Genomic DNA, 54824 nt, shown 5'->3' with positions numbered 1-54824 from the left:
CTCGGGTAGACCGCCAAGCCGGTCTCGGCCACGCTGGCACCGGTGCTGGTCGCAGGTTCTGGCATGCCATGCCCGAGTGCATTCGCGGTCCGGCAGAGCGAGGCGTAGGGTGTGCAGCCGAGACTCGTGAGTACCCCTCCCTGGGGATCAAGCCGGCTATCGACCAGCCATGCGCCGACGGTACTGCCGGGTACGCAAGGCGTTGGCCAACTGCTGCACCACCAGGGCCCACCAAGGTGCCACCTGTGGATTGGGTGCCTTGTTCTCGCTCAGCCTGCGCAGCTGGAACTTCACCACCGCCATGTTGCCCAGCGAGGCGAGGGCTTTGTTCTTCCATCGGATCGGCGGGAGCTGGGGCACGGTGTCCTTGCCCTCCTGCCAGCGCCGAGGCAAGGCGGGATCGATCGCCAGGGCCGTACCGATCCCGACCATCTGCACCCCACTCTCGATCACCTGCTCGGCTATCGAGCGTCGACGAATACCGCCGGTCACCATCACCGGCATCTTCGCCACCGCTCGAATGTCGCGGGCGAACTCCAGGAAATAAGCCTCCCGCGCCAATGTCCGGCCATCCCGGGCTTCGCCCTGCATCGCCGGTGCCTCGTAGCTGCCGCCGGAAATCTCCACCAGGTCGACCTCGAGCGCATTGAGCAGGCGCACCACCTGCTTGGCCTCGTCGGCACTGAAGCCGCCACGCTGGAAGTCAGCCGAGTTGAGCTTGACGGCCACGGCGAACCCGGGCGACACGACCGCCCGCACCGCCTTGACGATGTCCAACAACAGGCGCGCGCGGTTTTCCAGGGAACCGCCCCACTGGTCCGTCCGCCGGTTGCTCAGTGGCGAGAGAAACTGGCTGAGCAGATACCCATGCGCGGCATGGATCTGCACACCGGTAAAACCGGCCTGCTCGCCCAGCCGCGCCGTATTGGCGAAACGGCGGATGACCTCGTCGATGAGCTCCGGCGTCATGGCCTGCGCCGTGGCGAAATGCCTGGACATGCTGCCCAGCGCCAAAGGTACCGCGGAGGGCGCCCAGGTCTTCTGCCCCAGGTTGGCCTGCATCTGCCGACCGGGATGATTGATCTGCAACCAGAACTGCGCGCCCTGCGAGCGCCCGATCCTCGCCCATTGGCGGAACGTGTCGAGGTGCCGCTCATCCTCCAGCACCACGCCCCCAGGGCCGGTCATTGCACGGTTATCGACCATGACATTGCCAGTGATGATGAGCCCGGCTCCACCGTCCGCCCAGGCCTGGTAGAGACGCATCAGCCGGGCCGAGGGCGCGTGGTCGGCATCGGCCATGTTTTCTTCCATGGCGGCCTTGGCAATGCGGTTCGCAAGGGTCGAACCATTGGGGAGGGTCAGGGGGCTGAACACGTTCATCGGGAGTACCTCAAGGTGATCGTGTTCGGACAGTAGCCTTAAAGTTAACTTTAATGTCAATGCCTTGACTGCAGGGCAGTCGGTCGACTCGCAAACGACTTGGCCAGGACGGCGAATGGCGGGACCTTCCGGCCACGCGTGTTTCGCCGGCCAAGACTACGGCGTTCATCCAGTACGAATACGCCAACCATGATTTACGCCTGCAAGCCATGCGGCTCGAGAGCTACGACGCCGGCTTCAAGGTGGGCGTGCCTTCAGGTCTTCCAGGCCCGGTAGGCACGCCGTGGACCCATGCCAGTCAGTCATCATTTTGGGGTTGCCTTGCAGCCCCAAGGGGCGTAGGTAGCCCTTGCGATATACCTGACAGCGGCGTATTGATGAACGCTTCCAGTTGCTGGATACGGTGGGTGACCACGGATCGAGTAACACCGAGCTGCTGTGCGGCGCGAGCGAAGTTCCCGGTTTCGGCGACCCGGACGAACGCCTCGATGCTTAACAGGCGATCCATAGCGGCTCCCTATTCTTGTAGTTATTGATAACACCGCCCCGACAGAACGTGGAGCATGTTCCCGAGGCCAGGCGCGTATAGGCTGTACCGAGGGCTGTTCAGCACAGGCTAGGCGAGTTGGGCGGACTTGATTGGCGTTTTCCTAGCTGAGGGCTAACTGAAGAGAGCGGCCCAAAGTGCCCTAGCCAAAAAATAGTACATCAAGACTTGAACAGGCCCCTTCGCAACCAGGCCCTCAAGGCTTGATGCGCTTCAACTCCTCCAGCAAACCCAGCAACTGTTGCATTTTTTCCTCTCCGAACTGCTCCTGGATGCGCTGATAGTTGCGTTCCATGCCTTCGCTCATGGATACGAAACACTGCTGCCCTTTCTCCGTCAGGGTCACCAGCAGCCGGCGCTGGTCCTGCGATGACTTCCAACGCCGCACGAGGCCTTCGCGCTCCAGCCTGGCCAGCACACCCGTCATGCTCGGTTTGAGGATGCACGCCTGGTGCGCCAGTTGATGACTTTCCAGTTCGCCCTGCAACCGCAGGATGCGAATCACCCGCCATTGCTGTTCGGTCAGGTCGTGCTCGTTGAGCAAGGGGCGAAAGAACGCCATCGCCGCCTCGCGGGCTTGCAACAGGGTCAGGGTCAGGGACGGTCTGGGGTCGGCCATTGACTTCACACGTAAAAGGGAAAGCCCGCAGATTAGAGTCGTCGGCAGGGGTACGCAAGTATCCAACGGGCCGAACACACCATTAATTTATTAATAAAAAAACGAAATCGCACTGAGGGCTTCGCGCACGAGCGGCTCTTTCATTGGGAATTCACAAAAAAATCTTCACAAAAATTAAGATAATATGTTAACAATTTAACAACGAGGCGAACCTCATCGACACCTACAAGAACAAAAAAGGAATCACTCATGCCCCCCCTACTGCCTGCGCGCAGCAGCAACGAACGGCTTGTGCATCATGCTTGCCCCGTTGAGCGCCCATGCCGATTTCGTCCGCGACAGCAAAGCCAGCCTGGAGCTGCGCAACGTCTACATCAATCGCGACTACCACCAGGCCAATGCCCCACAAAACCTGTCCGAGGAATGGGCCCAGGGTTTTGTCCTGCGTATGGCGTCTGGCTACACCGAGGGGCTGATTGGCGTGGGGGTCGACGCCTTGGGCAAACTCGGCGTCAAGCTCGACGCCAGCCGCGATCGGCGGGGTACTGGCCTGCTGCCCTATGGCACCAGCCAGGAGCCGGTGGATGACTACAGCAACCTGGGGCTGACCGCAAAACTGCGCGTGTCCAGGACCGTGCTGAAGGTCGGCACCTTGCAACCCCTGCTGCCCGTGGTCAGCTACAACGATGGCCGCCTGCTGCCTTCGACCTATTCCGGCGCCCTGCTCACCTCGCACGACATCGAAGGCCTTATCCTGAACGCAGGCCGGTTGAAAGAAGAGAACCTGCGCGACGCCTCCAGCAACGACCCTATCGGCTATGCCGGCGTCGAGAGCGACCACCTGGATCTTGCCGGTGGCACCTATGCGGTCAGCCCACAGTTGGCCGCCACCTATTACGTCGCGCAGATGGCGGACATCTACCGCCAGCACTTCGTTGGCCTGGTGCATGACCTGCCGCTGGGCGAAGGCATGAACTTGCGCAGCGACCTGCGTTACTTCGACACCCAAGAGCAAGGCGACAAGGCCCTGCGCGCGCCCACCCGCGTGGACGGCGGCAAGATCGACAATCGCTTTTTCAACGGCATGCTGACCCTGACCGTGGGTGCGCAGAAATTCGCCGTCGGCTACCAGAACCTGTCAGGCGACGGCGACTTCCCGTTTCCCGGTCGCGATCCCTACTCGATCAACCTGGTGACCGCCAGCGTGTTCAACAAGGCCGAAACCGACGCCTGGCAGGTGCGCTACGACTACAACTTCGCAGCCATGGGCATCCCCGGCCTTACGTTCATGACCCGTTATGTCGATGGCCGCCACGTCAACACGGCAACCGTGAAACACGGCCGCGAATGGGAGCGCGACACCGACCTGGTCTACACCGTGCAAAGCGGGCCGCTGAAGAACGTCAACCTGCGGCTGCGCAATTCGAGTTTCCGCTCCAGCAGCGGCCTGACCAACGACTTCGACGAAAGCCGCGTGATCATCGGCTACAGCCTGGCACTGTGGTAAATGGCTTGACGATAGTTAATATATTAACCATAACGCGACCGGCTCGGCCGCACGCCCCACCCCACTTGTTTCCAACAATAAGAGAACCCACTCATGGCATTCACCCTACGCTCCGCCCTGTCCACCCTGCCCCGCGCCGTGGCGCTGGCCACCGCCTTGTCGTTCGCCAGCGGTGCAGCCCTGGCAGCGCCCCAGCCAGACGCCCAGCCCCCCAAGGTGCGCCTGATTCTGCTGGGCACCAAGGGCGGGCCGTCGATGCTCGCCACCGAGAAGCTGCCGCAATCCACCGCGCTGGTCGTGGATGACGATGTCTACCTGCTCGATGCCGGTTACGGCGCCAGCCTGCGGCTGGTCCAGGCCAAGCTTCCACTGGCCAAGCTCAAGGGCGTGTTCATCACCCACCTGCACAGCGACCACATCGTCGACTACCCGGCGGTGTTGATGAACAGCTGGGCCAGCGGCCTGAAAACCCCGGTCGCTGTCTATGGGCCGCCGGGCACCACCGAGATGACCCGCCATGTGTGGGAGACCTTCGCCATCGACATCGGCCTGCGCATCAAGGACGAGGGCAAGCCCGACCCACGCCCACTGGTCACCGCCCACGACATCGACCAGGGCGTGGTCTTCCAGGACGACCGCCTGAAAGTCAGCGCCTTGCGCGTGCCGCACCCACCGTTCGCCGATGGCGAGGCCTTCGCCTACAAGTTCGAGGTGGGCGGCAAGACCATCGTGCTGTCGGGTGACTTGAACTACTTCCCGCCCCTGGCCGATTTCTCACGCAATGCCGATGTGCTGATCAATGAAGTGGTGCATGTCCAGGCGGTCGATCGCCTGGCTGCGCGCATCGGCAATGGCAAGACCTTGGCCAAGGCGATCATCAGCCACCACGTCACCGCCGAGGACGTTGGCCGCGTCGCCGCCACAGCCAAGGTGAAAACCCTGGTCCTGAGCCACTTCGTGCCGGCTGACGACCCGAGCATCACCGATGCCGACTGGCGCGCCGCCGTGGGCACGACCTTCAAGGGACCGATCATCGTCGGCCATGACGGCATGGAAATCCCGTTGAACGACTGACCGCCAAGCCCCGGCTGCCGCAACGGCGTGCCGGGTGCTTTCCTGTTGTCGGGGTAGCGGCTGAAGCTGGCCGAGCGTGCAGGGTCAAGGGCTTGCTTACATGCCTGCGCCAGGTTGAATTGCAGCATTTGCTGGATGGCCTCGGTACGACCGGACCATCTCTAGGTGGGGGCAAAAGTTTTGCACAGCAAAAAGGGCGACCCTCTCGGATCGCCCTTCTCGTGCCCGGAAACCGGGACTTTTGTTTGGTAGGCACAATTGGACTCGAACCAACGACCCCCACCATGTCAAGGTGGTGCTCTAACCAACTGAGCTATGTGCCTGTCGTGTGGCGCGCATATTAAGGGGGATTCAAAAGGCTGTAAAGCGTTTTTTTCAAAAAAATCAAAAACTTTGCGCAGGTCCTTGCAGCCCATCGCCGGCAAGCCGACTCCCACAGGTTGGTGCACCCCTGAAGTTCAGCGCCATCCCTGTAGATGCTGCTTCAGGCAGCATTCTCGACCTGCGGGCGCCCTACCCGGTCCAACCGCCCGGGCAACTGCCCAGGCCAATGGCCGACATGACTCGTCGAAGTTCTTGTCCACCGTCCACTGCGGCGACTTGAACTGGTACTCGCGCACCGAGCCTTCGTTGAACAGCGCGTAGCCGGCCACGTGCTCCAGGGCCTTGTCCTTGGCGATGTGGCGGCCGCCGCTCTTGAGTACCACGGCCATCTCGCCTTTGTAGTCCAGGGTGTCGGAGATACGTGGGCGGATCAGCGGCTTGTTGTGCACCGTCAGGCTGCTGTTGAAGCGCGGGAACAGGGTCGGGTAGTCCGGCTGGGCGTAGGGCGATTCCTTGGTGTGGTCGGCGTAGTTCAGGCCGACGCAGATGATCTTGCCCGGCTTGCTCATCAGCGGCAGATAGTCCTGCTCGCCGAGCTCGACCAGCGGCCCCTGGGCCTGGGCACCGTAGGTCGCCAGGTCGACGCCGCGCTCGAGCAGCGACTCCAGCGTCTGTTCCCCAAGAACCTTGACACCCTCGGTGGTGCGAACGCCCAGCACGGGGCGTGCCTTGGAGAGTGAAGCGAACGTAGCGCATGGGAAGACCTCTTGTTGTGGTTCGTAACCCTGCGGAGGAAATCCGCGACATCACCCGCACCCGCCTGCTCATCGAATGCCAGGCCTTGGCCGAATCGATCCGCAATGGCGATCTGGAATGGGAAAGCCAGCTGATCGCCGCCCATCACCGGCTCGATCGCCTGCCCATCGTCGAAGGCTCGGAGCGGCTCATGAAGCCGGAATGGGAAAACGCCCACGAAGTCTTCCACCAGGCGCTGATCGCCAATTGCCGCTCCCCCTGACTGTTGCGCCTGCTGCGCGACCAGACCGCACGCGACCGGCTGCTCTCGCTGCACTACACCGACGGCGCCATGCGCGATGTGCCCGGCGAGCACTGGGCCATCCTCGAAGCTGCGCTGGCGCGAGATGCCAACAAGGCCTGCGTGCTCGCCCATGAGGCGCTCAAGCGCTGAACCCCGCCGTAGTCGAGCCTGGGGCCGCTTCGCGCCTCGTCGCCGGCAAGCCGACCCACAAAAGAATCGTAACGCGTTGATTTAGCTGGGACCTGTGGGGAAGCAGGCTCCAGCTAAATCAATAGGCTCACTCGTAACCTGTCGCCTCAGGCGGCGCTCGCCGTTGCCAGGTCAAGCGAACGCGTTTCCGGGGCCATCTTCCAGGTAAAGAACAGGCCCACCATGGAGATGCCGAAGGCCACGATCATGGTATTGGCGATACCGATCGAAGACAGGGACATCGGTACCAGGTAGGTACCAATCGCCGCACCGATACGCGACAGGGAGGTCGCGAGGCCGACGGCCGAACCCCGTACTTCAGTAGGGAAAAGCTCGTTTGGATAAACGTACTGGAGTACCTGCGCACCACCGATGAACAGCGCGTAGCTGCCAAACAGTGCGAGGGTCAACAGGCCGGCGGCGTCTGGATACAGGCCAAGCAACAGCAGCGCCAGGCCGGACCACAGGAAACTGTGGATGAGCATGTTGCGCCGGCCCAATGGGTTGATCAGCTTCACACCGAGCAGGCAGCCAAGGACGAAGATGATGGTGATGGCGACAGCCCCCCAGGCTGCCAAATCACCGGTCAGCCCCATGGCCGAGAGGATCTTCGGTGCAAAGGCATAAATGGCGAACTGCGGAATGATCGAGCAGGTCCAGAAGATGCTGACGAAGAAGATGCGCTTGCCATAGTGGGAATGGAACAGCGACCAGACCGATACCCGGCGCTCGGCCACAGGCTCGGGCAGGTCGGCGATCGAGAAGGCGTCGCCATAGACTTTCTTGATCACCTGATCCGCTTCGGCAGTACGGCCTTTGCTCAGCAGCCAACGGGCGGACTCCGGCGTGCCGGCACGCATGATCAGGAACAGCACCGCCGGCACCACCGCGCTGGCCAATGCCCAGCGCCAGGCTTCAGGGCCCATGCTGCGCAAGATGAGCTCGCCAGCCACATAGGCGACCGCCGCCCCGACGAACCACATCATCACCAGGCTGGCGAGGATGGAGCCGCGCTGTTTCCTGGGCAGGAACTCGGCCAGCAGCGAGGTGGCCAGGGGATGGTCGGCGCCAATCGCGATACCCAACAACAGGCGCAGCGTGATCAGTGCGGCCGCGGAGGTGACCCAGAACTGCCCGAGCGAGAACACCGCAAGCGCGACCAGCACGAGTACGTAAAGCGTTTTCCTGCCGAGCTTGTCGGTGAACAGGCCGCCGACGAAGCCGCCGAAGAACATGCCGATGAGCGATGCCGCCGCGACCATGCCTTCTTCGAAGACGGTGAGCTGCAGCGATTGGCTGAGCTGGACAAGTACTACGCCAATGATGCTGAGGATATAACCGTCCAGGAACGGAGCACCTGAGGAATAAACGGCCAGTTTCTTGTGGAAACTGTTAAGGGGGGCATCTTCTAATGAAATCTTATGATTATTGGTCATGTCTTGCTGCCTCGGTTTCTTCTCGCTGCTGAACTACACTTCACGCATGACACATGGCGTCGTACGCTAGTGAATAATGTTGTTATTGTTAGAGACTGCCGTATCGTGCCGCTCACCTTCGTGAGGGCCTCAAACTAATTACCCGGCCGAAGCCAGGCACTCCCTGGCCGCCAGCCAAACAATCTGGAAATGCCTTGATTATTCCGTTCACCACAACGTTCAATCATGTGTACCCGTTGACTTGAAGTTCACCGGGCACTTCGCCACATGACAGCTTCAGATTAAGCTCGCATGAATATAAGAAATAGAAGGATTACCTCAAAGAATGCGAGATCTCGGTCATCACCTTGAGCGGGTAATCCTGGGGCTGCTTTGCAGCCCCGGGGAGCGGGCTCAAGCCAACTGGTAGGTGGTCTTCACTCGGGTGAAGAACTGTCGGGCATGGGTGCCCTGCTCGCGCGAGCCCAGGCTCGAGGCGCCGTTGCCGCCGAACGGCACGTGATAATCCACCCCCGCCGTCGGCAGGTTGACCATCACCATCCCCGCCGAGCTGTTGCGCTTGAAGTGCTCGGCATGGCGCAGCGAGGTGGTGACGATGCCGGCGGACAAGCCAAAGGCCGTGTCCTGCGCGGCCGCGAAGGCCTCGTCGTAGTCACGCACCTTGAGCACGCTCACTACCGGCCCGAAGATCTCCTCGCGGTAGATGCGCATGTCCGGCGTGACCTCGGTGAACAGCGCCGGCGTGAAGAAGTAGGCACCCGCCTCGTTCTCCACCCGCTCGCCGCCACATACCAACTGCGCACCCTGCTCCACGCCGCTGGCCACGTACGACAGGTTCTGCTCCAGCTGGCGGCCGTCGACCACCGGGCCGATGTCGGTACTGGCCTGCAAGGCGTCGCCAACCGTCAGCGCCCGGGTGCGCTCGGCCAGGCGGGCGACGAAGGCATCATGGATGCCCTCGGTGACGATCACCCGTGAACTGGCAGTGCAGCGCTGGCCGGTGCTGTAGAACGAGCCGTTGAGCGCAACCTCCACCGCCTGCTCCAGGTCGGCATCGTCGAGCACCACCAGCGGGTTCTTGCCGCCCATCTCCAGTTGCACCTTCTTCATGCCTTCAGCCGCCAACCTGGCGATCTGCCGCCCGGTGTGCTCGGAACCGGTGAAGCTGATGCCATCGACCTGTGGCGAGCGGATGATCGTGTCGCCCACACTACGGCCGGGGCCGACCAGCATGTTGAAGACGCCGGCCGGCAACCCGGCGCGACTGATGATCTCGGCCAGCGCCCAGGCCGAGGACGGCACCAGCTCCGCCGGTTTGAACACCACACTGTTGCCGAAGCACAGGGCCGGGGCGATCTTCCATGCCGGGATGGCGATGGGAAAGTTCCACGGCGCGATGATGCCCACCACGCCCAGGGGCTGGGTGAACACGTCGATACCCACGTCCTGGCGCACCGACTGGTATTTCTCGCCTTCGGCACGCAGGGCCTCCTGGGCGTAGAACTTGAACGAACGGCCGGCGCGGTCCACCTCGCCCAGCGCTTCGCGGACGACCTTGCCTTCCTCGCGGGCCAGCAGGGTCGCCAGTGCTTCACGGCGGGCGAGGATCTCGCTGCCGATGAAGTCCAGCGCGTCGGCGCGCTGTTGCGGATTGCTGCGCGCCCAGGCGGGCTGGGCACGGCGGGCGGCGGCGATGGCCTGTTCGGTCAGGGCCTGATCGGCGCGCACGAAGCGCTCGATGACCTCGGCCGGGTTGGAGGGGTTGCGGTTTTCCAGCAGGTCGCTGGCCGCGTCGAAACCGACGAAGGCGCCGTCGACATAACTGCTCTTGATCACGATGCTCATGCGCGCTGGATCCTTTTTTCCGGGGCCTGACTGGCGACGAAGCGGCTGATGTTGTCCACGGCGCTGTCCATCAACTGCTGCATGGCGTCTTCGCTGCTCCAGGCGATGTGTGGGTTGAGGATGAAATCGTCGCGATCGATCAGCTGGAACAGCGGGTTGCTCGGGTGCAGCGGCTCATGCTCCACCACATCCAGCGCCACGCCCCCCAGGCGATCGTTGTGCAGCGCATCGATCAGCGCCGCCTCGTTGACGATGCCGCCACGGCCGGTGTTGATCACCAGGGCGTCGGGCTTCATCAGGGCCAATCGACCTGCGTCGATCAGGTCATAGGTTTGCGGGGTCAGTGGGCAGTTGATCGACAGCACGTCACAGCTACGCAGCAGCGCGGCGAGCGGACGGCAATCCGGGCCGCTGCGCTTGCCACCGCGGTCTTCGAAGAACACCTCCATGCCGAACGCACGGGCCAGTTCGGCCAGGCGCAGGGCGATCGGGCCGCTGCCGATGATCGCCAGTTGCTTGCCGCGCACATCGCGGATGCGGTGGTCGAAGTAGATGTTCTTGTGCTGCGCCTGGCCGGCGTGCACTTGGCGCATCAGCCGGGTGAAGGCTGCCGGGCGGCGGAACAGCTCGAGGATCATCGCCATGCTGTGCTCGGCCACGGTGTTGGCGGCGTAGCCAGGCACGCTGGCCACCTCGATACCATGGGCCTCGCAATAGTCGACGTCGACGATGTCGCGGCCGGTCAGGGCCAGCGAGATCATCTTGAGCTTGGGCAACTGACACAGGTGCTCCTTACGCAGCGGTACGCTGCAGGTCAGGGCGATGGTGGCGTCCTTGAGGTGCTCGAGCACCTGGTCCGGATGGGTATAGGCGAACTGCTGCCAGGTGTGCGCGCAGTCAGGCCGCTTGAGACGGGTCGAGGATGCCAGGCCCTCGTCGTCGAGGAAGACGATATGTTCGCTCACGATCTTGTCCTTATTTTTTCTGGGCGGGGACGTAGCCGGCCGGCGCCATGGCCACCAGTTGGCGGGTGACGAAGCCGGCGTCCTGGTCGTGGTCCTCCAGCGACTCCTTGCGCACCAGGGCGTCACGCACCATGTGCGCGCCGAAGAAGCGAAATGGCTCGGGCGGCAGCAGCTTCATCTTCTGGTTGACCAGGCCGCAGTTGGCCCACGCGTCGTTGGCATGCTCGACCAGCGACTTGATGATGCGACTGGCGAACACCGTGGTGGCCACGCCATTACCGGAGAAACCGATGCCGTAGGCGATGTTCTGGTGACGGTCGAGGTAGCCGAAGTTCGGCAAACCCTTCATGGCGCGGTCGATCGGGCCGGTCCAGCTGCTGACCACCGGCACGTCCGCCAGTTGCGGGTACAACCGACGCAGTTCGGCGGCGACCTTGTCGGCGGCCGGCGAAGGCTTCTCGTAGAGGTTGCCGATGCGCCCGGCGAAGGCGAACTGGCCCAGCGGCTTGCCGAACACCACGCGGCCATCCGGGGTGTTGCGCCAGTAGTTGAGCACGGTGCGCGAGTCGGTCATGCACTCGCCGCCGCTCAAGCCGATGGCGTCGAGCTTGGCCTTGACCGGCGCCGTGGCCACCATGTCGCTGGACATGATCGCGATCATCCGGCGCAGCTCCGGGAACGCTGCGCCCCAGGCGTTCATCGCCAGCACCACGCGGTCGGCCTTCACATGGCCCTTGGCCGTGTGCACCACAGGCTTGGGGCCGCGCGCCAGGTGGGTGAGCGGGGACTTCTCGAAGATCTTCACGCCAAGCTTGAGCGCGACGCGGCGCAGGCCGCGAGCGAGCATGGCCGGCTGCACGGTGGCGGCGTTGGGATCATAGATGCCGCCGAGCACCAGCGGCGAGCCGACGCGGCCCTGGATGGTGTGGCGCGCCATCTCCTGGAACGGGTTGACGCCCAGGTTCTGCAGGCCGTCGGTGAGCACGCGCCAGGAATTCAACTGGCGCTGGTTGGTGGCGGTCCACAGCCAGCCGTCCTTGCGGTACTGGGCATCGATACCGTGCTCCTGGCAGAAGCTGCCGATCTCGTCGATGGCCGACTCGGCCGCCTCGCAGATGCGCCGTGCCTCGACGTCTCCGCAGATGGTGCGCAGCGACAGGTACTTGCCCCACCAGTTGGTGGCGATGCCGCCGTTGCGCCCGCTGGCACCGGAACCGCAGCGGTCGCGCTCGACGATGACGATGGTCTTCCCGGGATGCGCCTGCTTGAGGCGGATGGCCGACCACAGGCCAAGGAAACCACCGCCGACGATGCAGACATCGGCTTGAATCGAGTCCTGCAGCGCAGGGGCCAGGTCGCTGTCCAGGTCGAGTGCCTGGGCATACCAGAATCCACGGTACATAGTGAGGGTGCCTCTGAACAGGTTGTCTTGTCGCGACATGATGCTCAGCCGGCACAGGGCACCGATATTACAGTCATGACAATTGATAGAACGGCCACGCCTTTTGTCATGGATTTGCTATTTCCGGCGATTGATAGGACGTGAAGGACGTACAGCTGCGCGCCCTGGCGTCACACGAGCTGTCCCAGACGTTATAGGGCAGCAGGTGCCAGGGGTGAGAAAGTGCCGCTACAGGCCAATGCCGCTTAACTGACGGGCATTGCGCCACAGACAGTCTGTTCGATACCCATAAGCTGGAGATCCCGATGGCCTTCAAAAGAACCATTCATGCTGTCGATACGCACGCCGGCGAGCCGATGCGCGTCATCACCGGTGGCGTTCCACATATCCCGGGCAAGACGGTTCACGAAAAGATGCAATGGTTGCGCGAAAACGACGATCAGTTGCGCAAGCTGATGCTGCGCGAACCCCGCGGCTACCCTCCCCTGTGCTGCAACCTCATCGTGCCCCCGAGCCATCCCGACGCCGATGCCGGCTATATCATCATGGAACAGGTCGAATACCCAGTGATGTCCGGTGGCAATACCATCTCGGTGGTCACCGTACTGCTGGAAATGGGCATGCTGCCCATGAAGGAACCCGTCACCGAGTTGATCCTCGAAGCGCCGGCCGGGCTGATCGGCATCAAGGCGCAATGCCGCGACGGCAAGGTCAAGAGTGTCACGTTCAAGAACGTGCCGGCCTTCGCCGCACACCTGGATGCCAAGATCCAGGTGCCCCACCTGGGCGAAGTGACGGTCGATGTGGGCTGGGGCGGCATGTTCTATGCGATCGCCGACGTGCGCCAGTTCCCGGGCCTGGAGCTCAAGCCCGAGCATGGCGGCGAGATCGCGCGCGTCAGCGCCATGATCCGCCAGGCCGCTGCCGAGCAATTGCCGGTCGCGCATCCCGACTACCCTGGCATCGGCATCACCATTTCCCAGCTGTCCGGCCCCACCGACAGCCCGGACGCCGACTGGAAGAACGCCGTCACCGTCGCCTCCGGTGAGCTGGATTGGGACAACCCTTCCACCTGGACCGGTGCACTGGACCGCTGCCCATGCGGCACCGGTACCTGCGCGAAGATGGCGGTCCTGCACGCCAAGGGCGAGCTACCGCTGAACCAGGACTTCCGCCACCAGGGTGTGCTGGGCAACGTGTTCACCGGCCGCCTGGTCGAGGAAACCCGTATCGGCGACTACAAGGCCGTGGTGCCGACCATTACCGGTACCAGCTGGATCTATGGCCTGAATACCTATGTGCTGGACCATGACGATCCGTTCACCGAAGGCTTTGTCGTGAGCGACATCTGGGCGTGAGCGGTCTCCATTCGGGGCTGCTTTGCAGCCCAGTATCACAAAGGCGGCGCCACTCAAGCCACCGCCTGCGCCCCGGTAATCTCCACCAACGAACCACACATGAACGCCGCTTCATCCGACGCGAGGAACGCCACCAGCGCCGCGACCTCCTCGGGCTTGCCGATCCGGCCGAAGGGCACCAGCTTGTCCAGGTCGGCGATGGTCCTTCCCGAGCGCCGCACGCCAGCCTCGAGCATCGGCGTATGGATCTCGCCAGGGCATACCGCGTTGACCCGAACGTTCTGCGGCGCATAGTCACGCGCCAGGTTCTGGGTGAACGAGGCCACGGCAGCCTTGGTCACGTTGTAGGCGATGTGCCCGGGCGCAGGATGCAGCCCCCACTGGGAGGCCGTATTGACGATAGCGCCGGCTCCCGCCTCGATCATGATCGGCAATACCGCCCGGCACAGGTGGAACATCGAGTCCAGGTTGACCGCGAAACTGGTATGCCAGTCATCTTCCGTCAGCGCCAGGAGGTTGCCGCGGCGGTTGATCCCGGCGTTGTTGACCAGCACATCGATCCCCCCCAATTGCCTGACAACCGTCTCCACCAGCGCCCGGCAGGCCTCACCCTGGGCGATATCCGCCGCCACGGCGATGGCCTTGCCGCCGTTGCCTTGAATGGCCTCGGCGACGCCCTGGGCCGCCTCCAGATTGACGTCGCTGACCACCACCGTCGCCCCTTCGGCCGCCAACCGACCGGCGATCGCCGAGCCGATCCCCCCGGCACCACCGGTCACGATCGCCACCTTGTTTTCGAACCTGTTCATCGTCGACTCCTCGATTTATCGGATATAGCTGCCGCCGTTCACATCCAGGGTCGCGCCATTGAGCGAAACCTGGGACGGACGCAAGGTGAAGGCCACCAACTCGGCGATCTCTTCGGGGCTGGCCATGCACCCCACGGGAATGTCGGCAGTCGCCGCGGCCTCGCCGAACTGGGCGACGAAGCGCTCGGCCATATCGGTACGGACCCAACCGGGCGCGATGGCCACGGCGACCACACCCTCGCCCGCCACGCTGCGCGCCAGTGACTTGGTCAGGTTGATCAGCGCAGCCTTGCTGGCGCCATAGGGCAAGGCGTCGGCCGCGTAGCCACGCTGGGCGGCACGGCTGGCCATGTTGACGATGCGGCCACCGCCATGGATGCGAAAATGCTCGACCGCCTCACGGCACAGGTCGGCCGCCGCGAAGAAGTTCACCTGGAACTCGCGGCGCCAGGCGGCACGCCATTCGGATGACGGCGCGTGCAAGGGAATCTCCGTGCGAATACCCGCGTTGTTGACCAGGCCATGAAGGCGTCCGCCGGCCAGGGCCATCGCTGCCTGCCACAATCGTTCGGGACCATCGTCCTGGGACAGGTCGCCCTGGACGATAAAGCCCTGGCCACCAATCCGCTCGAGCAAGGCTTGCGCGCCCTGCGCGTCGCGACTGTAGTGGATCACCGGTCGGGCACCTTCAGCCGCCAGGCGCTCGACAATCGCCGCACCGATACCGCCGGAGCCACCCGTGACGAGCAATGTCTGGCCAGCCAATGGGCGTGTGGAATCGTTCATCCGTGCTCACCTTCTCTTGATAAAGATGCAAAGGTGCCGCCTGCCTCGCGCGCGAAGACGGCATTCCCGGTTAACGACGAAGGGTTACTTCGCGGCGTTGGCCTGCACCGAGGCCTTGTCCACGAGCTTGTCGATGTCGCCACTGTCGCGGCGCTGCTTGAGGTAGATGTTCAGCACGTCCATGTCGGCCGGGGAAATGTCCCGGCGCACGCCGAACGCGACGCCTTGCTTGGCCAGCGCCGGCTTGGGCAGGATCTCGCGCGCCCAATCGGCGTTGGCCAATGCGAACAGGTGGTTGGTGTCGCTGGCGTCCACCAGTACATCGGCGCGCTTGGACATCACCGCCAGACGGGTCTCGTCCATGCCTGGCAGACGCATGATCTTCGCGTTCCGGATCACCGAGGAGATCGCCTTGTCCTGGGCGGTGCCGGACATGACGGCGAAGGTCACGTCGGGTTTGTCGAGGGCGCCGAGATCGTCCTCGATGTCCGTGAACTTGGGGTTGTTCTTGTTCACCAGCAACGACACTTGATAGTCCGTGGCGGGGGTGGTGAATGCCACGGCCAGCGCGCGCTCGGGAGTCTGGTTGAGGGCCATGGCCAAGTCCCACTTGCCGCTCTGCAAGCCGGCGACAAGGTTGTCCCAGCTCGTGTCGACGAAATCGACCTTGACCTTCAGCACCTTCTCGCCGAAGTCCCTGCACAGGTCGACGAAGTAGCCGCTGTAGTCACCTGAACGCGCATCGCGCATGACATAGGGCGCGGCTACCGCAGCGCCACAACGCAGGACACCGGCTTTCTGCACATTCTGCCAAACCGAGGTTTCAGCAGCCTGGGCCATGGATTGGCCAAGTATGGCGCCGCAAAGGCTGGCACCCAGGAAAAGCGGCTTGAGGGAAGGGAGCATTTTTGACCTCACTGTTAATCATTGTTGTAGGCAGGAAGGTAAGCGCTGGGTAGTGCACGCCATATTGTGTGCATGGCTGCATGCAGATTATGAAGCACACCAGATGCTGTCAACAGGCTTTTTCGAATGGTTGGAATCGGCCTCTCTCGCTCCCCTCGTTTTTTTCCTCGCGCCCTCGGGCCTTCCTTTTGTCCTGGATGGACGGCGCGCCAAGGCAAGCGAATAAATTTTTCTCCACGTGTGTTGACAGTACACTCAAGGCGGTCATAGTCTGAATACAATATTGCACACAACAAGAAGCTCAGCAAAGCACTCATCAACTGTTGATCGACTCTTCTGCCTACAAGAACAAGCTATCGGAGAGAATCAAAATGGCTCAGACCGCTTCCCACAGCGCCTGCGCAGGTGCTGCCAGCCCTTCGCTCCAAACGCCATGGCGGTGGCAAGCGCCCACCCGGGCTGCTAGGCACTTCTGCAAACGCCCCCATGCACCACTGGCCAGGCCCGGCAAGACCGTCGGCCTGACCGACACAGCGCGCACCGCAACCAACGCCGCAGGCAACAGCCTCCCGTAACCCTGAGCCGAGGTGCCGCCCAGTGCGCCCTCGTGGAGACAATCGCGATGAACATCCCTCGTTTGGTGGCAGCCCAGCCACAGGTTTCGCTCGGCCCGGATTCGCCCCAGGGCGGCGACTTCATCCAGTTGCGCGACGTGCGCAAGGCCTATAGCGAGCAACTGGTGGTGATGGACCAGATGAACTTGGACATGCGTGCCGACGACCGCCTGGTGATCATCGGTCCATCGGGCAGCGGCAAGAGTTCGCTGCTGCGGGTGCTGATGGGGCTCGAGGGCATCCAGGGCGGCACGATCCATTTCCAGGGCAAGCCCTATATCGATGGCAGCCGCAAGCTGGGCAAGCCGCTGGATGAAACCCTGCACAAGCAGATCGGCATGGTGTTCCAGCACTACACCCTGTTCCCGCACCTGTCGGTGCTGGGCAACCTGATCCTGGCGCCGGTCAAGGTCCATGGCCTGGGCAAGGCCCAAGCCACCGAGAAAGCGCGCGCCTACCTCGCCCGCCTGGGCCTGGAAAACAAGCTGCACGCTTACCCAAGCCAGCTCTCCGGCGGGCAGAAGCAGCGCGTGGCGATCGCCCGTGCGCTGATGCTCGAACCCCGCCTGATGTTGTTCGACGAAGTCACCTCGGCGCTCGACCCGGAAATGGTCATCGAAGTGCAGAACGTGATGATGCAACTGGCCGAGCAGAAGATGGCGATGATCATCGTCACCCACGACATGCACTTCGCCCGCCACATCGCCACCCGCGTGGTGTTCTGCGCCAACGGCAAGGTGGTCGAGCAAGGCCATCCCGAGCAGATCTTCACCCAGCCACGGGAAGCACGCACGCGTGAGTTCCTCGAAAAGGTCGTGCAGTTCGATTGAGGACGCCGTGATGAACTACCAATTCGACTTCCACTTCCTCAACGGCAGCCTGCCTGCGCTGCTGGATGGGCTGAAGGTCACCCTGCAACTGGCATTGGTTTCCAACCTCATCGGCCTGACCCTGGGCTTCGTGCTGTGCCTGATGACCCTGAGCCGCTGGTTCTTCATTCGCTGGCCAGCGCAGTTGTTCATCGAGTTCTTCCGCTGCACACCGGCGTTGTTGCAGATCGTCTGGTTCTTCTACTGCGTGCCGATGCTGTTCGACGTGTTCATCGACCCGATAGCCATGGGCTTCCTGGCCCTGGGCCTGAACCTCACCGCGTTCAACGCCGAAGCCTATCGGGCCGGCGTGCAGGCGGTGCCGCGTGAACACCTGGATGCCTCGATCGCTCTGGGCCTCAAAAGCTGGCAACGCACGCTGTACGTGATCCTCCCGCAGTCGCTGCGCAGCGCCCTGCCGGTGCTGATCACCAACGGCATCGGCACCCTGCAACAGAGCGCACTGGTGGCCATCGTTGCCGTCGCCGACCTGATGTACGTGGGCAAAAGCCTCGCGACCGAAGCCTACCGCCCGCTGGAAACCTACACCCTGATCGCCCTCATCTACTTCGCCCTGTCGCTACCGATCGCGCAGCTGGTGCAGTGGTTCGAACGGCGCCAGGAACTGGCCGGCCAGCGCTGAGGAGATAGCCATGCCACTCGATTTCTCGGTTGTCCTGAACTACTGGCCGGTGCTGCTCAAAGGCCTGGGCCTGACCCTGGCATTCACTGGTGCCTGCGCCGTGCTCGGCAGCCTGTTCGGCTTCGTGGTCAGCCTGCTGCGGCAGCTGAAGCTGAAGCTGGTGCGCCTGCCGCTGACGCTGTACGTGGAGTTCTTCCGTGGCACGCCGCTGCTGATCCAGCTGTTCTGGGTGTTCTTCTGCTTCCCGGTGATATTCGGCCTGGACATCCCGCCCTACGTCTCGGTGCTGATCGCCCTGACCCTGTACATGGGGGCGATCACCAGCGAAACGTTCCGCGGTGCGCTCAAGTCGATCGCCAGCGAACAACACGACGCCTGCACGGCCCTGGGCCTCACCTCCCGCGTCAAGGTGCTCTACGTGGTGTTCCCCCAGGCCTTGCTGCGCGCTGTGCCACCACTGCTGTCGAACGTGGTCAGCCTGTTCAAGGAAAGCGCGCTGATCTCCTCGGTCGGGGTGGCCGACCTGATGTTCGTCGGCCAGAACATTTCCAACAGCACCGCCCGCCCGGTCGAGTTCCTGTCGGCTGTCGCAGTCATTTACTTCCTCGTGGCCTTCCCGCTGACCCGCCTGGTCGGTGTGGTCGAAGGGCGCCTGCTGCGCCGCTACGCCTACTGATTCCCAACAAGGAGACTTCACCATGAAACTCAATGGCATCCTGCCTGCCCTGGTCACCCCATTCGATGCCGCTGGCAAGGTCGATCACGACACCTTGGCCTCGATCCTCGAACATCAACTGGCCGCGGGCGTCAGCGGTTTCGTGCCGCTGGGCTCCACCGGCGAATACTATGCGCTGACCAACGAAGAACGCCGCCAGGTGCTGGCCACGGTGAAGGAAGTGGTCGGTGACCGTGGCACCCTGATCGCCGGCGCCAACGGCGCCTGCACCCGCGAGGTGCTGGAGCAGGTCAGGCAGACCGTCGAGGCGGGCTACACCCACCTGCTGATCGCGCCGCCCTACTACGCCCTGCCCTCCCAGGAGGAACTGCTGGCCCACTACAACACCATTCTCGAAACCTTCCCCGAGATCAACGTGGTGCTGTACAACTACCCGATCCGTACCAACGTCGAAGTCGGCCTGGACGTGGTCGCCGCGCTGCATGAGCACCCGCGCGTCATCGGCATCAAGGAAAGCAGCGGCAACCTGCTGCGCGCCATCGAGATCGGCGAGAAATACAAGGGCATCCAGCTGTCCTGCGGCTCGGACGACCAGGCCCTGGACTTCTACCTGTGGGGCGCCGACAGCTGGATCTGCGGCCCGGCGAACATTTTCCCGGAGAAGGTCGTCGCCTTCCACAAGGCGTTCACCAGCGGCGATATCCGCGGTGCCCAGCAAGTCATGCGCAGCCTGTTCCCGGCCATGGCCAACCTGGAAAGCGGCAAGTTCGTACAGAAGGTCAAGTACGGCGCCGAGCTGTCCGGCTTCAAGGTAGGCAACGCACGGGCACCGCTGCTGCCGTTGACCGACGAAGAAAAAGCCGAGTTCCGCAAGGCGTACGAGGCGTCGCAAGCCTGATGCACTCCCCCTGTGGGAGCGGGCCTGCCCGCGAATAGGCCGGCCCCTGACGACACCGGTATATGGCAAGGGCCATGCCCTTGTGTGCGGGACGAGCCCGCCCCCACAGGAACCCCACCACCTTTTGAAGAGCACGCCTCTCATGAACAACCCGCAAACGTCATCGCAACAGGCCGTGGTCATCGGTGGCGGCATTGTCGGCGTATGCTGCGCACTGTACCTGCAGCGCGACGGCCACCGGGTCACCCTGGTCGACCCTGCCGCGCCCGGCGACAGCACCGCGAAATGGAGCTGTGGCCAGATGGCGGTCAGCGAAGTCATCCCGTTGTCCAAGCCTGGCATCCTGATGAAGATCCCTGGCTGGCTGCTGGACCAGAAAGGCCCGCTGGCCCTGCGCCCCAGCGCGCTGCCGGGGATCCTGCCCTGGTTCATGCGTTTCCTGGCCTGTGCCCGCCCGTCGAAGATCCATGAGATCGCCCAGGACATGGCGCGCCTGACCCAGCATGTCTATGAAGACTATGCCCCTCTACTCGATGCCTGCCCGGACAAGGCTCTGCTTGGCGACCGGCCGATTATCGAGGTGTTCGACTCCCCTGCCGGCCTGGCCCACGAGCGCCCCCACCTGGCCTTGCGCAAGCAGTTGGGCTTTCGTTCCGAGGAGCTCGACGGCGCGCAGATCGCTGACCTGGAGCCGGCCCTGGCTGGCAAGTTCCAACATGGCCTGATGTTCCCTGACTGGCGTGCGGTGAACGACACCGAAGGCTTCATCGCCGCCCTGACCGAAAGCTTCATTGCCCAGGGCGGCAGGCGCGTGCGCCAGCGGGTGGTGAAAATCGATGAAAACCTCGACCAGGCGACTGGCGTGACCCTGGCCGACGGCAGTCGCGTACCCGCCGGCTTGCTGGTAGTGGCCGCAGGCACTGGCGCGCGGGCATTCTTCGACACCCTCGGCGTGAACATTCCGCTGGCGGGTATCGCCGGCTATCAGGCGGTGCTGCCACGACCCGACGTGGAATTTCGCCATTCGGTGATCTACGCCGACGGCGGCTTCTGCTTCGCCCCCATGACCCGCGGCCTGCAGATCGGCGGCACCCTCGAGTTCGCCGGCGCCGATGCCGAGCCCAATTTCAAGCGTGCCGAAATCATCATGGAAAAGGCCCGCCGCGTCCTGCCGCAATTGAACACCCAAGGCATGGAGTTCGGTGTCGGCTACCGCCCGTTCCTGCCCGATACCAAACCTATGATCGACCGCTCGCCACGGCTGAAGAACGCCCTTTTGGCCTTCGGTCACGGCCAGCTCGGCCTCACCCTCGGCGCTACCACCGGCCGCCTGGTGAGCGACCTCGCTGCCCAACGCAGCCCAACCCAGGATCTCTCTGCATTCAGTGCCCGACGCTTCGCCGTCCTTGGAGGAAACGCATGAACCGCTACGACCAGTTCTACATCAACGGCCAATGGGTCAGCCCCGTCAATGGCGATAGTTTCGAGACCTTCGACCCGAGTGACGAGAGCCTGATCACCACGGTGGCAGCCGGTTGCGCCGCAGACGTGGACGCCGCGGTGAAGGCGGCCCGTGCCGCTTTCGACGAGGGCCCCTGGCCGCGCATGAGCGGCGCAGAGCGCGGCCGTTACCTGCGCAAGATCGCCGATGGGATTCGCGCGCGCCAGCAAGAGCTGGCAACCCTGGAGGTTCGCGACAATGGCAAACCGTTCCCCGAGGCCATGTGGGACATCGGCGATACCGCAGGCTGCTTCGACTTCTACGCCAACATGGCCGAAGCGCTCGATGCCCAGCGTGAAAAACCTGTCGCGCTGTCGGACGAGCGCTTCAGCTCGGTGGCGCGCAAGGAGCCGATCGGTGTTGCCGGGGCCATCGTGCCGTGGAACTTCCCAATGCTGATGGCCGCCTGGAAAGTCGCCCCGGCCTTGGCCGCAGGGTGCTGCATCATTCTCAAGCCTTCCGAGCAAACCTCGCTGACGGCGCTGGAGCTGGCCCGCATCGCCGATGAAGCCGGTCTGCCGGCAGGTGTGCTGAACATCGTCACCGGTTCCGGGTCCACGGTCGGCGCCGCGCTGACCGCCCACCCTGGCGTGGACAAGCTGGCGTTCACCGGCAGCGTCCCGGTGGGCAGCCGCATCATGCAAGCCGCGGCCCAGGACATCAAGAACGTCACCCTGGAGCTGGGCGGCAAGTCGCCCTTCGTGATCTTCGCCGACAGCGACATCGAAGCCGCCGTGGAGTGGATCCTGTTCGGGATCTTCTGGAACAAGGGCGAAGTCTGCTCCGCCACCTCGCGCGTGTTGGTGCAACGCTCCGCGTACGAGCCGCTGCTGGCCCGCCTTGCCGAGGAGGCGCGCAAGATCAAGATCGGCAATGGCATGGAAGAAGGCGTGCTGCTCGGCCCATTGGTCAACCGCAGCCAGTACGACAACACCCTGCAGGCGATAGCCCGCGGCCTGGAAGAAGGCGCCCGCCTGGTATCGGGTGGCGAGCGTCCGGCGCACTTGGACAAGGGGTTCTACCTGCAGCCGACCATCTTCGCCGATGTACCGGAAGACAGCTGGATCTGGAACGAAGAAATCTTCGGCCCGGTGGTATGCATTCGCCCGTTCGATACTGAAGAAGAGGCCATCAGCTCGGCCAACCATTCGCGCTTCGGCCTCGGTGCCGCGGTGATGTCCAAGGACCTGGAGCGCTGTGAACGTGTCGCCCGTCGCTTCCGTGCAGGTATTGTCTGGATCAACTGCTCGCAGCCGACCTTCACCGAGGCCCCATGGGGCGGCTACAAGCAGAGCGGCATCGGCCGCGAGCTGGGCGAGTGGGGCCTGAACAACTACCTGGAAACCAAGCAGATCACGCGCTACGACAGCGAACAGCCCTGGGGCTGGTACATCAAGTGAGGTAACACCCATGCGTTGGAAACAGACCCTGCAACTGGCCGAAGTGCACTGCGAGGGCGAAATCGGCAAAGTCATCACTGGCGGCGTCCTGGGTATCCCGGGCGCCACCCTGCTCGACAAGATGAACTACATCAACGAGGTCGATGACAGCCTGCGCCGCCTGGTGACTCTGGAGCCGCGCGGCTGCCTACAGATGTCGGTGAACCTGCTGCTACCGCCCACCCGCCCCGAGGCCCATGCCGCTTTCATCGTGCTGCAGGCCGACAAGGCGCACCCGATGTCCGGCAGCAACTGCATCTGCGTCGTCACCGCCCTGCTCGAGCTGGGCATGGTGCCGATGCAGGAGCCGGAAACCACCGTGGTCCTCGACACCCCGGCCGGTCTGGTGACCGCCCGCGCCCAATGCGCGGATGGCCGTTGCCTGAACGTCTCACTGGACATGGTGCCTGCGTTCGTGGAGCACCTCGACCTGGCCATCGAGACCGAAGCGTTCGGCACGCTCAAGGTCGACGTGGCTTTTGGTGGCGTGTACTACGCCCTGGTCGATGTCGAGCAGACCGGTTTGTCGATCGCCCCTGAACATGCCCGCGCCCTGGCCGATGCCGGGGTGGCGCTGAAGACTGTGATCAACCGCCAACTGGCGATCCAGCACCCGCTGCTGTCTTCGGTCAACGAAGTGGCCTACGTGATGTTCCGTCATCGGCTGGACGACCGCACCTACCAGACCTGCACCACCCTGCCCCCGGGGCGGGTCGACCGCTCGCCCTGCGGGACCGGCAGTTCCGCCAACCTCGCCACGCTGGCGGCGCGGGGGCTGGTGCAGGCGGGTGACCAGTTGGTGTCACGCTCGACCATCGGCGGGCAGTTCCAGGTCACGCTGCTGGGCCATACCGAGGTGGCCGGCCGCCCCGCGGTGCTGCCTCGGGTAACCGGGCGGGCCTGGCTCTATGGCCTCCAGCAGATCGGTGTGGACCCTGACGATCCGCTGGCGGCGGGGTTCATGCTCAGCGATACCTGGGGGGTGGGCCTGGACCAGTAGCCCATGCGCACCGTGCTCCTGGTAGGCAGGCGGAGCACGGTGCGTTCCTGCTCCTACTGCTCGACACCCGCCAGGCATGTTTGACGCAGCCGCCATCCCCGCAGCATGCTGCCGGCTACACCGTCGACAAGCACGGCAAGATAACGAAGGCCGCACGCGACCATGGCGCGGTCCAACCGAGAACCGATGATGGCAAAAGACAACGACCTCGAAGGCGGCCCCCGTCGTCACAGCGGCCGCTACATATATGAAGAACTGCGCAAGCAGATCCTGACGTTGAAGCTCAAGCCCGGCGTGCAATTGGATGAAGTGTCGCTCGCCGCCCAGTTCGGCCTGTCGCGCTCACCGGTGCGCGATGCCCTGGCACGGCTGATTACCGAAGGGCTGGTGGTCATCCTTCCCAACCGCACCACCTTGGTGACCCCGTTCGAGATCGAGGAATTCCCCAACTACATCTCGGCGCTGGATCTGATGCAGCGTGCGGTGACTCGCCTGGCCGCGACCCAGCACCGCGCCGAAGACCTCGAGGCCATCCGCCAGGCCGACGCGGCCTACCTCAAGGCCGTAACGGATGGCGACTTCCAGACCATGTCCGAGCTGAACAAGGCCTTCCACCTGGCGATCGCCCAGGCCGGCCGAAATCCGTACTTCATCAACTACTACGAGCGCTTGCTGAGTGAAGGGCAACGCCTGTTGCACCTGCACTTCGATCACGTGGTCAGCTCGGCGAGCACCCACCGGCTGGGTCGTGACCATGACGAGATCATCGATGCCATCGCCGCCCGTGATCCGGATGCGGCGGAAGCCGCTGCGCATGAGCATACGATGCTGTTTCAGCGCCGGTTCCTCGACTACATGCAACAGAACCTCACGGCGCGGATGTCCGTGGCGTAGTGCCAATTGGCACACGGCTGCGAACGGGGCACGGCTAGCGCACTGACTGGCCCCCTTATAAAGGGAGTTGTTCTAGGGCCAAAGCATGCCCCTCTCGACGCGTTGCTGGGCATGGCTACGGTTTCTTTCTTGCGACAACAATGACCAGGATAGGGGATCAAGGCTCTCTAAAGGCACAATGTCTGCACGGCGAGCACCTCCCACCTGACTCCCGTTTATCGAACCAACTTGCAGGCTGGTCTTGCCTAAATCACACTGGCCAGCCCGCCACGTCCCCGGACGCCAAGATGCCTGACCTGTCGCTAAAACCAGCATTGCCCGGCATTGCGCTCAGGCGATGGCGCCTACTGCACCGCGTCAAGCAATCCCATGCCGCGGCGTTGTTCAACGTCACTCAGTCGACCATCTCGCGCTGGGAAAGCGGCGTACAGGCCATGGATCCCCTCGCACACGAAAAGCTTGAACGACTGCTGGCCGCGCGCCTCGATGCAGCCGCCGATCAAGCGTTGGCCCGGCTGGTCAGGGAAAGCTCACGGCCCGTTCACCTCATTTGCGACCTGACGCATCGCTTGCTGGCCTGCTCCCCTTCGCGCGCCGCCCAGTTCGCCAGCCCGCTCAGCGACCTGCTGGGTCGTTCGCTGTGGCGCTTCGCTACGCCAGAGATCGTCAGCAAGGAGTTCGCGCTGGATGAATCGGGGTGGCGGGAAGCCCTCGCACCGCCAGCGCTGGAGTTCACAACCGGCAACAACGACTCGTCCCTCGTACCGATCAGCCAGAGCCTCTGTCGCTGGACACGCATCCCCCTCTCGGATGGAACGGCCGCGCGCCTGGTAGAGACGCTCTGACGGATCGCCCCCCTTTGCTCGCATATTTTATGCGTGGACGCTGAACACCTTCGGATCTAGGCTGGCCTCATCAAGGTGAACGGCATGCTGTTCACCGACGAAATCAGAGGGGTCTATGGACATCGAGAAACTCAAAGGGCGCCTTGCATTCCTGCGCGAGGCGGAAAAGCTCAAGGACGTGCTCAGAAGCGCACACACCTCCTCCGGGCGCACCGAAAGCACGGCCGAGCACAGTTGGCGCCTTTGCCTGATGGCCATTGTTTTCGAGGCGCAGCTAAGCGGCCTCGATACGCTGAAAATGCTCAAGATGTGCGTGATTCACGACTTGGGCGAGGCCATCAACGGCGACATTCCCGCCGTCAGCCAACACGCGTTTCCCAACAAGAGCCAGCAAGAGCGAAATGATCTTCTGCTCTTGACCCAGGCACTGGATGAAACGCTGCAAGCCGAGATACTGGCGCTCTGGGATGACTATGAACATGCACGATCGCCAGAAGCAAAAGCCGTCAAGGCGCTAGACAAGCTGGAGACCCTCCTGCAGCACAACCAGGGCAAGAACCCAACTGGCTTCGATTACGCATTCAATCTGGCCTATGGCAGGAAATACACCGATGCCGCCCCTCTATTCGAGGTGCTTCGCAGCATCATCGACAAGGACACCAGAGAAAACATCAGCATGAACACGACCATCCGCCCTGAACACCCCCAGGACATCAGCGCCATCGCCCAACTGACCGAGGCGGCGTTCGAGCACGAGGAGCATTCAAGCCATACCGAACAATTCATTGTCGATGCACTGCGACGCGCCAACCAGCTGACCGTCTCCTTGGTCGCGGTAGAGCATGATGCGATCATTGGCCATGTCGCCCTTTCACCCGTCACGATCTCGTCCGGTGCGACGGGCTGGTACGGCCTTGGGCCTATCTCCGTGCAGCCAGGCCGCCAGGGGCAAGGTATCGGTTCGGCCTTGATGAAGGCCGCCCTTGCACAACTACAGCGCCTTGGCGGGGCTGGCTGCGTGGTGCTGGGCGACCCTGGCTACTATGGCCACTTCGGGTTCCGAGCCCACGCCGGCCTCACGCTGCCTGGCGTTGCGCCTGAGTACTTCCAAGCCTTGTCTTTTGGCGGTGAACTCCCCGAAGGCATCGTGGAGTACCACAAGGCTTTTGAAGCGACCGAGTAGCGAACGCCCCCTGGCATTCGCGCTCTGCCCGGCTAGCCCGCCGCGACGATCATTCGCCCAGCGGCTCGAATACAGATACCGCTCGCGCATCCACCGGCTTGGGCAGCAAGCCTTCGCGGTAGAACGCATCGGCGATGCGCTGCTGCTCATCGAGGTTGTCCAGCTTCACCGGCTGCACGTCATAGCTGCGCCGGGCATTGGCCTGCTGCACCGTGGCGCTGTCCAGGTTGCCCCACAGCGGCCCGAGGATACGTGCCGCGAACGTGCTCTGACAGCTTTTGCATGGACGTCGGCGGCCTGCGTCAGGGTCGCCGAGATCCAGTGGGCTTTTGCAAAAGCGAAAAAGGGCGACCCTTGCGGATCGCCCTTCTTCATGCCCGTAAACCGGGACTTTCGTTTGGTAGGCACAATTGGACTCGAACCAACGACCCCCACCATGTCAAGGTGGTGCTCTAACCAACTGAGCTATGTGCCTGTCGATGAGGGCGCATTCTACGCATTCCAAAATCGGTGTCAACTGTTTTTTTCACGCTAACCCACTGAATCTAAAAAATATTTGGACAGAAGCCAGCACCAGGGCCGAGTAAAGGATTTTCAACAGACGACTAGCGGGTGTTTATTATTATTGATAGCATCGGTACATTCGTTAAAAATATAAAACACGAGGTTCCCCGAGCATGGCCAATACCCCCTACCCCCAGTCCTACTACGCCGCCTCGGCCAACCCGGTGCCGCCACGTCCGGCGCTGCAGGGTGAGGTGGAGACGGATATCTGCATCATCGGCGCCGGCTACACCGGCCTGTCCAGCGCGCTGTTCCTGCTGGAAAACGGCTTCAAGGTGAGCATCGTCGAGGCTGCCAAGGTTGGCTTCGGCGCGTCGGGCCGCAACGGTGGCCAGATCGTCAACAGCTACAGCCGCGACATCGACGTGATCGAGCGCACCGTCGGCCCGAAGCAGGCGCAACTGCTGGGCCAGATGGCCTTCGAAGGCGGCCGCATCATCCGTGAGCGCGTGGCCAAGTACAACATTCAGTGCGACCTGAAGGACGGCGGCGTGTTCGCCGCGCTCAGCGCCAAGCAGATGGGCCACCTGGAGTCGCAGAAACGCCTGTGGGAGCGCTTCGGCCATACCCAGCTGGAGCTGATGGACCAGAAGCGTATCCGTGAAGTGGTCGCCTGCGACAACTATGTCGGCGGCATGCTGGACATGAGCGGCGGCCACATCCACCCGCTGAACCTGGCCCTGGGCGAAGCTGCCGCCGTGGAGTCGCTGGGCGGCGTGATCTACGAACAGACCCCTGCCGTGCGCATCGAGCGTGGCGCCAACCCGGTCGTGCACACCCCGCAGGGCAAGGTGCGCGCCAAGTTCATCATCGTCGCCGGCAACGCCTACCTGGGCAACCTGGTGCCGGAACTGGCGGCCAAGTCGATGCCCTGCGGCACCCAGGTGATCACCACCGAGCCGCTGGGCGAAGACTTGGCGCGCACCCTGCTGCCGCAGGACTACTGCGTCGAGGACTGCAACTACCTGCTCGACTACTACCGCCTGACCAGCGACAAGCGCCTGATCTTCGGCGGCGGCGTCGTCTATGGCGCCCGTGACCCGGCGAACATCGAGGCGATCATTCGTCCGAAGATGCTCAAGGCCTTCCCGCAGTTGAAGAACGTCAAGATCGACTATGCCTGGACCGGCAACTTCCTGCTGACCCTGTCGCGCCTGCCGCAGGTCGGCCGTATCGGCGACAACATCTACTACTCCCAGGGCTGCTCCGGCCATGGTGTCACCTACACCCACCTGGCGGGCAAGGTGCTGGCCGAGGCCCTGCGCGGCCAGGCCGAGCGTTTCGATGCCTTCGCCGGCCTGCCGCACTACCCGTTCCCGGGTGGTCAGCTGCTGCGCGTGCCGTTCAGCGCCCTCGGCGCCTGGTACTACAGCCTGCGCGACCGTCTGGGGATCTGAGTCCCTGGTTGGCGGGTACCGCCATGCCGGTACCCGTCAGTTGAGGTAGTTGCTGGCTGTACCGGCCTATTCGCGGCGGTTCGGCGCGAATAGGCCGGTACAGGCAAAGTCACTGCCCCAGGCTGCGCACCGCCTGCTTCGCCGCGATCTCCTGGCCCGCCCGGGCCAATTCGTCGGCAGCCTGCAGCCAGCGCTGTCGGTCCACCTGGGCCGGCAGTTGCCGTGGCGGCTGCACCAGCACCGCCCAACGCCCCTCCTTCGCCCATGCCGCCTGGAAGTCGTCGAATGCCATCAGTTGCCGACGATGCATCCCTGAGCGCAGCAACACGCGCTGCTTGTAGCTGTCATAGCCGATCAACACCGCATAGCGCGGCTCGCTCCACCAGGCCGCCCCCTCCTGGTAACGCAGCAGCACGGGATTGCCTGCGGCCACCTGGGCCAGCAGGGCGTCCAGGCGCTTGTCCAGCGGGTAGACGACCATGCCGTACTCCCGTGCCACCCTCGCAATGCCGGTTTCCAGCGCGTCGACACCTTGTGGCAGGTTCAAGGGCTTGTCCAGCAGGCCCGGGGTGATGCCCACCCCCTGCTGCGAGAGGACCGCCGCCAGGGCCATGGCACCGCTGTGATTGGCATTGCCGCGGTAGAACGGCACGCTGCTGATCTCGACCCGCTGCGGCAGGCCCTTGGGCGCGGGAGGTGGCGTGCCGGCGCATCCGGCCAGGCTGGCGATCACCAGGCACGCGGCCAGCAGGCGGCGCGGGCCCGTGGCCCGTGAGGTGAAGGAATCTTGCAACATGGACACTCGCTTGTTCGACGCCAGGCAGGCAGCGCCCGGCCATGGGTACCGATCATAGGCCGGGCACGCGCTTGGGTATAGCCCGGCACCGGCTTGGAACGAATCGGCCCAAGGGAATAGACCTTCGGTCAATGGAACGTCACGGGCAACGCGCTAGACTAAAGCAGTGTCTGGAAGGCGAGCGCAGCCCGCCTGAGAGAAGGAGGCACACATGAGCCTGACAATGGCAATCCTCATGCTGGTAGGTATGTGGCTCAGTGTCGCAGCCGCCATGCTGTGGGGTGTGTTGCGCATCGTGCGCCGTCACGCCCACCATCACCACCTGCCCCCCCAAGCCCAGCCCAAGCCACAGCCGGTGCGTCGTGCCCGGCGGCATGCGGGTGCGCATTGATCGGATAGTCCCAGGGCTGCAACGCAGCCCTTTCGCTATACAAGGCCCCAGCCCTCAGCCTTGCGCGGCTTCGCGCTTCACCCGCGCCCGGCGCGCCAGGATGTTGAGCACTTCGATCGCCGTGGAGAAGGCCATCGCGGCATACACATAGCCTTTCGGCACATGGGCACCGAAGCCTTCGGCGATCAGGGTCATGCCGATCATGATCAGGAAGCCTAGGGCCAGCATCACCACGGTCGGGTTGTCGTTGATGAACTTGGCCAGCGGGTCGGCGGCCACCAGCATCACCACCACAGCGCAGATCACGGCGATGATCATGATCGGCAGGTGCTCGGTCATGCCCACGGCAGTGATGATGCTGTCGACCGAGAAGACGATGTCGAGCAGCAGGATCTGGCCGATGGCGGCGGCGAAGCCCAGGGTCACGGTGGAACCGGCCTTGGCTTCTTCCTTGGCGCCGCGCGGGTCGACGTTCTCGTGGATTTCCTTGGTCGCCTTCCACAACAGGAACAGGCCACCGGCGATCAGGATCATGTCCTTCCAGGAGAAGCTCTGGCCGAAGACATCGATCACAGGCTCGGTCAGCTGGACGATCCAGGCCACGGTGGAAAGCAGCGCCAGGCGCATGATCAGGGCCATGCTGATGCCGATGCGCCGCGCCTTGGAACGGTAGGCCTCGGGCAGCTTGTTGGTGAGGATGGAGATGAAGATCAGGTTGTCGATACCCAGCACGATCTCCATGGCCACCAGAGTGGCCAGGGCAACCCAGGCGGTAGGGCTTGCGGCGAGTTCCAGCAAATATTCCATTGGTCGATCCTAAGTCGGGTCTGGGTCAGATGTCCTGGGTCTTGCGCTGGCCTTCATCGGCCTGGGGCTTTTCGCCCTGGGAGCCGAGCGCTTCGCTCAGGGCCTGCTGGGCAGCGTCGTTGGTCTTGTCGATGGCCTGCTTGGCCGACTCGGCGGCCTGGTCGAGCATCTGCTGGGCGGATTTCTCGGCCTGGTCGCAGCCCGCCATGGTGAACAGTGCCAGAACCAGCACCAAGGGGGTGCCGATGGATTTGAGTTGCAGCATGAAGTCCTCGCTCGTCGATATTACGCTGGCGCCCCTGGCGCCTGATGGGGTCGTATTCTAGAGAGCGCAATACATCAGGAAAATTCGTATTTTTGGCGGTTATACTTCGGCTTTTACGAACATTGGACATCCAGGATGCTCAATTACCGCCAGCTTCATTACTTCTGGGTGGTGGCCCGGACCGGCAGCATCGCCCGTGCCAGCGAACAGTTGAACCTGACCCCGCAGACCATCAGCGGCCAGATCAGCCTGTTCGAGCAGACCTACGGCCTGGAGCTGTTCCAGCGCGTCGGCCGCCAGCTCGAGCTGACCGAGACCGGCCGCCAGGCCCTGGCCTACGCCGAGCAGATGTTCCAGATCGGCGGCGAGCTCGAAGCCATGCTGCGGGCCGGGCCCCAGGAGCAGATCCTGTTCCGCGTGGGCGTGGCCGACGTGGTCCCCAAGTCCATCGTCTATCGCCTGCTGGCGCCGACCATGGAGCTGGACAGCGTGCTGCGCATCAACTGCCGCGAAGACAAGCTCGAACGCCTGCTCGCCGACCTGGCCATCCAGCGCCTGGACCTGGTGATTTCCGACAGCCCGATGCCCAGCCACCTGGACATCAAGGGCTACAGCCAGAAGCTCGGCGAATGCGGCCTTAGCTTCTTCGCCACCCCTGCCCTGGCCCACCGCCATGACCGGCCGTTTCCCGCTTGCCTGGACGATGCACCGCTGCTGGTTCCCGGCCAGGAAACCGTGGTGCGCAGCCGCCTGCTGCGCTGGCTGGCCGAGCAGCAGGTGCAGCCGCGGATCGTCGGCGAATTCGACGACAGCGCCCTGATGCAGGCCTTCGGCCAGTCCGGCAGTGGCATTTTCGTCGCGCCCAGCGTGATCGCCGAGGAAGTGTGCCGGCAGTATGGCGTGCAACTGATCGGGCAGACCGAGGCGGTGCACGAGTCGTTCTATGCCATTTCCGTGGAGCGGAAGGTGAAGCACCCGGGGATCGTGGCGATTACCGAGGGGGCGCGGCGGGAATTGTTTCATTGGTGACTTCGGCGGGGTCATGAGGGCGCCTTGCGCAACGCCCCCCCACGGCCATGCAGCACCGGTCAGCCAAGGCCTGTGGTAGAGTGGCCGGTTTTTACAAGAACGAGATTCTGCTGCACATGACCCCCGTCCTCCGCCTCATCAACCGCACCGGCCTGGTAACGCAGATCTGCATCGGCCTGGTGGCCGGTATCGTCCTGGCCCTGCTCGCCCCGGCCGCAGCCCGTGACCTTGCGTTCCTCGGCAAGGTCTTCGTCAGCGCCCTCAAGGCCGTGGCGCCGGTGCTGGTGTTCATCCTGGTCATGGCGTCGATCGCCAACCACCGCCACGGCCAGGAAACCCACATCCGCCCGATCCTCTGGCTCTACCTGCTGGGCACGTTCGCCGCGGCGGTGGTGGCCGTAGTCGCCAGCATGCTGTTCCCCTCGAACCTGGTGCTGAGCACCGGCGAAGCCTCGCTCAGCGCCCCCGGCGGCATCGGCGAAGTCCTCCAGGGCCTGCTATTGAGCGCCGTCGACAACCCGGTCAATGCCCTGCTCAATGCCAACTTCATCGGTATCCTGGCCTGGGCCATCGGCCTGGGCGTGGCCATCCGCCACGCCGGGCAGACCACCCGTACCGTGGTCGAGGACCTGTCCAACGGCGTCACCCTGATCGTGCGCGTGGTGATCCGCTTCGCCCCGCTCGGCATCTTCGGCCTGGTCAGCTCGACCCTGGCCCAGTCCGGCCTGGATGCCCTGCTCGGCTACCTGCACCTGCTGGCCGTGCTGATCGGCTGCATGCTGTTCGTGGCCCTGGTGGTCAACCCGCTGATCGTCTTCTGGAAGATCCGTCGCAACCCCTATCCGCTGGTGCTGCTGTGCCTGCGCGAAAGCGGCATCACGGCGTTCTTCACCCGCAGCTCGGCAGCCAACATCCCGGTCAACCTGGCGCTGTCGGAAAAACTCGGCCTGCATGAGGACACCTATTCGGTGTCGATCCCACTGGGTGCGACCATCAACATGGCCGGCGCCGCCATCACCATCACCGTGCTGACCCTGGCTGCCGTGCACACCCTGGGTATACCCGTGGACCTGCCTACCGCCGTGCTGCTCAGCGTGGTGGCGGCGATCTGCGCCTGCGGCGCCTCGGGCGTGGCCGGTGGCTCGCTGCTGCTGATCCCGCTGGCCTGCAGCCTGTTCGGCATCCCCAGCGAGATCGCCATGCAGGTGGTGGCGGTCGGTTTCATCATCGGCGTACTGCAGGACTCGGCGGAAACCGCGCTCAACTCCTCCACCGACGTGCTGTTCACCGCGGCGGCGTGCCAGGCGCAGGAGCGGCGTAGCGCTTGAGTCAGCGGGGCCGCATTGCGGCCCCTTCGCGGCGGTTCGGCACCCCGACAAGCCCGCTCCCCCAAAGCCCGCGCCGCTCTTGAGATCGGCGCCCCCGATTGATTAAGCCCAGCGCTTTACCTAGGCTAGTGGCCTTTTCCTCGCAATGAGACAGGGCCATGTCAGAACACGAAACCGCAGGCGAAGGCCGCTTCAACAGCATCGAGATCCGCGTGCTCGGTTCGCTGATCGAAAAGCAGGCCACCAGCCCGGAAACCTACCCGCTGACCCTCAACGCCCTGGTCCTGGCCTGTAACCAGAAGACCAGCCGGGAACCGGTGATGAACCTCTCCCCCGGCCAGGTCGGCCAGGCGCTGCGCGCCCTGGAAGGGCAAGGCATGACCCGCCTGCAGATGGGCAGCCGCGCCGACCGTTGGGAGCAGCGGGTGGACAAGGGCCTGGAACTGGTACCGGCGCAGTTGGTGTTGATGGGGCTGATGTTCCTGCGCGGGCCACAGACCCTCAACGAACTGCTGACCCGCAGCAACCGCCTGCACGACTTCGAAGACATCGACCAGGTCCAGCATCAGCTCGAACGCCTGGTGTCGCGCGGCTTGGCCTTGCACTTGCCACGCCAGCCCGGCCAGCGCGAGGACCGCTACACCCATGCCCTGGGCGACCCGGCGGAGATCGAGGCGATCCTCGCCGCGCGCCAGCAGGGTGGCGGCGAGCGCAGTGGCGCCAGCAACGTGTCGGAGGAGCGCATCGAGGCGCTGGAGGCGCGGATCGCCGCACTGGAGGCACGCCTGGCCCAGCTCGAAGGCTGAGTCAGGGCTGTTCGGGGTCGGGGAAGTTGCGGCAACTCTTGCGTTCGGCCAGCTCCCGGTCGCTGGGGCGCTGGTCGACGAATACGGTGCGCCCGTCGGCGTAGATTTCCAGGTAGCCCCAGTGCAGGTCCTGCTCCTTCTGCCCGGGCTTGGGTGGCTCGAACCACCAGGGTTCGCGGCTGATCAGGGTCATGGATGAGATTCCCGAAAGTGTCTGATTAAGCATAGACACCCGGTGAACCTGATTGACTTGAGCCATGCGTGACGAACCCTTCGCGCCGGACCGCCGCGAAGGGTTCGCTACAAGCTTACGCCGGTGCCGAGGTCCGGATCAGGTGATCGAAGGCTGCCAGGGAGGCCTTGGCGCCCTCGCCCACGGCGATGACGATCTGCTTGTAGGGCACCGTGGTCACGTCACCGGCAGCGAACACGCCGGGGATGTTGGTCTGGCCCTTGGCATCGACGATGATCTCGCCACGCGGCGACAGCTCGACGGTGCCCTTGAGCCAGTCGGTGTTCGGCAGCAGGCCGATCTGCACGAAGATGCCTTCCAGCGCCAGCTCATGCAGCTCGTCGCTGGTGCGGTCCTTGTAGCGCAGGCCGTTGACCTTCTCGCCATCCCCCAGCACCTCGGTGGTCAGTGCGCTGGTGATCACCTTGACGTTCGGCAGGCTGTGCAGCTTGCGCTGCAGCACCGCGTCGGCGCGCAGCTGGCTGTCGAACTCGATCAGGGTCACCTGGGCGACGATGCCGGCCAGGTCGATGGCCGCTTCCACGCCCGAGTTGCCACCGCCGATCACCGCCACGCGCTTGCCCTTGAACAGCGGGCCGTCGCAGTGCGGGCAGTAGGCCACGCCACGGGCGCGGTACTCCTGCTCGCCCGGCACGTTCATCTCGCGCCAACGGGCACCGGTAGCCAGGATCACGGTCTTGGCCTTGAGCGAGGCACCACCGGCCAGGCGCACTTCGTGCAGGCCACCATCGGTGGCCGGGATGAGCGCTTCGCCGCGCTGCAGGTTCATGATGTCGACGTCGTATTGCTTGACGTGCTCTTCCAGCGCGGTAGCCAGCTTGGGCCCTTCGGTCTCCTGCACCGAGATGAAGTTCTCGATGGCCAGGGTGTCGAGCACCTGGCCGCCGAAGCGCTCGGCCGCAACGCCGGTGCGGATGCCCTTGCGCGCCGCGTAGATGGCGGCGGAGGCGCCAGCGGGGCCACCGCCGACCACCAGCACGTCGAAGGCGTCCTTGGCGTTGATCTTCTCGGCCTGACGGGCACCGGCATTGGTGTCGATCTTGCCAAGGATCTCCTCCAGGCCCATGCGGCCCTGGCCGAAGACCTGGCCGTTGAGGTAGATGCTGGGCACGGCCATGACCTTGCGTGCCTCGACCTCGTCCTGGAACAGCGCGCCGTCGATGGCGACATGGCGCACGTTGGGGTTGAGCACCGCCATCAGGTTCAGGGCCTGGACCACGTCTGGGCAGTTCTGGCAGGACAGCGAGAAATAAGTCTCGAACAGGAACTCACCTTCGAGCGCCTGGATCTGTTCGATCACCTCTGCGCTGGCCTTGGACGGGTGGCCGCCGACCTGCAGCAGGGCCAGCACCAGGGAAGTGAATTCATGGCCCATGGGGATGCCGGCGAAACGCAGGCTGATATCGGCCCCGGGGCGGTTGAGCGAGAACGATGGACGACGGGCGTCGGTGCCGTCCTCGCGCAGGGTAATGTGGTTCGACAGGCCGGCGATTTCCACCAGCAGGTCGTGCAGTTCGCGGGACTTCGCGCCGTCGTCGAGGGAAGCGACGATCTCGATCGGCTGGGTGACCCGCTCCAGGTAGGCCTTGAGTTGCGATTTAAGCGTGGCGTCCAACATACGGGCGATTTCCTTTTTCAATCTCTTCAAACAAAAACGCCCAGGCAGGTGCGCCCGGGCGTTCGACGGGGCGGTGACAGCTTCAGGTGTGGCGGCTGCTCACCGCCCGCGGCTGGCGCACGGTCTTAGATCTTGCCGACCAGGTCCAGCGAAGGGGCCAGGGTGGCCTCGCCTTCTTTCCACTTGGCCGGGCAGACTTCACCCGGGTGGGCGGCGACGTACTGGGCAGCCTTGACCTTGCGCAGCAGCTCGCTGGCGTCACGGCCTACACCACCGTCGTTGATCTCGACGATCTTGATCTGGCCTTCGGGGTTGATCACGAAGGTACCGCGGTCGGCCAGGCCGGCTTCCTCGATCAGTACGTCGAAGTTGCGGGCGATGGCGTGGGTCGGGTCACCGATCAGCGGGTACTTGATCTTGCCGATGGTTTCCGAAGTGTCGTGCCAGGCCTTGTGGGTGAAGTGGGTGTCGGTGGACACGCCGTAGATTTCCACGCCGAGTTTCTGGAACTCTTCGTAGTTGTCGGCCAGGTCGCCCAGCTCGGTCGGGCAGACGAAGGTGAAGTCGGCTGGGTAGAAGAACACGACGGACCACTTGCCCTTGAGGTCGGCTTCGCTCACCTCGACGAACTCGCCGTTGTGGTAGGCAGTGGCGTTGAACGGTTTGACCTGGCTGTTGATGATAGGCATGAGAGACGCTCCTTCATGGGGTTGAAAATCGTTGACGGAGAGAATCCTAACCAATGGAACCGGGAAAGGCTCATTGGCAAACCTCATGCTGCTGATTGGTTTTGGCTATAACCGGGGTTTATTAATAGAAGGGTTCGAGCTGAGCAAAGGATTGCGCGGGGCTGTCAGTCAAACAGCTGGGCTGCTTTGCAGCCCATCGCCGGCAAGCCGGCTCCCACAGAGTCCCTGCAAACCGCGTCATCTAGGGTACGACTCGTACCTGTGGGAGATTACCCAGTCTTTGGGCTGCGCTGTCACGCAGAGAACTGATAGGGGCTTTACGCGGCCCCTGTGGGAGCGGGCTTGCCCGCGATGGGGCGCAAAGCGGCCCCAACTGCCAGAGCATCGGGGCAAGCCCGCGAATAGGCATTGCAGGTCAGCGGGCAGGCGTACGCAGGGTCACGAACTCCTCGGCCGCCGTCGGGTGCACGCCGATGGTCTCGTCGAACTGCTGCTTGGTCGCACCGGCCTTGAGGGCGATGCCCAGGCCCTGGATGATCTCGCCGGCGTCCGGCCCGACCATGTGGCATCCCAGGACCTTGTCGGTCTCGGCATCGACCACCAGCTTCATCAGGGTCTTCTCCTGGATGTCGGTCAGGGTCAGCTTCATCGGCCTGAAGCGGCTCTCGAAGATCTGCACCTTGTGCCCGGCCTCCAGCGCCTGCTCCTCGGTCAGGCCCACGGTGCCGATCGGCGGCTGGCTGAACACCGCGGTGGGGATGTTCTGGTAATCCACCGGGCGGTACTGCTCGGGCTTGAACAACCGGCGCGCCACGGCCATGCCTTCGGCCAGGGCCACCGGGGTGAGCTGGACACGGCCGATCACATCGCCGATGGCGAGAATCGATGGCTCGGTGGTCTGGTACTGCTCATCGACGCGGATGAAGCCGCGTGTGTCGAGCTCAACGCCGGTGTTCTCCAGGCCCAGGTCGTCGAGCATCGGGCGGCGGCCGGTGGCATAGAACACGCAATCGGCGACCAGTTCGCGACCGTCCTTGAGAGTGGCTTTGAGGCTGCCATCGTCCTGCTGGTCGATGCGCTGGATGTCACTGTTGAACTGCAGGTCCAGGCCGCGCTTTTCCAGCTCTTCCTTCAGGTGGCTCCGCACCGAGCCGTCGAAGCCCCGCAGGAACAGGTCGCCGCGATACAGCAAGGTGGTACTGGCGCCCAGCCCCTGGAAGATACCGGCGAACTCCACCGCGATGTAGCCGCCACCGACCACCAGGATGCGCCGTGGCAGCGCCTTGAGGTAGAAGGCCTCGTTGGAGGTGATCGCCAGTTCCTTGCCCGGGATGTCCGGCACCTGCGGCCAGCCGCCGGTGGCGATGAGGATGTGCTCGGCGGTATAGCGCTGGCCCTCGACTTCGACCTCATGGGCGCCGGTCAGGCGCGCATGGCCTTGCAGCAGGGTCACGCCGCTGTTGACCAGCAGGTTGCGGTAGATGCCATTGAGCCGCTCGATCTCGCGGTTCTTGTTGGCGATCAGCGTGCCCCAGTCGAAATGCCCCTCTTCCAGGGTCCAGCCGAAGCCTGCGGCCTGCTCGAGCTCGTCGGCCACATGGGCGCCGTAGACCAGCAGCTTCTTCGGCACGCAACCGACGTTGACACAGGTCCCCCCCAAGTAGCGGCTCTCGGCCACCGCCACCTTCGCGCCGAAGCCCGCAGCGAAGCGCGCCGCACGCACACCGCCGGAACCGGCGCCAATCACGAACAGATCAAAATCGTAGGCCACAATCCAGACTCCACAAAAAAAGCCACCCGAGGGTGGCTCTTTTTGTGGCGAGCTGCAAGCTTCACGCTGCAAGAAACGGCGGTCACACCGCCGCCCGCTCGCCGCTCATGGCTCGAGGCTCAATAAGCCTTGCCGGCCTTGTAGTAGTTCTCGAAGCAGAAGTTGGTCGCCTCGATGTAGCCTTCGGCGCCCCCGCAGTCGAAACGCTTGCCCTTGAACTTGTAGGCGATCACGCAACCGTTCTGCGCCTGCTGCATCAGGGCGTCGGTGATCTGGATCTCGCCACCCTTGCCCGGATCGGTGTTCTTGATGATGTCGAAGATGTCCGGGGTCAGGATGTAGCGGCCGATGATCGCCAGGTTGGACGGGGCATCTTCCGGCTTGGGTTTCTCGACCATGGTGTTCACCCGGTAGATGTCATCGCGGATCATCTCGCCGGAAATCACGCCGTACTTGTTGGTCTCCTGCGGATCGACCTCCTGGATGGCGACGATCGAGCAACGGAACTGATTGTACAGCTTGACCATCTGGGTCAGCACGCCGTCGCCTTCCGGGTTGACGCACAGGTCATCGGCCAGGACCACGGCGAAGGGCTCGTCGCCGATCAGCGGGCGGCCGGTGAGGATGGCATGGCCCAGGCCCTTCATTTCGGTCTGGCGGGTATAGGAGAACGAGCACTCCTCGATCAGGCGACGGATGCCGACCAGGTATTTTTCCTTGTCGGTGCCCTTGATCTGGGTTTCCAGCTCGTAGCTGATGTCGAAGTGGTCTTCCAGGGCGCGCTTGCCGCGGCCGGTGACGATGGAAATCTCGTTCAGGCCGGCATCCAGCGCCTCTTCGACGCCATACTGGATCAGCGGCTTGTTCACCACCGGCAGCATTTCCTTGGGCATGGCTTTGGTAGCGGGCAGGAAGCGGGTGCCGTAACCGGCTGCCGGGAACAAGCATTTCTTGATCATATACGTCCTTAAAACAAAGGCTGGGCCTGTGGAGTTCGGCGCAGTCTAATCAGGCGGCAGTCACCTTACAATGCCCCGCCCGTGGCCGACCGATGCCATGATAGAGGTAACCCAGTGTAGATAGTTCCGAGGGATCGTAAATATTGCGCCCATCGAACAGCACCGGCATGCGCATCAGGCCACGCACACGCGGGAAGTCCGGCTGGCGGAACTGCTTCCACTCGGTCACCAGTACCAGGGCGTCGGCGCCTTCGACACAGGCATAGGGGTCGTGCGTCAGGTGCAGTTGGCCCGAGGCCAGGGCCTGCGGGTAGCGCGCGGCGCCCCCTGGCAGCGCCGCCGGGTCGCAGGCCTGGACCTGTACGCCTGCTGCCAGCAGGGCATCCAGCAGCACCAGGCCGGGCGCCTCGCGCAGGTCGTCGGTCCCCGGCTTGAAGGCCAGCCCCCAGATCGCCACGTTGCGCCCGCGCAAAAAACCACCGAAGTGCTGCCGCAGGGCCTGGAACAGCATGGTCTTCTGCACATCGTTGCGCGCCTGCACGGCACGCAGGATGTCAGGCGGGTAGCCGGCCTGCTCGGCGCAGTGGATCAATGCCCGCACGTCCTTGGGGAAGCACGAACCACCGTAGCCGCAGCCGGCATAGATGAAGTGGCTGCCGATGCGCCGGTCGCTGCCGATACCCCGGCGTACCTGCTCGATGTCCACGTCCAGGCGCGCGCAGAGCCCGGCCAGTTCGTTGACCAGGGAGATCCTGGCGGCGAGGAAGGCATTGGCGGCGTACTTGCTGAATTCCGCGGCCCGCAGCGACATCACCAGCACCCGCTCGCGGTTACGCACGAAGGGTGCGTAGAGCCGCTGCAAGCACTGGCTGGCCTGCTCGCTGTCGCTGCCGATGATGATGCGGTCCGGGCGCATAAAGTCGTCGACGGCGCTGCCTTCCTTGAGGAACTCCGGGTTGCTCGCGACCTCCACGGCAAAGCGTGCGCCGCGCTCGCGCAGGCCGCTGGCGATGCGCTGGCCCACCCGCTCGGCGGTGCCCACGGGGACGGTCGACTTGTTCACCACCAGGCACGGCCGGGTGAGGTGGCGAGCGAGGCTGTCGGCCACCGCCAGCACATGCTGCAGATCCGCCGAACCATCTTCCTGGCTCGGTGTGCCGACAGCGATGAACACCACGTCGACCTTGGCCAAGGCCAACTCCCACTGCTCGGTGAAACTCAGCAGGCCAGCGCGCAGCCCGGCCTGCAGCAAGGCGTGCAGGCCGGGCTCGTAGATCGGGCACTGGCCCTGGCGCAACTGTGCCAGGCGCGCCGGATCGCGCTCCAGGCAGACCACGCGGTTGCCCATTTCGGCGAAGCACGCCGCCGTGACCAGCCCCACATACCCCGCCCCGATCACACAGAGTTCCATGGCCACGCTCCCTTGCGAAGATTGCAGCCATTGCACCCCAGGCGCCATTGCAGGGCTGTGACAACCTGGGGGCGGGGATGTGACAACGGTAGGGAACACCACCCAGACATCCAGGGCTGCAAAGCAGCCCCGTTGCCACGATCAGCCGCCAGTCCCCTGCCCGACCAGCACGCCATCGACCTTCTGCCCGTACAGGTTGACCCCGTCGTTGGCATGGAACTTCAGCCGCGTCTTCTCGATCGAGCCTTCCACCAGACGCGGATCCTGGGGCCGCTCATGGCGATTGATCCAGGCCGCCACGTCCCAGGCCTGCTGGTCGCTCAGGCTGCCAGGCCGCCCCAGGGGCATGTTGTGCTTGATGAAGGACGCCGCGGTGTTGATCCGGTGCATGCCGGCGCCCCAGTTGTAGGAGTCCTTGCCCCACAACGGCGGCATCACGTATTCACCGGCCACCTTCTGCCCCTCGCCCTGGTCGCCGTGACAGATCGCACACTGCTCACGGTAGACCTGCTGGCCCCGGGTGAAGTCATAGCCCCCCTTGGGCTGTGGCACTTCGGGGTAACCACGGCCCGGGCTCTCCACGCCGGTGGCTGCCTTGGTCGCCAGCCAGTAGGAGTACACGCTGAGGGCGGTCATCTGCGGGCTGTCGGCGGCCGGCGGCGTGCCGTTCATGCTGAACTGGAAGCAGCCCTGGATACGCTCGGCGTAGGTGTTGACCTTGTCGTTCTTCTTGCGATAGGCCGGGTACATCGGGTAGGCGCCCCACAGCGGCGCGGAATGGGCCAGGCGCCCCTGGTCGAGGTGGCAGTTGCTGCAGTTCATGCCGTTGCCCACCGCCTCGGGCATCAGCCGACGGGTATCGACGAACAGCGCATGGCCCTCGCGGACCATCTGGCCGAAGGCGTTGTCGGGCAGGTCGCTCTCCGCCGGCGGGGTGAACACCGGGGCCGCCTGGCTGCCGGGCACCTTGAGCTGGGACTGGTCCTCCATCGCGATGGGCGCCGCCTGGGCGCTGCCCAGGGCAATCAGCAACAGGGCTGGAAGCATCGGTTTCATGGCTTGACCTCCTGGCTGGCGGGCTGGGCGAAGAACGCGGCGATCGCCTTGACCTCCTCGTCGGTCATGGCCTTGGCCACGCCGACCATCAACTGATTGGGGTCGTTGCGACGGCTGCCGTCGCGCCAGGCGTCGAGTTGCGCCACCAGGTAGGCGGCCGGCTGCCCGGCCAGCGGCGGGAAGTGTTCGCCAACACCGCTGCCGCCTGGGCCGTGGCACTGCACACAGCCGGGTATCTGCCGGCTCCAGTCGCCGTACAGCGCCAGCCTGGACACAGGGTCCGTGGCCATCTGCTGGCGGCGCAGGTCAGGTGCGGGGTCGGCCGGCATACTGGCCAGGTAGGCGCTGACAGCCTTGATTTCCTCATCGCTCAATGCCTTGGCAAGCGGCTCCATGACCGCCTGCTTGCGGCTGCCCGCGCGGAAATCATCCAGTTGCTTGCTCAGGTATCCAGCCGGCAGGCCGGCCAGGCGCGGGAAGCCGGCGGCGGCGATGCCCTTGCCATCCGGGCCATGGCAGCCCAGGCAGGCCATGGCGGCGGGGTTCTGCCCGCCCTGGGTGAAGACTTTCTGGCCATCGACGGCATGCGCCGAAGGCCAGGCCAGGATCAGCAGGCTGCCGATCACGACACGACTCAACGGGTTCATCACGGGACGCTCCATTTCCTTGTTATAAGCTTAGGCTTAAACGATATAAGCCTGAAAATAGTAGGCCTATCGCCGGTGGGGAACAACGCCCACCGGACAAGGAGAATGGCAGTCCGCCTGCTAATCGCTCATTTGCTGAGCTGGATCAAGAACCGGAGATGCACTGGGTAGCCGCAGTACGCACGTCACCCAGGCGCAGGGGGAAGTTGTTCAGCCGCTCGTGCAGCTTGATGCTGCTGCCGCTGCCGCGTTTGTCGATATCCACCAGTGCCGCAGGGCCGGCACCAGCGGCCAGCTTCTGCGGCACGATCAGGCGCAGGCCGTCGCCACGCGGCTCCTCCACCAACGGATCACGGCTGTCGGCCAGCCTGGACTTGACGCAATCGGCATACTCACGCGGTGTCTTTCCGGAAATCACGTCGAGCGTTTCCCTCGACTGCTCCAGCTCCGAAACGCTGACACAACCACCCAACGCCAACGACACCGCCGCCACCACCCACTTCATTCGATCTACCCCTTGCATCACACAGACATCACACAGGAACCGTTGGACAACGGCCGGGCCGATTTGCTCCCGGCTTTGGCGGATTTATCCCCGTGCCGGCCATGGCAGGCGCAAGCGCACCCCGACATCGTGGTATCTTTTGTCTTTGCAAAACCGACCCTTGCGGAGCATCACATGAAATTCGTACACCAGCGCGAGCACCTCAACGAGGACGACGTGGTCGTCATCGAGTGTTCCCAGCGCTGCAACATCCGCCTGATGAACGACGCCAACTTCCGCAGTTTCAAGAATGGCGGCCGGCACACCTACCATGGTGGCCACTTCGTGCGCTTCCCGGCCAAGATCACCGTGCCCAGCACCGGTTTCTGGAACATCACCATCGATACCGTGAGCCCACGGCCGATCTCGGTGACGCGCAAGCCGACCTTCACCCACAAGATCAAGATCATCCGTCGCTCGTCGTCGAAACTCGGATAAGGCCCGCCATGACCCAGACCATCAAATACGTCATCAAGTACAAGCTCGACGGCGAGCGCCGCTGGGACTTCGCCGTGATGCCCGACGCCTCCCACGAGCAGGCCCTGGAAGCGCTGCGCAAGATCCACGGCGAGGACGCCGAGAAGATCAGCGACATCCAGGTCAGCAAGGCCCTTTGACCGGCAACCCCCTTTGACAGGAGTAGCGCATGAGCACCTGGCCAGACCGCCGTATCCTCGATTTGCTGGGCATCCAACTGCCCATCCTGCAGGCCCCCATGGCCGGCGCCACCGGCTCGGCCATGGCCATCGCCGTGGGCAATGCCGGCGGGCTGGGCGCCCTGCCCTGTGCCATGCTCTCTGCCGAGCAGGTGCGTGGCGAGATCGAGGCCTTCCGCGCCAGTTGCCAGGGCCCGCTCAACCTGAATTTCTTCTGCCACCAGCCGCCAGCGCCCGATGCCGAGCGCGAGGCACGCTGGAAGCAGGCGCTCAAGCCGTACTACGAGGAGGTGGGCGCCGACTTCGACGCCCCGACCCCGGTATCCAACCGCGCGCCCTTCGATGAGCAGAGCTGCCAGCTGGTGGAGCAACTGCGCCCGGAGGTGGTGAGTTTCCATTTCGGCCTGCCCCGCGCCGACCTGCTGCAACGGGTCAAGGCCAGCGGCGCCAAGGTGCTGTCCAGCGCCACCACGGTAGAGGAAGCGGTATGGCTGGAGGCCAACGGCTGCGATGCGATCATCGCCATGGGTTATGAAGCCGGCGGCCACCGCGGCATGTTCCTCAGCGACGACATCACCAGCCAGATCGGCACCTTCGCCCTGGTGCCCCAGGTGGTGGACGCGGTGCGCCTGCCGGTGATCGCCGCCGGCGGTATCGGCGACCACCGTGGCCTGGTCGCCGCCCTGGCGCTCGGCGCCTCGGCGGTGCAGGTCGGCACCGCGTACCTGTTCTGCCCGCAGGCCAAGGTGTCGCCGGCGCACCGCCGCGCCCTGGACAGCGCGCCGGCCAGCGACACGGCGCTGACCAACCTGTTCACCGGCCGTCCTGCCCGGGGCATCAACAACCGCATCATGCGTGAGCTGGGGCCGATGAGCCCACTGGCACCGCACTTCCCCCTGGCTGGAGGGGCGCTGATGCCATTGCGGGCGATTCGCGACCCGCAGGGCAACAGCGACTTCAGCAACCTGTGGGCGGGCCAGGCGCTGCGCCTGGGGCGACAGCGGTCGGCTGGCGAGTTGACCCGGGAGATGGCTGACAAGGCGCTGGAACAGATGGGGCGCTGAGCACTGCCATGTGAGGCCGCTCGCGCCCCAAAGCCCTCTGCCGGGCACATGATTCGTGGGCACCGCCCCCTGTGGGCTTGCTCGCGAATGGGGCCCGTACTACCCACAAATCCCCTGCCCGCCCCTTCCCGATGGATGGCTTATCGCTATATATTCCGCCACATAACGAAAACCATCCCAAGGAGCTGTCCCCATGCGTATCCGCCTGTTCCACCTGGCCGCCAGTGCCCTGGCCAGCCTGGTCTCCCTCAACAGCGCCTGGGCCGATGAAGTCCAGGTGGCGGTCGCGGCGAACTTCACCGCGCCCATCCAGGCCATCGCCAAGGACTTCGAGAAAGACACCGGCCACAAGCTGGTCGCCGCCTACGGCGCCACTGGCCAGTTCTACGCACAGATCAAGAACGGCGCACCGTTCGAGGTATTCCTCGCCGCCGACGACACCACACCCGCCAAGCTGGAACAGGAAAAACAGATCGTCCCAGGCTCGCGCTTCACCTATGCCATCGGCACTCTGGCCCTGTGGTCGGCCAAGCCCGGCTATGTCGACGACAAGGGCGAGGTCCTGAAGAAAAACGAATACCGCCACCTGTCCATCGCCAACCCCAAGACCGCACCCTACGGCCTGGCGGCCACCCAGGTGCTGGACAAGCTGCAACTGACCGAAGCCACCAAGGCCAAGCTGGTCGAAGGCCAGAACATCACCCAGGCCTTCCAGTTCGTCTCCACCGGCAATGCCGAGCTGGGCTTCGTCGCCCTGTCGCAGATCTACAAGGATGGCAAGGTCCAGAGCGGTTCGGCCTGGATCGTCCCCGCCGAGCTGCACGAGCCGATCCGCCAGGATGCCGTGATCCTCGACAAGGGCAAGGACAACCCGGCCGCCAAGGCTCTGGTCGACTACCTCAAGGGCCCGAAAGCGGCCGCGCTGATCAAGTCCTACGGCTATGAAATCTGATGCCACTGGACGCCAGTGACCTGGGCGCGATCTGGCTGACCATCAAGCTGGCCAGCCTGACCACCCTGATCCTGCTGATAGTGGGCACGCCCATCGCCTGGTGGCTGGCCCGCACGCGCTCCTGGCTGCGCGGGCCGATCGGTGCGGTGGTAGCCCTGCCGCTGGTGCTGCCGCCGACGGTGATCGGCTTCTACCTGCTGATCGCCCTCGGCCCCCATGGCTGGATCGGCCAGGCCACCCAGGCCATGGGCCTGGGCAGCGTGGTGTTCAGTTTCACGGGGCTGGTGATCGGCTCGGTGGTCTACTCCATGCCGTTCGTGGTGCAACCCCTGCAGAACGCCTTCGGCGCCATCGGCCAGCGTCCACTGGAGGTGGCCGCCACCCTGCGCGCCAGCCCCTGGGACACCTTCGTTCACGTGGTGCTGCCGCTGGCCCGACCGGGCTTCGTCACCGCCAGTATCCTGGGCTTCGCCCACACCGTGGGGGAGTTCGGCGTGGTGTTGATGATCGGTGGCAACATCCCCGACAAGACCCGCGTGGTCTCGGTGCAGATCTTCGATCACGTCGAGGCCATGGCCTATCCGCAAGCACACTGGCTGGCCGGCGCCATGCTGGTGTTCTCCTTCCTGGTGTTGCTCGTGCTCTATGCTGGCCGCCGCGGGAAGGCTGGCTGGAGCTGACATGCCTTCATCGATACTGGCGCGACTGAAGCTGGCGCGCGGCGATTTCACCCTGGATGTCGACCTGCACCTGCCTGGCCGCGGGATCAGTGCGCTGTTCGGCCATTCGGGCTCGGGCAAGACCTCCTGCCTGCGCTGCCTGGCCGGGCTGGAGCGTGCCGCCAGCGCCTACATCGAAGTCAACGGCGAGGTCTGGGAAGACAGCGCCTGCGGCTATTTCCTGGCACCACACAGGCGCCCGGTGGGCTATGTGTTCCAGGAGGCCAGCCTGTTCCCGCACCTGTCGGTGCGTGGCAACCTGACCTTCGGCTGGCGGCGGATCGCGCCCCATGAACGCAAGGTCAGCCTGGAGCAGGCCTGCGAGCTGCTGGGGATCGGCCACTTGCTCGAGCGCAGGCCGGCCACCCTCTCCGGGGGCGAGGCGCAGCGGGTCGGCATTGCCCGGGCGCTGCTCAGCAGCCCTCGGCTGCTGCTGATGGACGAACCCCTGGCCGCCCTCGATGCTCCCCGCAAACGCGAGATCCTGCCTTACCTGGAACGCCTGCACGACGAACTGGACATCCCCCTGGTGTACGTCAGCCATGCCCAGGACGAGGTCGCCCGCCTGGCCGACCACCTGGTACTGCTGGAACAGGGCCAGGCCACGGCCAGCGGGCCGATCGGCCAGACCCTGGCCCAAGGCGAGGATGCCGGCGTGGTGCTCGAAGGCGTGGTCGTCGGCCATGACCCGCACTACGAACTGTTCGACCTGCGCCTGCCGGGCAACGACGGTCCTGTGCTGCGCATCGCCCATCCTGCCCAGGTGGTGGGCAGTACCCTCAGGCTCAAGGTGCAGGCCCGCGACGTCAGCCTGGCACTTACCGCCGACGGCGCCTCGAGCATCCTCAACCGGCTGCCGGTACGGGTCCGTGAATGCCGCCCGGCAGACAACCCGGCCCATGTCATGGTGAGCCTGGACGCCGCCGGCAATGCCCTGCTTGCACGTATCACCCGCTACTCGGCGGACCAGCTCGGCCTGCACCCGGGCCAGGCACTGTGGGCGCAGATCAAGTCGGTGGCGCTGTTGGGCTGAGCATCGACCGAACGCGCGTTATCCATTGTTTCAGCCACTGGCCGATGGACACCGCCGATGCCCGACGGCCCACTGCTCGCGAACCAGCACGCTGTCGACGATCCCCATCCCGGCCTGAAGATGCTCATGGGCAGCGCCACAATAGCGCTCGATCGCTGCATTTTCTGCAGGCGCTGGACATATAAACGATCATTGAGCCCGACTATTTACGCTATCAAGCAGAGAAATTTCCCATATGGACGCAAGCACCCTATCCTTGCCACCGAGCACCTTCGCCGATTGACTGCCTCGAGCCTTGGTCGGCGCCTGCGACTAAAGACAGGCAACAGAATTTGTCTGCAGGGGAATTACTCTGCGCCGAAAGCGTCTTTAATGAGAAGGAAGAGGGACAAGCTCCCACCGCCACGGCACCTGGCCGTGCGGATTTCATCATCACCAAGGAGAACTACATGCTGATACTCACCCGCAAGGTTGGCGAAAGCATCGTCATCGACGATGACATCAAAGTCACCATTCTGGGAGTCAAAGGGATGCAAGTGAGGATCGGCATCGATGCGCCAAAGGATGTCCAGGTCCATCGCGAAGAGATCTTCAAGCGCATCCAGGCCGGCAATCCGGCACCGGAGAAAAACGACGACCAGCACTGACCTTCCTTAAAGTCTCGAGCCGCACGGATGCGCTTGACCGACGCCCCACCCGCCCCGGCGGGCCACCTTTCAGGTGCCCAGCAGTTCGCGCACCTTGGCGATCATCCTGTCCATGTCGAAGGGCTTGTCGAATACCGCGGCGAACAGCTCCGGGCAGATGCGGCCCTGGCTGGCTTGCGCGCCACTCATGAGAATCACCGGCAAGTCCGGCAACTGCAACTCCTCGCGAATCGCCCTGACCAGCTCCTCGCCATTGAGCACCGGCATCATGTAGTCGGTGATCACCAGCTCCACCCGCTTGTCCTTGAGCGCGTCCAGTGCCTTGCGGCCGTTGCTGGCCTTCTCGACGAGAAACCCCTCATCCTCCAGGGCGAACCCGAGGATGTCGGCTATCAGGTACTCGTCGTCGACGATCAGGATGGTGTTCATCGCGCTATCCCATCAGTCGCCCCCTTGGGGCACCGCCGTGCCGGAAAGCACGCCGCTGGCGCCCTCGAAGGCCTTGCGCAGGGTGATGCCCTGCGGGCCCAGGCACAGCTCGTGCAGGGCCGGATCATGGTGGCTGTCGCGCACCTTGAGGATCGAGACCATGCGCCTGAGTTGCGAATCCAGCTCGACGAAGCGCATCAACAGCAGGTTGTCGACGATGCTCGACAGGTCCGGCGCCGGGGCCGTGATTTCCGAGCCGAAGATATCGCGCATTTCCCACGTCAACAGGACGCTGACATCGCGGGCGCGCAACTCGCCGGTCAATGCCCGGAAGAACGCATTGAGCCGCGCCGGATCGACCGCCAGCCGGCTGAAGGCGCCCAGGCTGTCGATCACCACGCGCTGGGCCCCCAGCGCCTGGACCCGTTCGAGCAAGCGGGCACCGACCTGGTCCAGCAGCCCTTCGGTGGTCGGCTGCCAGCACAGCTCGAGGTCGCCCTGGCGCTCCAGCATGGCAATGTCATGGCCCAGCGCAGTGGCCTTCAGGCGCAGCCGCGCCGGGGTTTCGTAGAAGCCGAAGTGCAAGCCGCGCGCCTCGTGACTGGAGGCGGCGAGAAAGGCCAGCCCCAAGGAGGTCTTGCCGATGCCCGAAGGCCCCATGACCAGGCTGACCGAACCCTTGCCCACGCCACCGCCGAGCATCTCGTCCAGGGCCGTGATGCCAGTGGTGACCCGGCTGAAGGTTTCCGACCCCATCTGGCTCGGGTGGCTGTACAAGGCCTCCAGGCGCGGGTAGACCTGCAAGCCGGCCTCGCTGATCAGGCACTCGTGCAGGCCTGACAACGCGCCGCTGCCACGCGTCTTGCGCAGCTGGATCTGGCGCACGGCGCGGCTGCCCACCAGGTGCTCGCCCAGCTCGATCACCCCATCGACCATGGTGTGCTCCGGGCTGCCCTCCTGCACCCGTGCACTGGTCAGCAACAGCACCGTGCACCCGGCGAACGCCGCATGCCCCTGCAGCTCGGAAACGAACTTCTTGGTGTCGAGGCTGGTTTCGGCCCGTACCCTTGCATTGAGCAGGCCGTCGACGATGAGCAGGCTGGCCTGCTGCCGGGCGATCTCCTGGCGCAACAGCCTGACCACGGCATCGAGCCCTTCCTGCTCCAGGGTGTCGAAGGCACTGACGAACTGGATCGGGTCGCCGACCAGCGCCGGATCGAAGAACGCCAGGGTCGACAGGTACTGGAACAACCGCTCGTGAGACTCGCTGAGCAAGGTCGCCACCAGCACCCGCCCACCGCCCCGCACGTGGCCGCAGGCCAGCTGGTTGGCCAGGATGGTCTTGCCTGCTCCCGGCGGGCCTTGGACGATATAGGAGGCGCCCGCCACCAGCCCCCCCTTGAGCAGGGTATCGAGCCCTTCGATTCCCGTCGCCAGCCGCTTGAGTGGTTCTGCCATGTTGTCTACTCGTTGTGATCGGGGTCGGGGGCGCCTGGGCAAGCCGGCAGGTAGAGGCTCATGCTCGTCCCCTCGCCCACCTGGCTGGCCACGCAGATGGCGCCATTGCTCTGCCTGGCGAAACCATAGGCCTGGCTGAGCCCCAGGCCGGTACCCTTGCCGAACGCCTTGGTGGTGAAGAACGGCTCGAAGATGCGCGGCAACACCTCTGGCGCTATGCCCTGGCCGGTGTCGTGCACATCGAAACGCACGAAACGCCCTTGCAATCCTTCCACCTCGCCCGCCAGCTCCACACAGCCCACCTCCAGGCGGATACGCCCCTGGCCTTCGATGGCATCGCGGGCATTGAACAGCAGGTTGAGCAGGACCATCTGCAACTGCCCGGCATCCACTTCGATCAGCGGCAGGTCCGGCTCCACCCGATCCTCCAGTTCGATGTCACTGGCCAGGGCATGCTCCAGAAGACCACGGGTGGAGTCGATCAGTTCAGCCGGAGCGATGCGCGTGACGCTCATTTGCCGGTTGCGGGCGAAGGTCAGCAGTTGCCGGGTCAGCTGGGTGCCGCGCTGGCCGGCATCGAGGATGTGCTGGAGCAGGCGCTGCACCCGTTGCGAATCCTGGCTGCCCAGGGCCAGGCGGGCGGAACTGAGGATGATGGTCAGCAGGTTGTTGAAGTCGTGGGCCAGCCCGCCGGTCAACTGGCCCAGGGCCTCGAGCTTCTGCGCCTGGAACAACTGGACGCGGATGGCATCGAGTTGCAGCATCGATTCGCGGCGGTCAGTGATGTCGCGGGTGACCTTGGCCAGGCCGATGATCCGCCCAGCCTCGTCGCGAATCACATCCAGCGCAGCCAGGGCCCAGAACTGCGTGCCATCCTTGCGTACCCGCCAGCCTTCATCCTGGGCCATCCCCTGCTCCAGGGCCTGGCGCAGCAAATATTCGGGACGCCCGTCGGCACGATCCTGGGGCGTGAAGAACAATGAGAAATGCTGGCCGATCACTTCATCGGCACGGTAGCCCTTGATCCGCTCGGCACCGGCATTCCAGGACACCACGGTACCTGTGGGATCGATCATGTAGATGGCGTAGTCCAACACCGACTGGACCAGCCGTTCGTAGAGGTTGGTGGGGATTTCCGGCTGGTTGGGGCGGTCGGCTGAAACCATGCAAGCTCCACGGGCACCGCAGGGGACATATTGATTGAGCGTAGTGTATGGGTACCGATACAGGATAGACAGCTGCGCGCAGGCCTGATCATGCGGCAAGCCCATTGCAGGCTCACCGCCCGGTTTGCATGAGACGTTCGTCAGCTTTCCCGCTCGACCACCTGAGGGCTGAGCCGCCGCGGCAGCGCCACCTTCAGCAGCCACAGGCAAACCAGCATGATCGCGCCCCCTCCCCCGAGGGCCATCAGCCGTTGCGCCTCCGGGCGCGGCTCGTCGAAGCCCAGCATCAGCAGGTAACCGCCCAAGGCCATCAGGCTCAGATAGAGGAAAATCGCCAACAGATAGACCTGGAGGAACAACAAGCGCCAGAACAGCTTCGGCCGGACGATGCGCGCAGGGGTGGAGGACGGCGTGGCCGAAGGCATGATTGCGTACTCATTGGATCCAATGACGTAACAGTGGCCCAGTGACAGCAAGGTGTCAACGGACATATCCAATCCTTGCCCATATCCGCCTGGAAGACGCGGTGTGGTTGACTCGGCTATAACGATGGGTTATAAAGCGCGCTTGATTGCCAGGCCCTTCTGCCCTGAAGCGCGCCGGTCGCCACGACCCTTTCAAGCGTGCGAGTGTGGTGGAATTGGTATACACAGCAGACTTAAAATCTGTCGGCGTCAGCCTTGCGGGTTCGAGTCCCGCCACTCGCACCATCTTCTTTCGAAAGGCGCCCTCGCGGCGCCTTTCTTCCATCCGGCGCAAATCGAAGCGGCTGCTAAAGTGGAACATGTCCCCGTCCACTGGAACCTCGCCATGCGCTACTCCTTGTTCGAAGGTCAACGCGACCTGATCATCCTGATCGCCCGCATCCTGCTGATGATCCTGTTCATCATGTCCGGCTGGAGCAAGCTCACCGGCTTCGAAGGCACGGTCGGCTACATGACGTCGCTGGGCGCCCCCGTCCCGATGCTGGCAGCGGCGATCGCCGTGATCATGGAGTTCGCCGTCGGCATCCTGCTGATCCTGGGCTTCTATACCCGCCCGCTGGCGTTTCTGTTCGCGCTGTTCGTGGTGGGCACGGCGCTGCTCGGCCACCCCTTCTGGAACATGGTCGACCCCGAGCGCAGCGCCAACATGACCCAGTTCTTCAAGAACCTGAGCATCGTTGGCGGCCTGCTGTTGCTGGCCCTGAGCGGCGCCGGACGCTTCTCGCTCGATCGCCGTTGACGCCTGGCCAGACGCGCCTCGCGGTGAGGCTACCTGCAAAGAGGCCTGCGTATCGCAGGCCTCAATTGTCGTCGACCTCGTCGTGCCAGGCCGGGTGGTCCTCATCGTCGAAATCATCCCGCAGCGCTTCGTCTTCCTCGGCTTCATCCAAGGCACCTTGGGCATCGGCCTCCGGGTCGAAGTCGTCGTAGAGGAATTCATGATCGAGCAGATGATCGTGCTCGGGTTCGGGAAGGTCGTCTTCGTCGTGCATGCCTGGCTCCTGAGGTTAGCGCCCGCCTGTATAGGGCGATCCGAGCGCAAGGTCAATCGCTCGTGCTTAACGCTGGCTTAACCCCCTGCCAGCTAGCCTGGATGCTCTCCCTTCAAACGTCCTTGCCCGCCCCATGGCGGGCTCTTTTTTGCGCCCTATCGCATCAGCCGTGGACAAGCCCATCATTGCGGCATTTCGACAGACTCTGGACATGCTCTTCACGAATTTCTGACATCATCCCGAGCACAATGCACAGGCTTCGTACGTTCTTTCAACCCGCCTCTGATGGCGGGTTTTCTTTGCCTGCCAGAAAGATCGCCTTTACAGGCCAAAAAAATGTGACGCAGCGCACAGTTTCAGGCATTGCCTTAAACTTTTCCGCGCTGTTCTCGTCTCTTACCCAGGATTGTCAGGCCGCCGCAATGGCATTCCGGCAGCATTTTAACCTGCTGCACAGGCGGGTACTCTGCGGCGCTGAATCCACTTTTTCCTCCCAAGGATGGATCCATGAGGCCTCTATTGCTTTTGGCCGCTTCGGCAAGCCTGTTCGCTACCCTCCCTGCCTGGGCAGACTCCCGCCAGGCCGAACGCGTCTGGACACAGGAGCCAAGTTCGTTCCTGGGCGTCGATTTGCAAGGCGATTTCCTGCAGCAGGTCGCAGAATGCCCAACCTACGAAACCCGCCCCACCGAGCCCTGCCGGGTAGCGACCGCCGACCCGAGCCGCTTTGAAATCCACGGCCTGCCCTACCTACCCATTTCGCCAGGCTACAACCTCGTCGCCACCCTGGCAGACGGACAGGTGCGCGAGCTGGTCTTCAGCGGCAATGCCAACAGCCTCCACCTGGTCACGGACATGCTGACCGAACGCTTCGGTGAGCCTGCCGAGCGCAATAGCCAGTGGGTCAAGATGAAGTCCGGGGCCTCCTATCTGACGGAGGTGATGAACTGGAAAGGAGACAAGGTGGCGATCAACTTCCAGCGGCAGGAAAACGACTTGGGCAAGTATGCCGTGACCTTCTCTACCCTTCCTACGGAACTGGCCACCAGCACTGAGGCGCCGGCGGCTGATGTGGTTGAGGCTGATGTTTCTAAGCTTTGAGAAGTGAAAGGGTGGCGGTCATGAAGCCGCCTTCCACTCAATCCTGTATAAAGACGGCAGCGTCGCGGTCGCGTGTTATCTACCTCATCAATTGATCGGACTGATACCAGTTGGGGTGCTGCTGATCCCATAGCCTGGTGGCGGCGCGAGTACGCGTCAGTGCTTGTCGATACTTGCTGCAACTGAGCGTTTGCTTCCAGCCAGCACAAGGTGTAGCCATCGTCGCTAGCCAGAGCGCCGGTATCGGCAGGTCATTGGGTTTCCCTACAGAAAAGGCTCCTACGTGCCCAGCCATCGCACAGCCATACCGCTGCCTCGCGATGGAAGATTTTTTTACGCATCCCGTCGCTTGACTTCAATGGATCAGGTACCATCCAGAGCCATGGCAAAAGGCCATCGACAGCCACTTCCAGGCTGTCTTGACTATAAAAATATTTAACAGAATTTTTAGCATTTATAAGCGGGGAGCCAATGGAAGATATCAGTCGCAGATCGATAGAAAATCTTGAAAAAGAACTTTACGAAAAGATGTAGGGAACATTCACAGACGATCAAATCGACTTCATTAAAGACTTAATTCGAATAGAGTTAATGAAGCGAGACCGGGAAAAAATCGAAAACCTTGTTGGCTAACGCTCTTCCACCTGCCCTACGACTACAACACATATTCGAAGCTAACCGAATACAGACTCATGGATCACGCCCGCGTTATCGGGCGTTTTCTTTTTAATGCCCGCGCCGTCGCGTAGAAGAATAGCCCTGCGTTATCCGGGTAAATGGTCATCCTTTTCTCCATGTGAAAAAGCCCACGCTCGATAGGCGGTATAAACAGGCATCCACTGCACGACAAAAGGCAGGGTTGCCCCATGTACAATACCGACCCTTTTTAGCGGGCATGTACAAAAAACCATTTTCACATCAACGAATGTTTGAACCGCCCCGGGTTTCGTGGAGGCCTCAACTCTTGAGAAGATGAGGCCATGAAAAAGACTACGACCTACTCCCCTGAAGTCCGTGAACGTGCCGTGCGCATGGTTCTG

57 protein-coding genes, 3 tRNA genes and 4 pseudogenes (1 of these 64 running past the window's edge) are annotated in these 54824 nt (G+C 63.7%); 31 read left to right on the top strand and 33 right to left on the bottom strand.

Going from position 1 to position 54824, the window contains the following annotated elements; genetic code table 11:
* From NJF35_RS20735 to hpaR, 4 genes and pseudogenes are all read right to left on the bottom strand, one after another.
* Positions 1-65, bottom strand: the beginning of a protein-coding gene (locus NJF35_RS20735; RefSeq protein WP_225790671.1) for a hypothetical protein. Its footprint begins 79 nt before the window's first position; 65 of the gene's 144 nt are visible here — the first part of the coding sequence; it begins with the start codon at positions 63-65; its stop codon lies beyond the left edge, outside the window.
* Positions 66-156: 91 nt separating this feature from the next.
* Positions 157-1383, bottom strand: a complete 1227-nt coding sequence (locus NJF35_RS20730) for an NADH:flavin oxidoreductase/NADH oxidase family protein (protein WP_225790670.1) — start codon at positions 1381-1383, stop codon at positions 157-159.
* Between the two features lie 364 nt (positions 1384-1747).
* A pseudogene (locus NJF35_RS20725) lies at positions 1748-1891 on the bottom strand (LysR family transcriptional regulator); the annotation flags it as partial.
* A gap of 235 nt (positions 1892-2126) precedes the next feature.
* Entirely contained in the window at positions 2127-2549 is a 423-nt protein-coding gene (gene hpaR, locus NJF35_RS20720; protein ID WP_225790669.1) for a homoprotocatechuate degradation operon regulator HpaR, read from the bottom strand.
* A gap of 298 nt (positions 2550-2847) precedes the next feature.
* Here hpaR and NJF35_RS20715 point away from each other — a divergent pair, with 298 nt between their 5' ends.
* Both NJF35_RS20715 and NJF35_RS20710 read left to right on the top strand, forming a co-directional pair.
* The gene (locus NJF35_RS20715; RefSeq protein WP_225790668.1) at positions 2848-4056 is read left to right on the top strand and encodes an OprD family porin; all 1209 of its coding nucleotides are present in this window, start codon (positions 2848-2850) and stop codon (positions 4054-4056) included.
* Positions 4057-4149: 93 nt separating this feature from the next.
* Positions 4150-5130 carry an MBL fold metallo-hydrolase gene (locus NJF35_RS20710; RefSeq protein WP_225790667.1) on the top strand — a complete coding sequence of 327 codons (981 nt, stop codon included), beginning with the start codon at positions 4150-4152 and terminating at the stop codon, positions 5128-5130.
* Positions 5131-5376: 246 nt separating this feature from the next.
* Here NJF35_RS20710 and NJF35_RS20705 read toward each other — a convergent pair.
* A tRNA-Val gene (locus NJF35_RS20705) sits at positions 5377-5453 on the bottom strand.
* 135 nt (positions 5454-5588) lie between these two features.
* Entirely contained in the window at positions 5589-6173 is a 585-nt protein-coding gene (locus NJF35_RS20700; RefSeq protein ID WP_225790666.1) for a fumarylacetoacetate hydrolase family protein, read from the bottom strand.
* A 53-nt stretch (positions 6174-6226) separates the two neighbouring features.
* Here NJF35_RS20700 and NJF35_RS20695 point away from each other — a divergent pair, with 53 nt between their 5' ends.
* The gene (locus NJF35_RS20695; RefSeq protein WP_225790665.1) at positions 6227-6472 is read left to right on the top strand and encodes an FCD domain-containing protein; all 246 of its coding nucleotides are present in this window, start codon (positions 6227-6229) and stop codon (positions 6470-6472) included.
* Positions 6473-6475: 3 nt separating this feature from the next.
* Positions 6476-6643, top strand: coding sequence for a hypothetical protein (locus tag NJF35_RS20690; protein ID WP_225790664.1), 168 nt, complete (start codon positions 6476-6478; stop codon positions 6641-6643).
* Between the two features lie 146 nt (positions 6644-6789).
* Here NJF35_RS20690 and NJF35_RS20685 read toward each other — a convergent pair whose 3' ends face one another.
* The 4 genes from NJF35_RS20685 to NJF35_RS20670 all read right to left on the bottom strand — a co-directional run bounded on the left by NJF35_RS20685 (position 6790) and on the right by NJF35_RS20670 (position 12330).
* Entirely contained in the window at positions 6790-8118 is a 1329-nt protein-coding gene (locus tag NJF35_RS20685; RefSeq protein WP_225790663.1) for an MFS transporter, read from the bottom strand.
* Between the two features lie 393 nt (positions 8119-8511).
* Positions 8512-9963, bottom strand: a complete 1452-nt coding sequence (locus NJF35_RS20680; protein WP_225790662.1) for an aldehyde dehydrogenase family protein — start codon at positions 9961-9963, stop codon at positions 8512-8514.
* Positions 9960-10928, bottom strand: a complete 969-nt coding sequence (locus tag NJF35_RS20675) for an NAD(P)-dependent oxidoreductase (protein ID WP_253091427.1) — start codon at positions 10926-10928, stop codon at positions 9960-9962. The genes NJF35_RS20680 and NJF35_RS20675 overlap by 4 nt, the downstream gene beginning before the upstream one ends.
* 10 nt (positions 10929-10938) lie before the next feature.
* On the bottom strand, positions 10939-12330 hold the full coding sequence (locus tag NJF35_RS20670; RefSeq protein ID WP_225790660.1) for an NAD(P)/FAD-dependent oxidoreductase: 1392 nt from the start codon (positions 12328-12330) through the stop codon (positions 10939-10941).
* A gap of 305 nt (positions 12331-12635) precedes the next feature.
* Between NJF35_RS20670 and NJF35_RS20665 the strand changes: the two genes are divergently transcribed.
* Positions 12636-13688 (top strand): proline racemase family protein, encoded by a 1053-nt coding sequence (locus NJF35_RS20665; RefSeq protein ID WP_225790659.1) that lies wholly within the window; start codon positions 12636-12638, stop codon positions 13686-13688.
* 53 nt (positions 13689-13741) lie between these two features.
* On the opposite strand, the gene NJF35_RS20660 is transcribed toward NJF35_RS20665, so the two are convergent.
* The 3 genes from NJF35_RS20660 to NJF35_RS20650 form a co-directional block, all read right to left on the bottom strand.
* On the bottom strand, positions 13742-14497 hold the full coding sequence (locus NJF35_RS20660; RefSeq protein WP_225790658.1) for an SDR family NAD(P)-dependent oxidoreductase: 756 nt from the start codon (positions 14495-14497) through the stop codon (positions 13742-13744).
* Positions 14498-14512: 15 nt separating this feature from the next.
* Positions 14513-15283, bottom strand: coding sequence for an SDR family NAD(P)-dependent oxidoreductase (locus tag NJF35_RS20655; RefSeq protein ID WP_225790657.1), 771 nt, complete (start codon positions 15281-15283; stop codon positions 14513-14515).
* Positions 15284-15367: 84 nt separating this feature from the next.
* Positions 15368-16123, bottom strand: coding sequence for a transporter substrate-binding domain-containing protein (locus NJF35_RS20650; protein WP_225790656.1), 756 nt, complete (start codon positions 16121-16123; stop codon positions 15368-15370).
* Positions 16124-16811: 688 nt separating this feature from the next.
* On the opposite strand from NJF35_RS20650, the gene NJF35_RS20645 reads away from it, so the two are divergent.
* From NJF35_RS20645 to NJF35_RS20595, 11 genes and pseudogenes are all read left to right on the top strand, one after another.
* On the top strand, positions 16812-17633 hold the full coding sequence (locus tag NJF35_RS20645; RefSeq protein ID WP_225790655.1) for an amino acid ABC transporter ATP-binding protein: 822 nt from the start codon (positions 16812-16814) through the stop codon (positions 17631-17633).
* 10 nt (positions 17634-17643) lie between these two features.
* Positions 17644-18315, top strand: a complete 672-nt coding sequence (locus tag NJF35_RS20640) for an amino acid ABC transporter permease (protein WP_225790654.1) — start codon at positions 17644-17646, stop codon at positions 18313-18315.
* 10 nt (positions 18316-18325) lie between these two features.
* On the top strand, positions 18326-18991 hold the full coding sequence (locus NJF35_RS20635) for an amino acid ABC transporter permease (protein WP_225790653.1): 666 nt from the start codon (positions 18326-18328) through the stop codon (positions 18989-18991).
* A 22-nt stretch (positions 18992-19013) separates the two neighbouring features.
* Positions 19014-19889: a dihydrodipicolinate synthase family protein gene (locus NJF35_RS20630; protein WP_225790652.1), complete on the top strand. Its 876-nt coding sequence runs from the start codon at positions 19014-19016 to the stop codon at positions 19887-19889.
* 142 nt (positions 19890-20031) lie between these two features.
* On the top strand, positions 20032-21312 hold the full coding sequence (locus NJF35_RS20625; protein WP_225790651.1) for an NAD(P)/FAD-dependent oxidoreductase: 1281 nt from the start codon (positions 20032-20034) through the stop codon (positions 21310-21312).
* Positions 21309-22790, top strand: coding sequence for an aldehyde dehydrogenase family protein (locus tag NJF35_RS20620; RefSeq protein WP_225790650.1), 1482 nt, complete (start codon positions 21309-21311; stop codon positions 22788-22790). The genes NJF35_RS20625 and NJF35_RS20620 overlap by 4 nt, the downstream gene beginning before the upstream one ends.
* A 10-nt stretch (positions 22791-22800) precedes the next feature.
* Complete coding sequence (locus NJF35_RS20615; RefSeq protein WP_225790649.1) at positions 22801-23829, top strand: proline racemase family protein; 1029 nt, start codon at positions 22801-22803, stop codon at positions 23827-23829.
* 189 nt (positions 23830-24018) lie between these two features.
* Entirely contained in the window at positions 24019-24723 is a 705-nt protein-coding gene (locus tag NJF35_RS20610) for a GntR family transcriptional regulator (RefSeq protein ID WP_253081193.1), read from the top strand.
* Positions 24724-25010: 287 nt separating this feature from the next.
* Positions 25011-25568, top strand: a complete 558-nt coding sequence (locus NJF35_RS20605; protein ID WP_225790647.1) for a helix-turn-helix domain-containing protein — start codon at positions 25011-25013, stop codon at positions 25566-25568.
* 115 nt (positions 25569-25683) lie between these two features.
* A pseudogene (locus NJF35_RS20600) lies at positions 25684-26241 on the top strand (HD domain-containing protein); the annotation flags it as partial.
* 3 nt (positions 26242-26244) lie between these two features.
* The gene (locus NJF35_RS20595) at positions 26245-26751 is read left to right on the top strand and encodes a GNAT family N-acetyltransferase (RefSeq protein ID WP_253081205.1); all 507 of its coding nucleotides are present in this window, start codon (positions 26245-26247) and stop codon (positions 26749-26751) included.
* Positions 26752-26800: 49 nt separating this feature from the next.
* Here NJF35_RS20595 and NJF35_RS20590 read toward each other — a convergent pair.
* A pseudogene (locus tag NJF35_RS20590) lies at positions 26801-27010 on the bottom strand (ABC transporter substrate-binding protein); the annotation flags it as partial.
* 139 nt (positions 27011-27149) lie between these two features.
* Positions 27150-27226: transfer RNA gene (locus tag NJF35_RS20585), tRNA-Val, on the bottom strand.
* Positions 27227-27428: 202 nt separating this feature from the next.
* Between NJF35_RS20585 and NJF35_RS20580 the strand changes: the two genes are divergently transcribed.
* The gene (locus NJF35_RS20580; RefSeq protein WP_225790645.1) at positions 27429-28712 is read left to right on the top strand and encodes an NAD(P)/FAD-dependent oxidoreductase; all 1284 of its coding nucleotides are present in this window, start codon (positions 27429-27431) and stop codon (positions 28710-28712) included.
* Between the two features lie 109 nt (positions 28713-28821).
* Here NJF35_RS20580 and NJF35_RS20575 read toward each other — a convergent pair.
* Positions 28822-29564 (bottom strand): annotated as a pseudogene (locus NJF35_RS20575) (peptidase C39 family protein).
* A gap of 155 nt (positions 29565-29719) precedes the next feature.
* Between NJF35_RS20575 and NJF35_RS20570 the strand changes: the two are divergent.
* Positions 29720-29899, top strand: a complete 180-nt coding sequence (locus NJF35_RS20570; RefSeq protein WP_225790644.1) for a hypothetical protein — start codon at positions 29720-29722, stop codon at positions 29897-29899.
* Between the two features lie 54 nt (positions 29900-29953).
* On the opposite strand, the gene NJF35_RS20565 is transcribed toward NJF35_RS20570, so the two are convergent.
* The gene (locus NJF35_RS20565) at positions 29954-30706 is read right to left on the bottom strand and encodes a TerC family protein (RefSeq protein ID WP_225790643.1); all 753 of its coding nucleotides are present in this window, start codon (positions 30704-30706) and stop codon (positions 29954-29956) included.
* A gap of 25 nt (positions 30707-30731) precedes the next feature.
* Positions 30732-30971, bottom strand: a complete 240-nt coding sequence (locus NJF35_RS20560; RefSeq protein WP_225790642.1) for a hypothetical protein — start codon at positions 30969-30971, stop codon at positions 30732-30734.
* Positions 30972-31106: 135 nt separating this feature from the next.
* On the opposite strand from NJF35_RS20560, the gene nhaR reads away from it, so the two are divergent.
* The 3 genes from nhaR to NJF35_RS20545 all read left to right on the top strand — a co-directional run bounded on the left by nhaR (position 31107) and on the right by NJF35_RS20545 (position 34134).
* Positions 31107-32000: a transcriptional activator NhaR gene (nhaR, locus tag NJF35_RS20555; protein WP_225790641.1), complete on the top strand. Its 894-nt coding sequence runs from the start codon at positions 31107-31109 to the stop codon at positions 31998-32000.
* A gap of 116 nt (positions 32001-32116) precedes the next feature.
* A complete protein-coding gene (sstT, locus tag NJF35_RS20550; RefSeq protein WP_225790640.1) occupies positions 32117-33328 on the top strand; it encodes a serine/threonine transporter SstT in 1212 nt (403 codons plus the stop codon).
* 158 nt (positions 33329-33486) lie between these two features.
* A complete protein-coding gene (locus tag NJF35_RS20545; protein ID WP_253081192.1) occupies positions 33487-34134 on the top strand; it encodes a YceH family protein in 648 nt (215 codons plus the stop codon).
* 1 nt (position 34135) lies between these two features.
* On the opposite strand, the gene NJF35_RS20540 is transcribed toward NJF35_RS20545, so the two are convergent.
* From NJF35_RS20540 to NJF35_RS20500, 9 genes are all read right to left on the bottom strand, one after another.
* Complete coding sequence (locus NJF35_RS20540; protein ID WP_225790638.1) at positions 34136-34327, bottom strand: hypothetical protein; 192 nt, start codon at positions 34325-34327, stop codon at positions 34136-34138.
* 115 nt (positions 34328-34442) lie between these two features.
* The gene (gene ahpF, locus NJF35_RS20535; RefSeq protein ID WP_225790637.1) at positions 34443-36005 is read right to left on the bottom strand and encodes an alkyl hydroperoxide reductase subunit F; all 1563 of its coding nucleotides are present in this window, start codon (positions 36003-36005) and stop codon (positions 34443-34445) included.
* A 125-nt stretch (positions 36006-36130) separates the two neighbouring features.
* Positions 36131-36694 carry an alkyl hydroperoxide reductase subunit C gene (ahpC, locus tag NJF35_RS20530; RefSeq protein WP_225790636.1) on the bottom strand — a complete coding sequence of 188 codons (564 nt, stop codon included), beginning with the start codon at positions 36692-36694 and terminating at the stop codon, positions 36131-36133.
* Positions 36695-37109: 415 nt separating this feature from the next.
* Positions 37110-38465 (bottom strand): glutathione-disulfide reductase, encoded by a 1356-nt coding sequence (gene gorA / locus NJF35_RS20525; RefSeq protein ID WP_225790635.1) that lies wholly within the window; start codon positions 38463-38465, stop codon positions 37110-37112.
* 119 nt (positions 38466-38584) lie between these two features.
* Positions 38585-39424, bottom strand: coding sequence for a UTP--glucose-1-phosphate uridylyltransferase GalU (gene galU / locus NJF35_RS20520; protein ID WP_253081190.1), 840 nt, complete (start codon positions 39422-39424; stop codon positions 38585-38587).
* Positions 39425-39473: 49 nt separating this feature from the next.
* Positions 39474-40835, bottom strand: a complete 1362-nt coding sequence (locus NJF35_RS20515; RefSeq protein ID WP_253091426.1) for a UDP-glucose dehydrogenase family protein — start codon at positions 40833-40835, stop codon at positions 39474-39476.
* A 141-nt stretch (positions 40836-40976) separates the two neighbouring features.
* Positions 40977-41891: a c-type cytochrome gene (locus NJF35_RS20510; RefSeq protein ID WP_225790738.1), complete on the bottom strand. Its 915-nt coding sequence runs from the start codon at positions 41889-41891 to the stop codon at positions 40977-40979.
* Positions 41888-42538, bottom strand: coding sequence for a c-type cytochrome (locus NJF35_RS20505; RefSeq protein ID WP_225790739.1), 651 nt, complete (start codon positions 42536-42538; stop codon positions 41888-41890). Before NJF35_RS20505 ends, NJF35_RS20510 begins: the two co-directional genes overlap by 4 nt.
* 145 nt (positions 42539-42683) lie before the next feature.
* The gene (locus tag NJF35_RS20500) at positions 42684-43043 is read right to left on the bottom strand and encodes a hypothetical protein (RefSeq protein WP_225790740.1); all 360 of its coding nucleotides are present in this window, start codon (positions 43041-43043) and stop codon (positions 42684-42686) included.
* Between the two features lie 174 nt (positions 43044-43217).
* Here NJF35_RS20500 and NJF35_RS20495 point away from each other — a divergent pair, with 174 nt between their 5' ends.
* From NJF35_RS20495 to csrA, 7 genes are all read left to right on the top strand, one after another.
* Entirely contained in the window at positions 43218-43520 is a 303-nt protein-coding gene (locus tag NJF35_RS20495) for a DUF1883 domain-containing protein (protein WP_225790741.1), read from the top strand.
* An 8-nt stretch (positions 43521-43528) separates the two neighbouring features.
* The gene (locus NJF35_RS20490) at positions 43529-43699 is read left to right on the top strand and encodes a hypothetical protein (protein WP_225790742.1); all 171 of its coding nucleotides are present in this window, start codon (positions 43529-43531) and stop codon (positions 43697-43699) included.
* A 29-nt stretch (positions 43700-43728) separates the two neighbouring features.
* Complete coding sequence (locus tag NJF35_RS20485) at positions 43729-44802, top strand: NAD(P)H-dependent flavin oxidoreductase (RefSeq protein ID WP_253091425.1); 1074 nt, start codon at positions 43729-43731, stop codon at positions 44800-44802.
* 193 nt (positions 44803-44995) lie between these two features.
* Complete coding sequence (modA, locus tag NJF35_RS20480) at positions 44996-45754, top strand: molybdate ABC transporter substrate-binding protein (protein ID WP_225790744.1); 759 nt, start codon at positions 44996-44998, stop codon at positions 45752-45754.
* Positions 45754-46434, top strand: a complete 681-nt coding sequence (gene modB / locus NJF35_RS20475) for a molybdate ABC transporter permease subunit (RefSeq protein WP_253081187.1) — start codon at positions 45754-45756, stop codon at positions 46432-46434. Before modA ends, modB begins: the two co-directional genes overlap by 1 nt.
* 1 nt (position 46435) lies before the next feature.
* Positions 46436-47506, top strand: coding sequence for a molybdenum ABC transporter ATP-binding protein (gene modC / locus NJF35_RS20470; protein WP_253091424.1), 1071 nt, complete (start codon positions 46436-46438; stop codon positions 47504-47506).
* Between the two features lie 449 nt (positions 47507-47955).
* Complete coding sequence (csrA, locus tag NJF35_RS20465) at positions 47956-48153, top strand: carbon storage regulator CsrA (protein WP_043211735.1); 198 nt, start codon at positions 47956-47958, stop codon at positions 48151-48153.
* A gap of 69 nt (positions 48154-48222) precedes the next feature.
* Here the strand turns inward: csrA and NJF35_RS20460 are convergent, their stop codons facing one another.
* The 4 genes from NJF35_RS20460 to NJF35_RS20445 form a co-directional block, all read right to left on the bottom strand.
* Positions 48223-48582: a response regulator gene (locus tag NJF35_RS20460; RefSeq protein WP_225790747.1), complete on the bottom strand. Its 360-nt coding sequence runs from the start codon at positions 48580-48582 to the stop codon at positions 48223-48225.
* Positions 48583-48594: 12 nt separating this feature from the next.
* Positions 48595-50040: an ATPase domain-containing protein gene (locus NJF35_RS20455; protein ID WP_253091423.1), complete on the bottom strand. Its 1446-nt coding sequence runs from the start codon at positions 50038-50040 to the stop codon at positions 48595-48597.
* A 5-nt stretch (positions 50041-50045) separates the two neighbouring features.
* Positions 50046-51206 (bottom strand): two-component system sensor histidine kinase NtrB, encoded by a 1161-nt coding sequence (locus NJF35_RS20450; protein ID WP_225790749.1) that lies wholly within the window; start codon positions 51204-51206, stop codon positions 50046-50048.
* 140 nt (positions 51207-51346) lie between these two features.
* Positions 51347-51631: a hypothetical protein gene (locus tag NJF35_RS20445; RefSeq protein ID WP_225790777.1), complete on the bottom strand. Its 285-nt coding sequence runs from the start codon at positions 51629-51631 to the stop codon at positions 51347-51349.
* 200 nt (positions 51632-51831) lie between these two features.
* Here NJF35_RS20445 and NJF35_RS20440 point away from each other — a divergent pair.
* A tRNA-Leu gene (locus tag NJF35_RS20440) sits at positions 51832-51916 on the top strand.
* 100 nt (positions 51917-52016) lie between these two features.
* Complete coding sequence (locus NJF35_RS20435) at positions 52017-52430, top strand: DoxX family protein (protein ID WP_225790750.1); 414 nt, start codon at positions 52017-52019, stop codon at positions 52428-52430.
* 61 nt (positions 52431-52491) lie between these two features.
* On the opposite strand, the gene NJF35_RS20430 is transcribed toward NJF35_RS20435, so the two are convergent.
* Positions 52492-52683, bottom strand: a complete 192-nt coding sequence (locus tag NJF35_RS20430; RefSeq protein ID WP_225790751.1) for a hypothetical protein — start codon at positions 52681-52683, stop codon at positions 52492-52494.
* Between the two features lie 507 nt (positions 52684-53190).
* On the opposite strand from NJF35_RS20430, the gene NJF35_RS20425 reads away from it, so the two are divergent.
* Positions 53191-53784: a hypothetical protein gene (locus NJF35_RS20425; RefSeq protein ID WP_253091422.1), complete on the top strand. Its 594-nt coding sequence runs from the start codon at positions 53191-53193 to the stop codon at positions 53782-53784.
* A gap of 764 nt (positions 53785-54548) precedes the next feature.
* Here the strand turns inward: NJF35_RS20425 and NJF35_RS20420 are convergent.
* Positions 54549-54824, bottom strand: a 276-nt coding sequence (locus tag NJF35_RS20420) for a hypothetical protein (RefSeq protein ID WP_253091421.1), incomplete at its 5' end; no start/stop codon positions are given.

This window comes from Pseudomonas guariconensis (assembly GCF_024127895.1).
Taxonomy (GTDB): Bacteria; Pseudomonadota; Gammaproteobacteria; order Pseudomonadales; family Pseudomonadaceae; genus Aquipseudomonas; species Aquipseudomonas guariconensis_B.
Note: the sequence above shows the minus strand (reverse complement) of the source record. Positions and strands in the feature narration are given on the sequence as shown.

Coding starts and splice junctions, on each gene's coding strand:
- NJF35_RS20490 (WP_225790742.1), top strand. CDS start 43,529: ATGACCCAGACCATCAAATACGTCATCAAGTACAAGCTCGACGGCGAG.
- NJF35_RS20580 (WP_225790645.1), top strand. CDS start 27,429: ATGGCCAATACCCCCTACCCCCAGTCCTACTACGCCGCCTCGGCCAAC.
- NJF35_RS20540 (WP_225790638.1), bottom strand. CDS start 34,327: ATGACCCTGATCAGCCGCGAACCCTGGTGGTTCGAGCCACCCAAGCCC.
- modB (WP_253081187.1), top strand. CDS start 45,754: ATGCCACTGGACGCCAGTGACCTGGGCGCGATCTGGCTGACCATCAAG.
- NJF35_RS20570 (WP_225790644.1), top strand. CDS start 29,720: ATGAGCCTGACAATGGCAATCCTCATGCTGGTAGGTATGTGGCTCAGT.
- NJF35_RS20485 (WP_253091425.1), top strand. CDS start 43,729: ATGAGCACCTGGCCAGACCGCCGTATCCTCGATTTGCTGGGCATCCAA.
- NJF35_RS20655 (WP_225790657.1), bottom strand. CDS start 15,283: ATGAACGATTCCACACGCCCATTGGCTGGCCAGACATTGCTCGTCACG.
- NJF35_RS20510 (WP_225790738.1), bottom strand. CDS start 41,891: ATGAAACCGATGCTTCCAGCCCTGTTGCTGATTGCCCTGGGCAGCGCC.
- NJF35_RS20515 (WP_253091426.1), bottom strand. CDS start 40,835: ATGGAACTCTGTGTGATCGGGGCGGGGTATGTGGGGCTGGTCACGGCG.
- NJF35_RS20460 (WP_225790747.1), bottom strand. CDS start 48,582: ATGAACACCATCCTGATCGTCGACGACGAGTACCTGATAGCCGACATC.
- NJF35_RS20680 (WP_225790662.1), bottom strand. CDS start 9,963: ATGAGCATCGTGATCAAGAGCAGTTATGTCGACGGCGCCTTCGTCGGT.
- NJF35_RS20435 (WP_225790750.1), top strand. CDS start 52,017: ATGCGCTACTCCTTGTTCGAAGGTCAACGCGACCTGATCATCCTGATC.
- NJF35_RS20665 (WP_225790659.1), top strand. CDS start 12,636: ATGGCCTTCAAAAGAACCATTCATGCTGTCGATACGCACGCCGGCGAG.
- nhaR (WP_225790641.1), top strand. CDS start 31,107: ATGCTCAATTACCGCCAGCTTCATTACTTCTGGGTGGTGGCCCGGACC.
- NJF35_RS20455 (WP_253091423.1), bottom strand. CDS start 50,040: ATGGCAGAACCACTCAAGCGGCTGGCGACGGGAATCGAAGGGCTCGAT.
- NJF35_RS20595 (WP_253081205.1), top strand. CDS start 26,245: ATGAACACGACCATCCGCCCTGAACACCCCCAGGACATCAGCGCCATC.
- NJF35_RS20500 (WP_225790740.1), bottom strand. CDS start 43,043: ATGAAGTGGGTGGTGGCGGCGGTGTCGTTGGCGTTGGGTGGTTGTGTC.
- NJF35_RS20430 (WP_225790751.1), bottom strand. CDS start 52,683: ATGCACGACGAAGACGACCTTCCCGAACCCGAGCACGATCATCTGCTC.
- NJF35_RS20620 (WP_225790650.1), top strand. CDS start 21,309: ATGAACCGCTACGACCAGTTCTACATCAACGGCCAATGGGTCAGCCCC.
- NJF35_RS20650 (WP_225790656.1), bottom strand. CDS start 16,123: ATGGCCCAGGCTGCTGAAACCTCGGTTTGGCAGAATGTGCAGAAAGCC.
- sstT (WP_225790640.1), top strand. CDS start 32,117: ATGACCCCCGTCCTCCGCCTCATCAACCGCACCGGCCTGGTAACGCAG.
- modC (WP_253091424.1), top strand. CDS start 46,436: ATGCCTTCATCGATACTGGCGCGACTGAAGCTGGCGCGCGGCGATTTC.
- NJF35_RS20565 (WP_225790643.1), bottom strand. CDS start 30,706: ATGGAATATTTGCTGGAACTCGCCGCAAGCCCTACCGCCTGGGTTGCC.
- NJF35_RS20640 (WP_225790654.1), top strand. CDS start 17,644: ATGAACTACCAATTCGACTTCCACTTCCTCAACGGCAGCCTGCCTGCG.
- NJF35_RS20615 (WP_225790649.1), top strand. CDS start 22,801: ATGCGTTGGAAACAGACCCTGCAACTGGCCGAAGTGCACTGCGAGGGC.
- NJF35_RS20450 (WP_225790749.1), bottom strand. CDS start 51,206: ATGGTTTCAGCCGACCGCCCCAACCAGCCGGAAATCCCCACCAACCTC.
- NJF35_RS20660 (WP_225790658.1), bottom strand. CDS start 14,497: ATGAACAGGTTCGAAAACAAGGTGGCGATCGTGACCGGTGGTGCCGGG.
- NJF35_RS20685 (WP_225790663.1), bottom strand. CDS start 8,118: ATGACCAATAATCATAAGATTTCATTAGAAGATGCCCCCCTTAACAGT.
- NJF35_RS20605 (WP_225790647.1), top strand. CDS start 25,011: ATGCCTGACCTGTCGCTAAAACCAGCATTGCCCGGCATTGCGCTCAGG.
- ahpC (WP_225790636.1), bottom strand. CDS start 36,694: ATGCCTATCATCAACAGCCAGGTCAAACCGTTCAACGCCACTGCCTAC.
- NJF35_RS20445 (WP_225790777.1), bottom strand. CDS start 51,631: ATGCCTTCGGCCACGCCGTCCTCCACCCCTGCGCGCATCGTCCGGCCG.
- NJF35_RS20645 (WP_225790655.1), top strand. CDS start 16,812: ATGAACATCCCTCGTTTGGTGGCAGCCCAGCCACAGGTTTCGCTCGGC.
- NJF35_RS20505 (WP_225790739.1), bottom strand. CDS start 42,538: ATGAACCCGTTGAGTCGTGTCGTGATCGGCAGCCTGCTGATCCTGGCC.
- NJF35_RS20495 (WP_225790741.1), top strand. CDS start 43,218: ATGAAATTCGTACACCAGCGCGAGCACCTCAACGAGGACGACGTGGTC.
- ahpF (WP_225790637.1), bottom strand. CDS start 36,005: ATGTTGGACGCCACGCTTAAATCGCAACTCAAGGCCTACCTGGAGCGG.
- NJF35_RS20635 (WP_225790653.1), top strand. CDS start 18,326: ATGCCACTCGATTTCTCGGTTGTCCTGAACTACTGGCCGGTGCTGCTC.
- galU (WP_253081190.1), bottom strand. CDS start 39,424: ATGATCAAGAAATGCTTGTTCCCGGCAGCCGGTTACGGCACCCGCTTC.
- NJF35_RS20715 (WP_225790668.1), top strand. CDS start 2,848: ATGCTTGCCCCGTTGAGCGCCCATGCCGATTTCGTCCGCGACAGCAAA.
- NJF35_RS20625 (WP_225790651.1), top strand. CDS start 20,032: ATGAACAACCCGCAAACGTCATCGCAACAGGCCGTGGTCATCGGTGGC.
- NJF35_RS20630 (WP_225790652.1), top strand. CDS start 19,014: ATGAAACTCAATGGCATCCTGCCTGCCCTGGTCACCCCATTCGATGCC.
- NJF35_RS20425 (WP_253091422.1), top strand. CDS start 53,191: ATGAGGCCTCTATTGCTTTTGGCCGCTTCGGCAAGCCTGTTCGCTACC.
- NJF35_RS20730 (WP_225790670.1), bottom strand. CDS start 1,383: ATGAACGTGTTCAGCCCCCTGACCCTCCCCAATGGTTCGACCCTTGCG.
- NJF35_RS20560 (WP_225790642.1), bottom strand. CDS start 30,971: ATGCTGCAACTCAAATCCATCGGCACCCCCTTGGTGCTGGTTCTGGCA.
- NJF35_RS20710 (WP_225790667.1), top strand. CDS start 4,150: ATGGCATTCACCCTACGCTCCGCCCTGTCCACCCTGCCCCGCGCCGTG.
- NJF35_RS20545 (WP_253081192.1), top strand. CDS start 33,487: ATGTCAGAACACGAAACCGCAGGCGAAGGCCGCTTCAACAGCATCGAG.
- NJF35_RS20670 (WP_225790660.1), bottom strand. CDS start 12,330: ATGTACCGTGGATTCTGGTATGCCCAGGCACTCGACCTGGACAGCGAC.
- hpaR (WP_225790669.1), bottom strand. CDS start 2,549: ATGGCCGACCCCAGACCGTCCCTGACCCTGACCCTGTTGCAAGCCCGC.
- csrA (WP_043211735.1), top strand. CDS start 47,956: ATGCTGATACTCACCCGCAAGGTTGGCGAAAGCATCGTCATCGACGAT.
- NJF35_RS20610 (WP_253081193.1), top strand. CDS start 24,019: ATGGCAAAAGACAACGACCTCGAAGGCGGCCCCCGTCGTCACAGCGGC.
- modA (WP_225790744.1), top strand. CDS start 44,996: ATGCGTATCCGCCTGTTCCACCTGGCCGCCAGTGCCCTGGCCAGCCTG.